Annotated in this window: 38 protein-coding genes and 9 pseudogenes; 26 read left to right on the top strand and 21 right to left on the bottom strand. The window is 62.5% G+C overall.

All coding sequences use genetic code 11. From position 1 onward, the window contains the following. Positions 1–549: 549 nt before the first annotated feature. The 3 genes and pseudogenes from V8683_RS25270 to V8683_RS25280 all read right to left on the bottom strand — a co-directional run bounded on the left by V8683_RS25270 (position 550) and on the right by V8683_RS25280 (position 3919). Positions 550–2148, bottom strand: coding sequence for an FAD-dependent monooxygenase (locus V8683_RS25270; RefSeq protein ID WP_411189775.1), 1599 nt, complete (start codon positions 2146–2148; stop codon positions 550–552). Between the two features lie 246 nt (positions 2149–2394). Beyond that, positions 2395–2949, bottom strand: a pseudogene (locus V8683_RS25275) (IS30 family transposase); the annotation flags it as partial. Between the two features lie 718 nt (positions 2950–3667). Beyond that, positions 3668–3919, bottom strand: a complete 252-nt coding sequence (locus tag V8683_RS25280) for a hypothetical protein (RefSeq protein ID WP_411189776.1) — start codon at positions 3917–3919, stop codon at positions 3668–3670. 516 nt (positions 3920–4435) lie between these two features. On the opposite strand from V8683_RS25280, the gene V8683_RS25285 reads away from it, so the two are divergent. The 5 genes from V8683_RS25285 (at position 4436) to V8683_RS25305 (ending at position 9934) form a co-directional block, all read left to right on the top strand. Beyond that, positions 4436–4831 carry an ATPase gene (locus tag V8683_RS25285; protein ID WP_411189777.1) on the top strand — a complete coding sequence of 132 codons (396 nt, stop codon included), beginning with the start codon at positions 4436–4438 and terminating at the stop codon, positions 4829–4831. A 1156-nt stretch (positions 4832–5987) separates the two neighbouring features. After that, positions 5988–6821 carry a DUF932 domain-containing protein gene (locus V8683_RS25290; protein ID WP_411190564.1) on the top strand — a complete coding sequence of 278 codons (834 nt, stop codon included), beginning with the start codon at positions 5988–5990 and terminating at the stop codon, positions 6819–6821. Between the two features lie 118 nt (positions 6822–6939). After that, entirely contained in the window at positions 6940–9228 is a 2289-nt protein-coding gene (locus tag V8683_RS25295) for a ParB N-terminal domain-containing protein (protein WP_411189778.1), read from the top strand. A 111-nt stretch (positions 9229–9339) separates the two neighbouring features. Beyond that, a complete protein-coding gene (locus V8683_RS25300; protein ID WP_411189779.1) occupies positions 9340–9585 on the top strand; it encodes a hypothetical protein in 246 nt (81 codons plus the stop codon). Positions 9586–9736: 151 nt separating this feature from the next. After that, the gene (locus V8683_RS25305; protein ID WP_411189780.1) at positions 9737–9934 is read left to right on the top strand and encodes a DUF6900 domain-containing protein; all 198 of its coding nucleotides are present in this window, start codon (positions 9737–9739) and stop codon (positions 9932–9934) included. A gap of 82 nt (positions 9935–10016) precedes the next feature. Here V8683_RS25305 and V8683_RS25310 read toward each other — a convergent pair whose 3' ends face one another. The 4 genes and pseudogenes from V8683_RS25310 to V8683_RS25325 form a co-directional block, all read right to left on the bottom strand. Continuing rightward, positions 10017–10724, bottom strand: coding sequence for a hypothetical protein (locus V8683_RS25310; protein WP_411189781.1), 708 nt, complete (start codon positions 10722–10724; stop codon positions 10017–10019). Beyond that, positions 10717–11421 carry a nucleotide-binding protein gene (locus V8683_RS25315; RefSeq protein WP_411189782.1) on the bottom strand — a complete coding sequence of 235 codons (705 nt, stop codon included), beginning with the start codon at positions 11419–11421 and terminating at the stop codon, positions 10717–10719. Before V8683_RS25315 ends, V8683_RS25310 begins: the two co-directional genes overlap by 8 nt. Positions 11422–11430: 9 nt before the next feature. Further along, entirely contained in the window at positions 11431–11877 is a 447-nt protein-coding gene (locus V8683_RS25320) for a hypothetical protein (protein ID WP_411189783.1), read from the bottom strand. A gap of 910 nt (positions 11878–12787) precedes the next feature. After that, positions 12788–13597, bottom strand: a pseudogene (locus V8683_RS25325) (IS30 family transposase); the annotation flags it as partial. Between the two features lie 302 nt (positions 13598–13899). Between V8683_RS25325 and V8683_RS25330 the strand changes: the two are divergent. Beyond that, positions 13900–14424, top strand: coding sequence for a Dps family protein (locus tag V8683_RS25330; protein WP_411189784.1), 525 nt, complete (start codon positions 13900–13902; stop codon positions 14422–14424). A gap of 271 nt (positions 14425–14695) precedes the next feature. Here the strand turns inward: V8683_RS25330 and V8683_RS25335 are convergent, their stop codons facing one another. Continuing rightward, the gene (locus tag V8683_RS25335; protein WP_411189785.1) at positions 14696–15085 is read right to left on the bottom strand and encodes a response regulator; all 390 of its coding nucleotides are present in this window, start codon (positions 15083–15085) and stop codon (positions 14696–14698) included. Positions 15086–15250: 165 nt separating this feature from the next. Here V8683_RS25335 and V8683_RS25340 point away from each other — a divergent pair. Further along, positions 15251–17610: pseudogene (locus V8683_RS25340) on the top strand (hybrid sensor histidine kinase/response regulator). A gap of 191 nt (positions 17611–17801) precedes the next feature. Here the strand turns inward: V8683_RS25340 and V8683_RS25345 are convergent. Further along, positions 17802–18014, bottom strand: a complete 213-nt coding sequence (locus V8683_RS25345) for a hypothetical protein (RefSeq protein ID WP_411189786.1) — start codon at positions 18012–18014, stop codon at positions 17802–17804. Between the two features lie 522 nt (positions 18015–18536). On the opposite strand from V8683_RS25345, the gene V8683_RS25350 reads away from it, so the two are divergent. Together V8683_RS25350 and V8683_RS25355 are read left to right on the top strand one after the other, a co-directional pair. Continuing rightward, positions 18537–18770 (top strand): AbrB/MazE/SpoVT family DNA-binding domain-containing protein, encoded by a 234-nt coding sequence (locus tag V8683_RS25350; RefSeq protein ID WP_411189787.1) that lies wholly within the window; start codon positions 18537–18539, stop codon positions 18768–18770. After that, a pseudogene (locus V8683_RS25355) lies at positions 18757–18927 on the top strand (PIN domain-containing protein); the annotation flags it as partial. The gene V8683_RS25350 and the pseudogene V8683_RS25355, both read left to right, overlap by 14 nt. Positions 18928–19043: 116 nt before the next feature. Here the strand turns inward: V8683_RS25355 and V8683_RS25360 are convergent. Beyond that, positions 19044–20357, bottom strand: a complete 1314-nt coding sequence (locus V8683_RS25360) for a cation:proton antiporter (RefSeq protein WP_111484466.1) — start codon at positions 20355–20357, stop codon at positions 19044–19046. Positions 20358–20586: 229 nt separating this feature from the next. Beyond that, positions 20587–21471 (bottom strand): slipin family protein, encoded by an 885-nt coding sequence (locus tag V8683_RS25365; RefSeq protein WP_411189788.1) that lies wholly within the window; start codon positions 21469–21471, stop codon positions 20587–20589. 330 nt (positions 21472–21801) lie between these two features. Here V8683_RS25365 and V8683_RS25370 point away from each other — a divergent pair, with 330 nt between their 5' ends. The 5 genes and pseudogenes from V8683_RS25370 to V8683_RS25390 all read left to right on the top strand — a co-directional run. Continuing rightward, positions 21802–22269: a Spy/CpxP family protein refolding chaperone gene (locus V8683_RS25370; RefSeq protein WP_411189789.1), complete on the top strand. Its 468-nt coding sequence runs from the start codon at positions 21802–21804 to the stop codon at positions 22267–22269. A gap of 79 nt (positions 22270–22348) precedes the next feature. Then, a complete protein-coding gene (locus V8683_RS25375) occupies positions 22349–22651 on the top strand; it encodes a hypothetical protein (RefSeq protein WP_148709294.1) in 303 nt (100 codons plus the stop codon). 79 nt (positions 22652–22730) lie between these two features. After that, positions 22731–23317: pseudogene (locus tag V8683_RS25380) on the top strand (BPSL1445 family SYLF domain-containing lipoprotein). A 74-nt stretch (positions 23318–23391) separates the two neighbouring features. After that, complete coding sequence (locus tag V8683_RS25385; RefSeq protein ID WP_411189790.1) at positions 23392–23997, top strand: PRC-barrel domain-containing protein; 606 nt, start codon at positions 23392–23394, stop codon at positions 23995–23997. Between the two features lie 145 nt (positions 23998–24142). Further along, positions 24143–25300, top strand: a pseudogene (locus V8683_RS25390) (transketolase-like TK C-terminal-containing protein); the annotation flags it as partial. Positions 25301–25366: 66 nt separating this feature from the next. Here V8683_RS25390 and pgm read toward each other — a convergent pair. Next, positions 25367–27022: a phosphoglucomutase (alpha-D-glucose-1,6-bisphosphate-dependent) gene (gene pgm, locus V8683_RS25395; protein ID WP_411189791.1), complete on the bottom strand. Its 1656-nt coding sequence runs from the start codon at positions 27020–27022 to the stop codon at positions 25367–25369. A gap of 96 nt (positions 27023–27118) precedes the next feature. Then, positions 27119–27265, bottom strand: a complete 147-nt coding sequence (locus tag V8683_RS25400) for a DUF3096 domain-containing protein (protein ID WP_111484472.1) — start codon at positions 27263–27265, stop codon at positions 27119–27121. A 445-nt stretch (positions 27266–27710) separates the two neighbouring features. Between V8683_RS25400 and V8683_RS25405 the strand changes: the two genes are divergently transcribed. The 4 genes and pseudogenes from V8683_RS25405 (at position 27711) to V8683_RS25420 (ending at position 31095) form a co-directional block, all read left to right on the top strand. Next, complete coding sequence (locus V8683_RS25405; protein WP_111484473.1) at positions 27711–27863, top strand: DUF3309 family protein; 153 nt, start codon at positions 27711–27713, stop codon at positions 27861–27863. 745 nt (positions 27864–28608) lie between these two features. Beyond that, positions 28609–29637 (top strand): phosphogluconate dehydrogenase (NAD(+)-dependent, decarboxylating), encoded by a 1029-nt coding sequence (gene gnd / locus V8683_RS25410; protein WP_411190565.1) that lies wholly within the window; start codon positions 28609–28611, stop codon positions 29635–29637. An 88-nt stretch (positions 29638–29725) separates the two neighbouring features. Next, positions 29726–30341 (top strand): annotated as a pseudogene (locus tag V8683_RS25415) (glucose-6-phosphate dehydrogenase); the annotation flags it as partial. Positions 30342–30426: 85 nt separating this feature from the next. Further along, the gene (locus tag V8683_RS25420) at positions 30427–31095 is read left to right on the top strand and encodes a hypothetical protein (protein WP_222708069.1); all 669 of its coding nucleotides are present in this window, start codon (positions 30427–30429) and stop codon (positions 31093–31095) included. Here the strand turns inward: V8683_RS25420 and V8683_RS25425 are convergent. From V8683_RS25425 to V8683_RS25440, 4 genes and pseudogenes are all read right to left on the bottom strand, one after another. Then, the gene (locus V8683_RS25425) at positions 31060–31269 is read right to left on the bottom strand and encodes a polyphosphate kinase 2 family protein (protein WP_411190566.1); all 210 of its coding nucleotides are present in this window, start codon (positions 31267–31269) and stop codon (positions 31060–31062) included. The genes V8683_RS25420 and V8683_RS25425 overlap by 36 nt on opposite strands. Positions 31270–31354: 85 nt before the next feature. Beyond that, positions 31355–31933 (bottom strand): annotated as a pseudogene (locus V8683_RS25430) (polyphosphate kinase 2 family protein); the annotation flags it as partial. Positions 31934–32010: 77 nt separating this feature from the next. Then, entirely contained in the window at positions 32011–34818 is a 2808-nt protein-coding gene (locus V8683_RS25435; RefSeq protein ID WP_411189792.1) for an HAD-IC family P-type ATPase, read from the bottom strand. 366 nt (positions 34819–35184) lie between these two features. Next, the gene (locus V8683_RS25440; protein WP_411189793.1) at positions 35185–35427 is read right to left on the bottom strand and encodes a hypothetical protein; all 243 of its coding nucleotides are present in this window, start codon (positions 35425–35427) and stop codon (positions 35185–35187) included. Positions 35428–35773: 346 nt separating this feature from the next. Here V8683_RS25440 and V8683_RS25445 point away from each other — a divergent pair. After that, positions 35774–36565, top strand: a pseudogene (locus V8683_RS25445) (PRC-barrel domain-containing protein). Positions 36566–36714: 149 nt separating this feature from the next. Here V8683_RS25445 and V8683_RS25450 read toward each other — a convergent pair. After that, positions 36715–37047 (bottom strand): hypothetical protein, encoded by a 333-nt coding sequence (locus V8683_RS25450; RefSeq protein ID WP_111484478.1) that lies wholly within the window; start codon positions 37045–37047, stop codon positions 36715–36717. Positions 37048–37540: 493 nt separating this feature from the next. Here V8683_RS25450 and V8683_RS25455 point away from each other — a divergent pair, with 493 nt between their 5' ends. Further along, positions 37541–38251 (top strand): Crp/Fnr family transcriptional regulator, encoded by a 711-nt coding sequence (locus V8683_RS25455; protein WP_111484730.1) that lies wholly within the window; start codon positions 37541–37543, stop codon positions 38249–38251. Positions 38252–38304: 53 nt separating this feature from the next. On the opposite strand, the gene V8683_RS25460 is transcribed toward V8683_RS25455, so the two are convergent. After that, positions 38305–38445 carry a hypothetical protein gene (locus V8683_RS25460; protein ID WP_462849188.1) on the bottom strand — a complete coding sequence of 47 codons (141 nt, stop codon included), beginning with the start codon at positions 38443–38445 and terminating at the stop codon, positions 38305–38307. A 151-nt stretch (positions 38446–38596) separates the two neighbouring features. Here V8683_RS25460 and V8683_RS25465 point away from each other — a divergent pair, with 151 nt between their 5' ends. Then, positions 38597–39253 carry a hypothetical protein gene (locus tag V8683_RS25465; protein WP_411189795.1) on the top strand — a complete coding sequence of 219 codons (657 nt, stop codon included), beginning with the start codon at positions 38597–38599 and terminating at the stop codon, positions 39251–39253. A gap of 188 nt (positions 39254–39441) precedes the next feature. Here V8683_RS25465 and V8683_RS25470 read toward each other — a convergent pair whose 3' ends face one another. Both V8683_RS25470 and V8683_RS25475 read right to left on the bottom strand, forming a co-directional pair. Further along, positions 39442–40962: an amino acid permease gene (locus tag V8683_RS25470; RefSeq protein ID WP_411189796.1), complete on the bottom strand. Its 1521-nt coding sequence runs from the start codon at positions 40960–40962 to the stop codon at positions 39442–39444. Between the two features lie 25 nt (positions 40963–40987). Further along, on the bottom strand, positions 40988–42373 hold the full coding sequence (locus V8683_RS25475) for a glutamate decarboxylase (RefSeq protein WP_411189797.1): 1386 nt from the start codon (positions 42371–42373) through the stop codon (positions 40988–40990). Positions 42374–43021: 648 nt separating this feature from the next. Here V8683_RS25475 and V8683_RS25480 point away from each other — a divergent pair. The 5 genes from V8683_RS25480 (at position 43022) to V8683_RS25500 (ending at position 47282) form a co-directional block, all read left to right on the top strand. Next, on the top strand, positions 43022–43189 hold the full coding sequence (locus V8683_RS25480) for a hypothetical protein (protein ID WP_411189798.1): 168 nt from the start codon (positions 43022–43024) through the stop codon (positions 43187–43189). 419 nt (positions 43190–43608) lie between these two features. Continuing rightward, the gene (locus tag V8683_RS25485; protein ID WP_411189799.1) at positions 43609–44079 is read left to right on the top strand and encodes a PRC-barrel domain-containing protein; all 471 of its coding nucleotides are present in this window, start codon (positions 43609–43611) and stop codon (positions 44077–44079) included. A gap of 63 nt (positions 44080–44142) precedes the next feature. Beyond that, a complete protein-coding gene (locus V8683_RS25490; protein WP_411189800.1) occupies positions 44143–44319 on the top strand; it encodes a CsbD family protein in 177 nt (58 codons plus the stop codon). 1283 nt (positions 44320–45602) lie between these two features. Then, positions 45603–46274 carry a sensor histidine kinase gene (locus V8683_RS25495; RefSeq protein WP_411189801.1) on the top strand — a complete coding sequence of 224 codons (672 nt, stop codon included), beginning with the start codon at positions 45603–45605 and terminating at the stop codon, positions 46272–46274. 288 nt (positions 46275–46562) lie between these two features. Continuing rightward, positions 46563–47282, top strand: a complete 720-nt coding sequence (locus V8683_RS25500; protein WP_187190766.1) for a Crp/Fnr family transcriptional regulator — start codon at positions 46563–46565, stop codon at positions 47280–47282. The last annotated feature ends 377 nt before the right edge of the window (positions 47283–47659 follow it).

Raw genomic sequence — 47659 nt, forward strand, 5'->3', positions numbered from 1 at the left:
GAACACCTCCACATCGCCAACACGCCGCCAATTCAGCTGCTTGTTCAGCGTAGCCCTAGAGCAATCGTCGTGCCGTTGCCAATGGCGTTACATCATTGCAAAGACCGGGAGTGTCAAAAATCACCAAGCCCATTAAACAGAACGTGCTGACGGAACGTCAGCTAGTACGGCCGTAGGGCACCCAAAAGGGTAAGGACACGGGTGCCGCCTGCGTCCGTCACGTACGGTCATGCGGCTGAAGTGATCGGGTGACCGATCCCCGCTGGCGTTATCAAGCCTGTGGGCGATCAAGTGCCGCGGCATGGGATCGGTAGTACCCAACCCCGCACCGACATCGCAATCATCTGGACCCATTGTCCGTGCTCGGGTGAGGAGCTGACATTCGAACGACACAATCGCCGTAGCAGCGAAAATGGCGCTCCCTGGCCGACTGCGTCCCTCGAGCGAGCGCGACGATCATCTCGGGTACGCGCGTTATGCGAAAGGCATAACGCGACCCACAAGGGACAATCGAGTTTCGCCAGACCGGTCGTCCGCCGGCGTCCTGTGTCACACCGGTTTACAGCCTGCGCGTTCTGACCAGCTTTTCATGTCGTCAATCGAGCACTGGCCATTGCGCCATGCGATATGACCATCTGGCCTCGCGACCCATACAGCACCACTCGCCGGTCGATACGCGGCTGCAAATTCACCCGCCGTATCAGTCAATGTCGTCACGAGTTCTGAGTCCGGCGTGTCGCAGCCCGGTGCCCTCACGAGAATTGCCGATCCAGCGTCACTGGACCACGCAGCGAAAGCTCGCCAGAGTTCACTGAAAGCGCCGGATTGCGGCTCCGTCGCGTCGACGTAACCAATAAGCGCATACCGGCCATGGCCGATAAACTCATGCAGCCGCCTTGCATGTCCGACAAAACGTTGCGATAGACCACCGGCATCCGGAAGCCGGTCGCCCGGTGCAGGTGACGCCGGGTCTGCGTCGGGCCAACCATCGGTGACGATCGGGCTTCCGCGATACGTGACGAACAGTTGTGTTTCGCGCATTGCCGGATTGCTGGCCTGCCGCGCGAGAACGGCATTGAGTGCCGCGCTCGTCGATTTGACGACATCGACGCCGACGGGATGTCGTTCCGCCTGGTAGCTATCCAGCAACTCCGGCGCCGCGAGACCCTTCGCGACATGGGCAAGCTTCCACGCAAGATTGTGAACATCCTGCAGGCCCGTGTTCATGCCCTGACCGCCTACGGGAGGATGAATGTGCGCGGCGTCACCAGCAATAAATACCCGGCCGCGCCCGTAACCCGATGCGATGCGATGGCTTACCCGATAGACCGACGACCATCGCATTGACGACAGTCGCACGCCCTCTGGCAGTGACGGCAACAGCAGACCGCACATCATGTCGAAGTCTGGTGCGTCAATCGCCGCGAGTGAGGACGCCCGGTCTTCTGGCACGATCATCGAGAGCCGGTAGCGTCGCGTCGAGCCACGAACGGGCACGGCTGCCGCACTCGTCTTCGCGTGCTCCGGACCGGCCCTTTCGAACCGGTACATGGGCCCGCGCGACAATGTCCAGTCCACTTCCATGTCGGCGAGCGCAAAGGTCTGCGGATACTGCTCGCCTTCGAACGATAAACCGAGTGCTGAGCGCACCTTGCTGTGGGCTCCATCGCACCCCACGAGCCACTTGCAACGCACGACGTGCGCCTCGCCGTGGGCGTCGGCTAGATACGCCCTGACGCAATCCGTATCGTCCTCGAACCGGTCCAGCACAAGACCATAGTTTACCTGACCACCGTGCTCGGCGAATGCTGCCTCGAGTAGGCGCTCCGTCTCGTACTGCGCGAGCGAGAGTGATCCGTAAGACAGACCATGTTCTGGCAAGCGCATGCTGCGCCCCGGCACCATCGCGCCATCGACCCATGTCTCGACGCCGGTCAGCCATACACCGGCCTCGATTGCGCGATCCACGATACCGAGATCGTCGAAAATTTCGAGCGTCCGTGGCGTAATGCCCAGCGCCTTGCAGAAAAATCCCCTCGCGGGCATCTTGTCAATCACGCCTACGGCGACACGCGCGCGCTGCAATTCGGCGCCGAGCAGCAGGCCGACCGGTCCTGCGCCGATGACCAGCACATCCACGTCTTCCATGCGTTCCTCCTGACGGACCCGTCGCACAGCTTTTGAAGATGCAGAAAAGCATAGTCCGGCACTGTGCGTGTTCGTACAAAAGAGCTCAAAATGCGTAGTTCGCATTAAAACTGACACCGTTGCGATAATAATCGTGTCACCGCCCCCGCGCCGGGCTTCCGACGTGATGCCGTCAATGTGAAGCTGAGACGCGGCAGCGGCCAGCACGTCGCCGCTGCCTACGAACTGCCGGTGTCGACTGCGGATTCAACCGGTCGATGCAACAGATTGATGGAACCGCTGGGCCGGTGTGTCAAAGTTTAGCGTCTTGCGCGGACGCTCGTTGAGACGCCTCGCTACAGCGTCGAGTTGAGCTTGGGAATAGGCAGAGAGGTCAGTGCCTTTCGGGAAGTACTGCCTCAGCAGTCCGTTCATGTTTTCATTCGAGCCGCGTTGCCACGGATTCTGCGGATCGCAGAAATAGACCTGGATTTTGGTTGCCACGGTAAAGCGCTTATGATCAGCCATTTCCGTACCCCTGTCCCAGGTCAGCGATTTATATAGTTCCCGCGGTAACTTGCTGGCGTGTCGTATCAACGCGTTGACCACGGCCCCGGAATCCTTGCCGGCGACTTTTACCAGCATCACGAATCGGCTCTGACGTTCGACGAGGGTTGCAATCTGGCTGGTAGCGTTGCCGAACAGCAAGTCACCTTCCCTGACCGGGTGGCCGGTTTCGCGGACATTTCCCTCGCCCGGATGTCCATGCAGATCAGTCGACGACCCTGCAGGTGCCCCAGGCCGTCCTGAGCAGGACGCCCGCACCCGGCGCACCTTGCCCGGTCGGGCGCGCAAGAAAGGTCACGACGTTTCCGTCCGGGTCCGTAAAAGGCCCGATGTCCACTACCTCGAGCTCGATGGCACCCGCAGTGATACGGGAACCAATGAACGCACTCGTTCGTTCCCGCTGCGCCATGGCACTGGCGAGCGTCAGCCGACGTGGCTTCCCCACGATCCCTGGAGCGTTCATCGATTCTGTCTCTCGTTGCACCGGCATCGTTACATCACGCGACGTTCTCTGCTTGCAGGGGCGTCATTGTAACAACTGCCCGTGTGGCAGACGGTGCGCGTAGCGCGTTGGATAACTGGCGTCCTGCGACAAGTCAGCTGCGCGGCCCGGAGACGACACCGCATACCGCAGCCAGGGACGCCTCCACGCAACCCTGGCGCATCGCGGTGTTTCTCCCCAACGATGCGGGAATGCTGACGGGTATCTTGCCGGCACCCAGGAACACCCCTCTCGATCGGGCACACGGGCGCCGCGGACCGACTACGCGTTGTTGCCCGAACCGCAGCGGCAACGCAGCCGGTCGGACATGCTCACTGCCGTAACCGCTGGTGGCGCCGTTAGCGGCATCCTGCAACCGTCAGCCGGTCCTGCCAGACACGCAGGGACAGCATGCGGCCTCGACGGCGAGATCAGCGCGGAACCCGGCCGCGCAGTAACCGCGGCGCGATCGCGCCTTCCGGGGCGGCGACGTCATGTCCCGCCATTGGCCTGCCGCGCCCCGTAGCCCTGACCGTCCGGACCGAAATCCCACGTCCAGAGACCGCCCGTGGTTACGCGGATGCGATGGCCGCCCTGCGTCGACCAGCGTTCGGTCATCCCGGCGGCATCGTCGCCAGGCACCCCGCTTTCGACGATGATTGCCACCGCATCGAACGGGGTCGTTTCGTTGGCTTCGGTACTGTCGCAAAGGGCCGACCAGGCTTTCATTTCGGTTGTATCCATGGTGTCTCTCCATACCGTTGACGAAGACCCATGTTTACATCGTTTCCGGTGTGAGGCACGTACCGTTATGGATTCCTTTTTATATCTGGCGCGCCTCACCGGCTTCGGTTCAGCGTGCCGAACGCCACCCGCCTCGTCAACGCACGCCACCGCCGCGAACACAGTCGACAACGGATGCCGCATCTATCCTGCGAACGTCATCTGCGAGGCAGGATTGGCTGTCCGACGCACAATCGGCCGGCCGACGCAGCCGTCGTGCACCGCCAGCAGAAGCGGACAGCGCTTTGACCCTGACGGACGTGCCCGTGCTGCGCACCTGCGAACGGCCGGAAGCCGCGCAAACGGTATCGGGAGTGCGGTCTTGCTGTTCCCTGCACGGTATCACGGCGTGCTCGCCGTCAAGGGCTGCGCGCCTGCGGCGCTTGCGGCCACGGCCGGCTTTGCCCCCTGACAGCCTGCGCTGCGCCGTGTTGAAGACGGTCCCGGGCAATTCCGCCCTTTCAACCGGAGATCGTCATGAGCGAGAAATCGTACGTCTCAATCGAACAGCATATCTGCGTGGTCTGTGGCTGCGCCTTCGAGACCGGCAACATCCTGCTGGAGTTGCGAGTGCGGCCCAATCTCGAGCGGTATACGGCGACTGGCTGGGGGCTTTGCCCCGAGCACCAGAAGCTGGCAGACGAGGACTATGTGGCGCTGGTCGAGTGCGACCCGCAACACAGCGGCCTGTCTGCGCACAGCGAGCGCGTGAAACCCGGGCAGGCACACCGGACAGGCCGGGTGGCACATTTGAAGCGTCGGGTGTTCGCCAGAATATTCAGCGGCGTAGCTGAAGAGACACAGCCCTTTGTATTTGTCGAACCCGGTGTCATCGAACTGCTCCAGTCCATGATCGCACCGACCAAGGATTGATGGCGCATCGCAATCAATCCATGCGCCGCCCTTCGGGGCGGCGCACTGTCCTGCGTCGTAACCACGACGCAGCCAGGCCGGTCATACGGCAGCCCGGACCGGTTTATCCACCCCGCGCCGCATAGGCCGGCATGTGTTCGCGACCGGTGCCATCGGCCCAGGCTCCGGCCATCCTGCTCGAGAACGCGTCGATTTCCACAACCTTGTAAGCGGCCGTCGAAGCGTACACGATCGGCACCTCGAATCGCCAGCGTGCGCCGCTCACGACGTGACTGGCCTGCGCAATCGTATCCCGTGGCAGATTGCCCTGTCCGCCATAGACGGTTGATCCTGATCGCGGCGAAGCGCAGTTGTCCGTCTGTCCGGTTGGTTGCCGTTCCGATGAACGACCGGATTCCAGTCTGCCCGGTTCCCACTGTAACGTCGGACAGTGACAGGGACGACACCCCCGGAATCTCCTGCGCATCCGCGATCGTGAAGGCCGGTGCGGACAGCATCAGGATGGCAAATTTCTTCAAGGCTTGACTTCCTTTCTGGATGGCACGGGAACCTGAATTCCCATCGCGCAGCAATGCCCGCGGCTCGCCGCAATGGTCCGGGTTTTACGGTCCCGAACGAAGGCATCGTTGCCTGTAAACCGGCAAACACGACGGTGGCCGCACGGGCCGGACGTCTCCCTGCACTCACGTTCCGGGCCAGGCTTTCGTGCTTCGCACCGGGCCGCCTGGAGCATCCCGGCCCTGACGGGCATCAATCCCTTGACGCCCCCCTTAATCCTGGAAGACCTGGTCAGGTGGAGGCCGCACAGGCGGCCCCCACGATCGCGCTCGCCGCGCGGCGGCTCATCCCGGTCAAACCCGGAGCTTCGCAGCCGCCTGCCCCCTGAGTTCCCGCCCGACACCCGCGACCGTAGCCGATGGCCGCCCGGCGTCAAGGGGCGAGGGACCGTGTTGCCCGCACCCCTCCCTCGCCTTTTTCCTTGACGCCGGGCGGCCATCGGCTCCTTGAGTCGCACGGGCGCGAACTCAGGGGACTGGCTGCAGCACTGCCAGACCCCGGGTTCCACCGGGATGAGCCCAACCCCTACAAGGCGGGCGGAATCTTGGGGCCCGGTCAGCGCAACACCCCTCAACCTTCTTTTGCTGTGGAGAGTGTCATGCAACTCGCTTCCTCCTTCCGTTACGGTTCCCCGATGCTCCGCTCCGATTCGGCGCTGTCGGACGACCAGATCCGCCGCGTCGCCCCGTCGATCTTCGCAGACGGCAAGCACGAAAGCCGCTCCGAACGCTACACTTACATTCCCACCATCGACGTGCTGCGCGGCCTGCGCAACGAAGGCTTCCAGCCGTTCATGGTCTGCCAGACGCGCGTGCGTCACGACGACCGCCGCGAATTCACCAAGCACATGATCCGCATGCGGCACGCCGACGAAATCACCGGCGAAGAAGCCAACGAGATCATCCTGCTCAATTCACACGACGGCACGAGCAGCTATCAGATGCTCGCCGGTGCCTATCGGTTCGTCTGCCAGAACGGCATGGTCGCCGGAGACACCGTGCGCGATATCCGCGTGCCCCACAAAGGCAACATCGTGCAGAACGTCATCAACGGCGCGTTCGATGTGCTCGACGGCTTCGACCTGATCCGCGAGCAGAAGGAAGGCATGAAGGCCGTGACGCTCGACCGCGACGAACAGCACGCGTTCGCCCGCTCCTCGCTCGCGCTGCGCTACGACCCGACCGATACCGAAGCACCCGCCCCCATCACCGAAAGCAGCCTGCTCGCGCCGCGTCGTTTCGAGGACCGCCGCGACGACCTGTGGACCGTGTTTCAAAGGGTCCAGGAAAACCTCACGAAAGGCGGCCTGCATGGACGCTCGCGCAGCGGACGCTCCATGTCCACCCGGCCGATTACCGGCATCGACCAGAACGTGAAGCTCAATCGCGCGCTGTGGATGCTCGCTGAATCCATGCGCCAGTTGAAAGCATAACCCGCACCGGGCGGCGTCAACCGCCGCCCACCTTTTTTCAGGACTCCTTTCCGGGTCAGGTCCTGAACAACTCCGCCGTACCGACCCGGATCTTTTTTCCAACCTTCTGGAGTCAGTCATGCGAGCGAAAGTACAAACCATCACGGCAGACACCGGCACAACCGCCTCGCCGCTCGAAACCAGTTTCGGCAATGAACAACCAGTCGTCACCGTGCCGTATTCCACCCTGCGCCCGTCGCCGCTCAATGTCCGCACGAAACCCCTGTCGGGCATCGATGCTCTCGCCGCCAGCATCCGCGCCAAGGGCCTGCTGCAAAACCTCATCGTGCACGAAATGAAGGGCTCGCGCAGCAAGCGGCAGAACTACGGCGTATGCGGGGGCCGTCGACGCGAGGCCGCGCTCGACCTGCTGTTCAAACAGAAGCACATCACCGCCGACTACCCGGTTCCCGTGCGCGTCGTCAGTGAAGGCGAAGCCCTCGCCATTTCTCTGATCGAGAACAGCGAACGCGAAGAACTCGACCCGTTCGACGTGCTGCGCGCGTACCGGATGCTCGCAGAGGAAGGGCGTAGCGTCGATTACATCGCGGCGCTGTTCTCCGCTTCACCGCTTACCGTCAGGCGGCGCATGAAACTCGCCAACGTGTCATCCAAACTGCTTGCGCTGCTGCGCGAGGACGCCATCACGCTTGACCAGCTTGCGGCCCTCGCACTCGCGGACGACCATGAAACGCAGGAACGCATATGGCTCGACTCGAACGACTGGCAGCGCCAGCCTAACTATCTGCGGCAGGCCATCACGCGCGCCGAAATCGACGTGAGCCGCAGCCGCCTGGTGCGCTTCGTCGGCCTCGCCGCGTATGAGGCGGCGGGCGGATACGTGAGGCGCGACCTGTTCAGCGACGATGAAAACGCCGGGTACATTGCCGACGCCGAACTGTTGCAGCACCTCGTCGCGCAGAAGCTCAACGCCGCCGCAGAGGAAGTGCGCGCCGAGGGCTGGGGCTGGATCGAGACGCGCGTCGAGCGCGACTTTCTGGAACTGAACCGCTACGGCAGACTGCGCCCGGTGCAACGTCCCTACATCGACGACGAGCAGCAGCAGATGGACGCCCTCACCGCGCAGCAGGACGAACTCGCGGAAAAGCTCGAAGCCCTCCCGGAGGACGACGAAAACGCCTACGAGGAAGCCGACCGGCTCAACGAGGAAATCGAGCGCGTCAACGCCGCGCTCATTGCCCTTGAAAGCGTCGCGCTTGTATGGGACGAACACCAGATGGCCGAGGCGGGCGCATTCGTGATCGTCGGGCAGCAGGGCGAACTCATCATCGAGCGCGGACTCGTGCGGCGCGAGAACGCCAGCGCGCTCGAAGCAGCGGGCGCAGACGTGACCGGCACGCCGGAAGCCGAAGCAGACGAAACGGTATCGGCAAAGGCACCGAAAATCCGGCCCGTTCACAACGCGAAACTCTGCCAGCGCCTGACCGCGCACCGTACCGCCGCCGTTCATGCGGAACTGATCGCACAGCCCGCCGTTGCACTCGCCGCGCTGCTGCGTCACCTGGCGCCGAAGGCGCTGCCCGAACACTTCGGTCACACATCCCTGCCTGACTTCCTCGCCCTCACCGGTAACAGCAACCACGACAGCCTGATGAGCGCGGCCGACCTGGAAGGCGGCCCCGCGTGGAGCGCCATCGTGGCACAACGCGCACGCTGGACAGCGGAACTGCCCGCGAAACGGGCCGACCTCCTGCCCTGGCTGATCGAACAGGACCCCGGCACGACCCTGCTCGATCTGCTCGCCTTCTGCACCGGCACCCTGCTCGACGGCCTCGCGGCAGAAGAAAAGCCGCACCCGATCAACGCGCTCGCCAGCGCGCTGAACCTCGACATGACCCGGTACTGGCAACCTACCCGCGCCACGTATTTTGACCATGTCAGCAAGGCGCGCATCGCCGAAGTCGTCGCCGCCGCCGTCTCACCCAAAGCCGCCGCCGACCTCGAAAAGATGAAAAAGGCCGACGCGGCGGCTGCCGCTGAACTGCGCCTCGCGACCGTCACCTGGGTGCCGGAAATCTTCACGGACCGGGAGATTCCCGCCGCTGCCTCATGGGGAGGGCGGTACAGCGACGATGAGGACGACGACAGCGACGGCGTGGACCGCGATCACGCCGATTCCGCAGGCAGCCCCAAAGCGACTGAAGGCGACGGTTCTGAGACTGAACCCGGTGCGGACGGCGACACCAGCCACGGCAACGGACTGGAACACGTCAACGATACGCCGCCTGATGTACCTGACGCGCCGGGCACGCGTGCCACCGCCAGCGGGCCGTCACCGTGGCCCTTCCCGACCGCTGACAGCGTAGGGAGCGCGGGCGCCGCGCCGTCCGGCCCGCTCGCTGCCTGACGCGAACCCGCCGGACCACCATCGTCCCGCCACAGGGCCGCGCAGACGACAGGGTATTCGCATCACGCCCCGCCGTCTGCGCATCCTCCAACGGGAACCGGAGAAACCATCATGTTCAAGCGTATCCGCATGGTCGTAGTCGCGGCCAACGCCGCAGGGTCCCCCGACCTCTTTCTCACCGCCGTCGAGGCAACCGACACGCAGTATCAGCACGGTCGCCACTACGATATGGCATTGCTGCGCGCCCGCGAGGAAGGTTACGGCAGCCCGATGGTCGCCTTCGACCAGTTCGACGCGGCGGCCGACATGCTCCGCTGCGCCGCTGCGTTCATCGAAGGCGATGCTCCCATAGCCTGATCCACGCAGGCAGGGGTCAACCGCCCGCCGTTTGCCTGCCTCAGCCCTTCCGGCCATGCACCGCCAGTCCCCCGACAAAACACTTGCTGTTCCCGTGAAACCGCGTGTGAATGGTGCGCATGATGCCCCGACAACCTGACCGGAGAACCCCGTGAACACGTCCACCCTGCCCGCCGCCGCAAGCCAGCAGCTTGCCGAAATCGCTGCGAAATTCCTCGGCCTGGAAACCCTTGAAACCCGTCGCTCCGACCGGCTCGACTTCCATGACACGGCGGTATGGTGCATCAGGGAGGCACTCGAAGCCGCATGGCTCGCTGGTGCCGCGCACGCACAGAAAGGCACACCATGAAAGGCAGCCTCAACACGGAACCCGCCAGCGCGCCTTGCACGGCACAACAGAGCCGCAGGCACGGGCAGCCCTGCTACCGGGGTCACCGCCGCAGCGTGGGAGACGGAACCGCCGAAGGGTAGGCCGTCCGCGACCAGTGCACACCCGCCCACCACCCTGCCGCGCCGCCCGCACCCGCTGCCAGCAGCGTCATGACCAGGGCGCCTGCCACCAGCGCGTAGCCCACGCGCGCCAGCCGCAGCATCGCGATGCGCTCGAATGCGCCGAGCGCCGCATCGATCCGTTGCCGCTGCTCGCGGGCCGCGACTACCGTCGCGCCCACGAGCCGGTTCCCCGCTGCCTGCGCGATCCGGTCCGCCGCGTGGGCTGTAAGTGCCGCCAGTGCATCGCGGTTCAGCGCCGCAAGCGCCGCGCGATGGCGCGCCTGGTGCTCGGCGGTCATCGCCTCTGCAATGGCGATGGTTTCCTTGCAGCGTTCCAGCGCCTCACGATGCTGCGCCATCAGTGCCTGCGTGGCCGCGTGCGCTTCGGCACGCGCGGCATCGACGCCGCCCGCACCCGCCTGGTGGATGCGCTCCGGTATCACCTCGTAGAGGCGCACGTAGTATTCGAGCACCGCCAGCACCGACCACAGTGCATCGTTGTCGCGCAGGTTCAGTGCCGCCGATACGCGCCGCATGCGCAGCAGGCTGGCGTCATCCGGTGGCGCACCGCTCACTTCGAGGAAAAGCCGCACGAGCGGATCGGCCGGACGCGGGTGCCGTTCCCGCCGCGAACGCCGCTCACTCATGGCCCGTCACCTGCGCAAACATCGCGTCACAGCACGCCCGCCAGCGCAGCAGTTCCGCTCGCTGCCCGATGGGCAGCGTCTCTACCGCCTTGCGCACCGAGAGCCGCTGACTGCGCAGATCATCCGCCACCCGGTCAGCCAGTTCCGGAAAATCAAGTGACCGGCCCTTCGCCTCGATGGCCTTGCGCAACTTCGAGTCGTGGTACAGCACGAAGCGTTCGGGCGCACCGTAAAGCCCGTTACGCACGACATGCACCGTTGCATCCGGAAACGTTTCGCTGAACTGGCGCAGCAGTTCGAGACTGTCGCGCTGCCGGTTGATGACCCACAGCACGACGAGCCGCCGCCCGAGTTCACCGAGCGTACTGCCCAGCGTCGCGCCGTACCGGCTGACCCCGTCCTGGTTACGCGCCGCCGTACTGACCACCACGGCGGCATCGCGATGCGCATCGCAGTAGTTCACCACGTCGATCCAGCCGCCCGCCGTATCCAGATCGAACGACGCACACTCGATCTCGTCGTGGACCGCACGCATCACGTCCGGGTTCGACGTGTCGTTTTCCACCAGCACGGCCTTCACGCCCCTGCGTTGCAGGTGATCGACCAGCGCGAGCGCAACCACGCTCTTACCGACGCCGCCCTTGCCGCCGCCAACGAGGTAGATCAGATTGACTGCCGTGTCCGCTGTCGTGTTCATCGCGACTCCCTACAGGTCGTCGGTGTCGGGCCGGATCGCAAATCCGAGTGTGCCCTGTACCGGCATGGGTTGTTTCGTTACGGTCTTTCCCCCATCCCGGCGAACCGGATTTGTGCGCGCCGGATTGTCAGGCGCACGTGTCGCTGATGTCGCGGCCGGCCCTGCCGCTCTCGTGCCCGATGGTGCGCGTGCGCCGCCCGCGCCGCCCTTCGCGGCAGCGCGCAGGCCATACCGGAGCGCGCCTGCCGTGATCTCGATGCCGTGCGATTTCGCCGCCTCCGCGATCTGCTCCAGCGTGTAGCCCTTCGCCTGCGCCGCTCGCACGCGTGCCCGCATCTCCTTCATCGCGTCGCGCAACGTGACGCCGCGTTCGGCATCCGGTTTTTCCGGCAGCGCATCGAGTGCGCGCCCGAACGCCTCCCATTGCGACTTTGCATAGACCTTCGCGACAGGCATGGTCACCCTCCTGCGCACACGCTGACATCTGCCTTCGTATCAGCCGCCCCACAACCGTTGCTACGCACGGCGTTGTCACCATCCTGCGCATCACACGCGCACACGTCAACGGCCTTTTTCCACGTGACAAACGCACACGGGAACGCCTGGGATGCGATGGGACGTCGTGGGAACAACGCACTTTTTTATGCCTGTCGTGCGCACGCGACACACCCACCGACACACCACCGTTACGCATCGCAGCACTACGCACGCCGTACGCCTCGCGTTCGCACCGCCTTGCACGCGTGTTACGCACGAACATCGTTCGCCGGTTTGCCGTGCGCGACGCCCGACTGCACACTATCAACGCACGTCGCTGCGCCGTGCATTGACCATCCATCACGACTGCCGCGCGCATCGTCTGCTGCGTGACAACCCCTCCCGTACGTCTGACGTTGTGCGCTGCCTTCACCTGTCGCTGCGAGCACATACGCACAGCAACGCGCATCCGGTGCGCACGGGATGCAACGCTGCACGGGACGACCCTTCGCACCGCTTTGCACGTCGTTCACGCATCCCTCGCGTAGTCGTTCACGCACCGCCATACGCATCTGTTTCGCGCCGCGAGTGGCGCCTCTGCTCAGCCGGTACGCACGTCGTACACACGTCGTTCGCACGCGATGCTTCAGGGCCTGAACAGAAGGTTTACGCCGTGGCGGACACCCCTGCACAAAACGTTTACGCCGGGCAACAAAAAGCGCACGGAAAACACTGTATTGCAGGATAGGCTAGCGCCGGTTTTGGGCGCCCATGCGTGTATGCCACCACACTGATGCTCACGCGGCACGCCACACACCGCGTGGGGCGCGTGCGTTTCCCTCCCGTGCACGGGCTCGAACATCTGCGTGCGGCGAATGCCGTCAGTGACATCCTTGCCGGCGACTTTTACCAGCATCACGAATCGGCTCTGACGTTCGACGAGGGTTGCAATCTGGCTGGTAGCGTTGCCGAACAGCAAGTCACCTTCCCAGTGCCCGGGTATTGCGCGATCCTCCGCCGTGGCGGGGCGTTCACTGATCGATACAGCGTCGCGAATGTTAGTGCGGTCTTCGGTTTTCAATGTGTGATGGCGAGACCGGCGCATGACCCGAGAGCGTCTCAAGTGTTCAAGCAATTCCTTTTTCAGGGCACCGCGAGCTTGAATATAGAGGCTCCGGTAGATCGTCTCGTGTGACACCAGATGGTCCTTGTTGACGGCATAGGCATGCTTGAGCCAACCAGAAATCTGCTCAGGGGACCACTGCAGCTTCAGCTTTGCAGCGACAACTCGCGCCAGCGTCTGGTTTCTCACTAATTTGCAAACCTTCGGGCGACGTGCCCGATCCCAGGCGAGCGCGTCCGCCTGACTCGCTCGATAACCCTGGTTGCCTGCGTTGCGCTGCAGCTCGCGGCTGATCGTGGACGGAGCACGTCCCAGCCTGGCCGCTATCGACCGGATCGACAATCCAGACACGAGAGAGCGGGAAATTTCCTCGCGCTCCGCGAGCGTCAATGTCCGCGGCGCGCGGTGTCTCTGCGGTGGCTGGATGCCGCCGGTCTCCGATAGTATCCGCTGTATCGAAGAGTGGCCCCGATCGAACAGTTTGGCAATCTGATGAATCGTTTCGCCTTTACGCCAGCGCTCCCACATCAGTGCCTTCTGGCTCTCGGAGTAATAGATCCTCGGTCGCTGTTTCATTTGCAACACCTCCGCTGCTCACGCAGGTTCTAGTGTGTTGCATCGACCGGTTGAATCCGCACATGGCACTCGTCCACCAGGAATCGCTATGCTTTTCAGGTGCGAGGGTGATACAGCGTCGCCAGTCCGGAAAATGTCCGGCCGCACTACGCGGGTGAGGCGTGTGCCCGACGTGTTGCCCTACGTCCACGCTCCCCCTCGCCGTTACCCCAGGCGCAACGTTCCGGGCGGCTACTCTCTCGCCTGTCCGGGCACAGACGATGCAGCGCTGACCTCTCCCTTCCGCTTCAAGGAGCCGTCACATGGCAACCACCAGCACCCGACGCAAAAGCACCCCCGTGAGCAATCTGACCACGCCCACGGACCTCGGCGCAGAGGCTCGCAAGGAAGTGTCAGCGGGGTTGACGCGTTTGCTCGCCGACGTGTTCGCCCTTTTCGTCAAGACCAAGAATTTCCACTGGCACGTGAGCGGCCCGCACTTCCGCGACTATCACCTGCTGCTCGACGACCAGGCCGCGCTCGTCTTTGCCATGGTCGACCCGGTCGCCGAACGCGCCCGCAAGCTGGGCGGCCCTACCCTTCACTCGATTGCGGAGATCGCCTCGCTCAAGCGCCTCAAGGACAACGACGAGGCTTTCGTCGAACCGGAAGCCATGCTTGAGGAACTGCGTCGCGACAACGAATCGCTCGTGAAATACATGCGCGAACTGCATCAGCTGTGCGACGACAAGGAGGATGTGGCGACGGCCAGTCTGATCGAAAACTGGATCGACCAGACAGAGGAACGCGTATGGTTCCTCTTCGAAACCACGCGACACACGCGGTGATCGACCGCGCGCGTGAGGGCGCACGCGTTGCGGTGCCATGACGCCGCCGCTGCGCAATGCATCATCCAGAGTGGCGCGTCAGCGCTGGCAGATCCGTCCGTGCGGCGGTGCGTGACCGTCCGGCGTCAGGACGGCCGCACAGCAGGCCCTTCGTGCAGCGCCAGCCTTCCCCGCGCCACGCGACCGGGCGACCCGCACCGGTAATAAAGCCCGGAATTTGTAATTGTGACAGTACGCGTGCCGGGCGAGGCAGCACGGCGGACAGTCCAGCTCAGCGCGCGGCAACCCCCGTCCCCGCATGCATGCGCCGCGCCGGTGCCCCGGTGTGACGCGCGATCAGTTCGAGAAGCAGCCCCGCAGAAAACGGCTTGCGCAGAAAGGCCGTGACCGAGGGGCGCGCGGTCAGCGAAAGCGCGCTCATCACGATGACTGGCGTCCCGCGACAGCCTGGAACACTACGCAGCCGGCCCAGCAGCTGTTCGCCGCCCATGTGCGGCATCATCCAGTCCGTGACGATGATCTCCGGGGACCACCCACGCAGTTGCGCCAGCGCCTCCCGACCGTCCGATGCGGTGCGCACCTCATGACCATGATCGCCCAGGATCAGGTCCATCGACTCTCTTATTGCCGGCTCATCGTCTACCACCAGCACCCGTGCCATCGCGTTCCCCGTCGCCTATGCTGCCGGCATCAAAAAGCAACGAGCATGCCGGGCCTCTGGTTGCAGACGCCCACTGCTAGAATCGTCTGATCCCCACCGACGGGCGGCGCCCGGCATTGACATCCTGTGCCGCGCAGCCGCCGACAACCTTTGAAGGGGCCGACCATGCACGACGCCGGCGAGTGGAGTGAAGAACAGAGCCTTGAATGGCTCAAACGCTGGGCCACATCGACCAGCGACCATGCTGTGATTGCCGTCTCGCCTTCGGGCCACGTATTGAGCTGGAACCCCGGCGGCCAGACCATGCACGGCTACCCCGGTGCCGAAATAATCGGTCGGCATATTTCCGTACTCTATGCCGACGGCGACTGTCGGCGCGCCGTCCCCGAGAGCGCCCTGCGCGAGGCACGTCAGCACGGCCGGCACGAATTCGAGGGATGGCGTCGACGCAAGGGCGGCGACCTCTTCTGGGCCAGCGTCGTGACGACGGCCATTTTCCGCGAAAATGGACACCTCGACGGCTTCGTCGAGGTGGTGCGCGACGTCAGCGACAAGCGCAAGGCGCACGAAGCGGTCATCGAAAGCGAGCGGCGCTTCCGTCTGCTCGTCGACGGCGTGACCGACTACTCGATCTTCATGCTGTCGCCCGAAGGTGACGTCACGAACTGGAATCAGGGCGCACGACGCATCAAGGGCTACACGGCAGCCGAAATCATCGGCTCGCACTTCTCGCGCTTTTACACCGCAGAGGACATCGCAGCCGGCTTGCCCGCCAGGGGACTCGACACCGCGGCCCGCGAAGGACGGTGCGAATCGGAAGGGCTGCGCGTGCGGCGTGACGGCTCAACGTTCTGGGCGCACGTCATCATCGACGCGATCCGCGACGAGGACGGCACACTGGTCGGCTTCGCCAAGATCACCCGTGACATCACGGAAAAGCGCCAGGCCGACGAGCTGCTCGAACAGACCCGCGCGGCGCTCTTCCAGGCGCAGAAAATGGAAGCGATCGGCAAGCTCACCGGCGGCGTCGCGCACGACTTCAACAACGTGCTGCAGGTGCTGCGCGGCAACCTTGAACTGCTGCAGAGCCGCCACCGTCACGACGGCTGGAGCATGGAGCGGCTCGGCGGCGCCATCGACGCGGTCGAGCGCGGCGCGAAGCTCGCGTCGCAACTGCTCGCGTTCGGGCGGCGCCAGGCGCTGCGGCCGATCGTGGTCAATCTCGCCGCGATGGTCAGAGGAGCAGACGATCTACTGCGCCGGGCCCTCGGCGAAACGATCGAGGTCGAAACGGTGGTCGCCGGCGGTCTGTGGAATACCCAGGTCGATCCGCACCAGCTCGAGAACGTCATCCTGAACCTCGCCATCAACGCGCGCGATGCGATGCCCGGCGGCGGCAAGCTCACGCTCGAGTTGGCCAACGCGATGCTCGACGACCACTACGTGCGCTCGCTGACCGACGTGCCGGCGGGCCAGTACGTGATGCTCGGCATCACCGACACCGGCATGGGCATGTCGCAGGAGGTGCTCGAGCGCGCGTTCGATCCGTTCTTCACGACGAAACCCGAAGGGGAAGGCACGGGCCTCGGCCTGAGCATGGCTTACGGGTTCGTGAAGCAGAGCGGCGGCCACATCCGCATCTACAGCGAAGTCGGTCATGGCACCACGGTACGCATCTACCTGCCTCGCTCGCTGACGGAGTCGCAGGCGACCGTCCCCCGGCGCAACACGCCGCTGATGGGCGGACAGGAAACATCCTCGTCGTCGAGGACGACCTGAACGTCCAGGCGACGGTCATCGACATCCTGATCGAACTGGGCTACAGCGTCCTGAAGGCCAACAACGCCGAGCAGGCGCTTGCCGTCCTCTCGAGCGGGGCACACGTCGACCTGCTGTTCACCGACGTGGTGATGCCGGGCACGCTGCGCAGCCCGGAACTGGCCCGTCAGGCCCTGCAGCTGCTGCCGCATCTCAAGGTGCTTTTCACGTCGGGCTACACCCACAACGCGATCGTTCATGGCGGCCAGCTCGACCCGGGCGTCGAACTGCTCAGCAAGCCGTACAGCCGCGAGGACCTGGCGCGCAAGGTGAGACAGGTGCTCGGTACAGACGGAACCGTGCTGGCGGCGATTCCGTCGAGCCAATCACCGCCGTCTGTGCAGCCTTCTACACCGACGGGACTGCACGTGCTGGTCGTCGAGGACGATGCGCCGTCCCGGGACGCCGTGTGTGAACTGCTCGCAATGCTCGGGCACCGGCCCACCGGCGTCGGCTCGGTCGCGGCGGCACAAGAACTTTTCGCGCACCGGCCGATCGACGTGCTCATGACCGACGTGCATCTGCCCGACGGCTCAGGCCTCGACATGGCCCGCGAGGCAGCCGGCGAGCATCCCGATCTGCGGGTCATTGTGGCGTCTGGCGACGCAGTGCCGCTGCCGGACGCCCTTCCAGGCTGGCAGGTGATCCGCAAGCCCTATGGAACGGACGATCTCGCGACGGCGCTGGCGGCATGCAGGCGGACGTGAACGCCCTCCACCCCTGTCGGGTTAACGCGATACGGGATCGACGTCCAGGGGCTCGGTGCCGACGACCGCCGCACGATTTCCATCGAGCCGCTGGCGCAACATTGTGATACCCGTTGATCACTCCGACTCTGCGCCAGAGAGCCCATGCGCGAGACAGACAGGTCGTAAGGACAGTTTTTTGATGCCTCGAATTACCTAGTCAGGCACACAATCCAGGCGCCGTTGCTGCGCTCCTGACGCTTGCGCTCGCGGCTTCGCCTGGCCTGTGCCAGCCCGACGGCCGGGCTGGAAGTTTCAGCCTCGATCTGCCAGATCTCACAGCGGACATAGTCCGGATCATCAGGCTTGCCCCCATAGCTCCACGATCCACTTGGAAAGCGCACTACGGTCCAAGGTTTCTTCATTGCAATGCTCCTTTCCAGGTGCCAGTGACGACTGACGCGCCGCCGGTCGGAACGTGGCGCAGCGCCATGCGGCCGACTCGCAGGCAGTCCACTCGCTGGACCGGTACCGCACCGGCACTGCACGACAGATCGCGTTGCCCGGTTGCGGCGGCCCTGATATTCATCGGGCGGCCCGGCCACGGACGCCGATTCTATGTCCCGGGCTGACATGGCATCGCTGCGGGACTACGCCACTCGCGATGCGCGCTCCGGCCTGGCACCGCTGCAATGGGGCGGCGCTGAGCGCGCTTAGGCCGCCGTTGTCTGGCAGTTACCCAAGGGACGCAGGTCACCTAGGCGGAACGCCCCACGGACGGGGCCGTCCGCGACGACCTTGATCGACCTGATCGGAAATTGTCCGAGGTGGACGGCGCCGGATCGGCGGTGGGGGCCAGCTCGTTGGGGACCGGCTGCCCGCAGCCGCGCCGCCCTTTTCACGGCATGGATATACACTAATCCAGTGTATATCCATGGGATCGTGCCATGCATGTCGCAAAATGGGGTAACAGCCTGGCCGTACGCCTTCCGTCGAGCCTGGTGGAAGCGCTGGAACTGCGGGAAGGCGACGACATTGAAATCGTCATCGACGCGCCACGCACATTTGCCGTGCGTCGCAAACCGGGCGCGGATGCGTTGATCGAACGCCTGCGCCAGTTCCGCGGGAAGCTGCCACCGGACTTCAGGTTCAGCCGGGACGAGGCGAATGAACGAGGGTAAAACGAGGATTTTCGCCGACAGCAACGTTGTGCTTTACCTGCTGTCGGGCGATGCAGCACGGGCAGACCGTTCGGAATCCCTCCTTAGGCAGACCCCGACGATCAGCGTGCAGGTGCTCAACGAGGTCACGAACGTCTGCATCCGCAAGCTCGGCATGACCAGGGAAGAGGTCGCGCAGTTTCTCGGCGTGGTGCGCACCGACGAATTCAACCGCGAAGCGGTTTGGCTAACCAAGGCGCGTTCACAGTGACCGTTGTGCGTGAAGCACCGGCATCACCCCTTCGGCGGCGTCGGGCGACGCCTGTACCATTTCATCAATGGTCGTATCGACATACCGTGCGCAAAAATGGACGCCGAAACCGTCGCGAGCGTCAACGTGATCAGTTGCCGCGCGATGGATTGGTCGATGCCATGGCGAATCGCGAACATCAAATAAAACACGGAGCCGATTCCCCGTATTCCGAACCATGAAATCATCACTCGCGCGCGTCCCGTACCCGCCGCACCGAGCGTTCCGACCGCGACCGCGATAGGACGCACGAGCACGAACATCGTCGGAATGAACCACCACAACGCGTACCACGTAGTGGCATAGGGAAGAAGCGCGCCGACCAGCAAGACAACCGTCAGCTCGGCAAGATGTTCGAGCTGAGCGTTGAATCCCAGCACCGCATCGGTCATCACCGTGCTGGCATGGTGCGAGTGCGTCGCCATTAGTTCATACGCGTGCCCTTTCGAGCCCGTGGCCGCGCCGAGCGACACAGTCCCTTCCCGTGGTTTGTCGTGCACCCGCTGAAGAGCCAGGCCGGCGGCAAAGACGGCCAGAAACCCGGACGCATGGCAGAGTTGCGCCGCCCCATAGGCGATGGCGACCAGGCCGAGCGACAGGAACTCATCGAGACCAACGGCCTCCGAATGCCGCGTACGCAGATAAACGACAAGGCGGCCAATCAGGGCACCGAGCCCCGCGCCGATGAGCACCCCGCCGACACTCGCCCATATCAGGTCTATCGCAAGCCAGCGCCAGACAGCAAACGAAGCGCCATCATGCCGGGACAGCAATGCGAGGCCCAGTATCACGAACGGATACGCCGTGCCGTCGTTCAACGCCCCCTCGCCAGCAAGGTTGAAACGCAACTGATCGGGATCCGTTCCGCGTTCTGTCCGCACGCCGGATGCCAGAACGGGGTCCGTGGGAGCAAGAATGCCGCCGAGGAGCACCGCCGCGCCCAACGGCAGCCCCAGCCCCCACATGCCGACCGCTGCAATCAGCCCCACCGTGATCGCCATCGAGACAAACGCGAGGCGCAGCGGAACGATCCATCTTCGGTCGAAAATCGGTACGCCCATGCGTAACCCGACGGTAAACAGCGAAATCAGCAGCGCCACTTCCGCCACCCGGCCGATCACATCGGCGTGATGCAGCGGATCCGGCACGATCAGCCCGAGTCCGCCGGGACCGACGAGGTAACCGGCGACCAGATAAATCGTCGCGCTGCTCAACAGCAGACGCGCCAGCGGCGCGCTCGCCACCACCATGGTGATGAGCAGAACGCCGCACAACAGATACCAGATGGGATCGGACATGGATCGCGGACAACATCGCAGGGACGCTCGCCGGGCGAGCCATATTCAGGCTCACCGAAGCCGGCGCAGTGAACGGCGGACGGCAAGCGGAAGGTTCGACTCCATTCTGACATCCGCATTTTCGCCTTCGCGTCGAATTACCGTCGGCCCCACATCAGTACGATACGTGCAGACATGCGTCCGGTCTGGATTTATTCCCGCGCAAAGCCATGTACCGTTCGAAAGGAACCTATGCCGCGGTTTTGAACGGAGTCGCCGCCGTGCTGCGCGCAGTAGTCGCATCGAGGTCGCGACCTGCAACTGCGAGGGCAAGCGCCGGATTCAGGCTGTCGACCATCGAGGTCGGCATCAGGATCGTCGCGCCACGTTCCTTGGTCGTTTCGTAAATGATGTTCATCGCGCGCAGTTGCAGCGCGCCGGGTTGATTTTCATAGATCCGCGCCGCCTCGACGAAATTCGCAGCCACCGCGGCTTCCGCCGAGCCCAGAATCACGCGCGCCTGCTTTTCGCGCTCAGCCTGGGCCTGACGGGACATCGCGTCCTGCAGCGCAACCGGAATCGCGACATCACGAATTTCCACGGAACCGACCGCAATGCCCCATGCGGCCGTCTTGCCGCCAATCTCCTCGCGCAGATGCACATCCGCCATGGTCCGATCCGACAGGAGTGTGGCGAGCATCGACGAGCCGATCAGTTCGCGCAGCGTGGTCTGGGCCACGCGATCGATCGCCTGTCGATAGTCGGTAATCGCAAGCGCCGCCCTTTGCGCGTCCTGCACATGCCAGAAGATGATCGCATCGACGTTGACCGGCACCGTATCCTTCGTCAGCGCCTGCTCTGCGTTGAAGGCCGTGGTCTGAATACGCTCGTCGATGATCGCCACCACGTGATCCAGAATCGGAACGATCATGAAAAATCCGGCGCCCTTGACACTCTGCAGCTTGCCGAGTCTGAGGATCACGAACTTCTCCCATACATTGGCGACCTTGACGGACAGTGCGATCAATATGCCGATGACGATCAACGGAGGCGCCAGATAGAGATTGATCCATTGGCCGGCTGCAACGCCGGCCAGAATGAATACAGCGGACAGGAACAAGGTAATCGGACTCATGGTAGCTAACCCCAATCTTGTTGTGGACGATGGAAGCCGGCGACGTCAACCGGAACAGCATTGCGGTCACAACGGCATCGCAGGAACCCTGAAATCGCAAACTCAAGGTATTCGCCACAGCCTATCTCGCCGGTGCATCAAGGTCGGTACGTTGCCGTACCGGGTTCCGCACGGACATGCTTTCGCCGCGGGCACTCCCGCGAACGTCCGACATCGGACAGACACCGATCTCGAACGGCAGCATAATTGATTTATTCGATCGAACCCGCCCGACGCATTCGCGCTCCACGCGAGATTCGATCGCTTACCGAATCCCTATGGAGGCCCACCATGAAATGTACTCCCCGCCCGCTCCCGCCGCGATCCGCAACGGCGCTTGCCGTGGCGCTGCTTATCGGCATGACCATGCTGACCAATCCCGCCGACGCCGCGACGCCCGTACAGCACATCACGACCGTCGCCGCTCACACCACGGTCGATATGCGAATCAGCAGCCTGCATTCGCGCCTTCAGATCACGGCCGCACAGGAATCCCTCTGGCAGCCGGTCGCGCAGGTCATGCGCGACAACGCCACCGCGATGGATACGCTCAGGCAGTCCCATACCGCTAACGCAGGCAGCATGAGCGCCGTCGACGATCTCCGGTCCTATAGCCAGCTCATCGATGCGCATGCGGACGGCATCAGGAAACTCACGCCGCCGTTCGAGGCGCTGTACAACAGCATGTCGGACGCACAGAAGCACAACGCCGATCTGATTTTCCGCAACGACAGGCACGCCACGGCGAAGAAGAGTTAGGTCAAGGCTACGCCCCATCAATCGACTGCGAACCGGTGCGACGCCATTCGGCGCGCCGGTCCGCCCATTGGAGAACACCATGAAAACTTCGATCACGCACGCGCCAGCCAGGGGCTCGACACGCGTAACGTGGCCCGGCGCCGTGAGTCTTGCACTCGCTCTGACCTGCCTCCTCACAGCGCTGCCGCTGCGGGCCGAAGGCGCTCACCGCGGCGGGCATCAACACAGTCAGGAACGCGGCGTCCGGCAGCAGGGATACCGGCACGAAGACCGTCGCCGAAGCAACGGTTATGGCGGCGACGAAGACTATGTCTATGGCGCGCCCCCCATTGTCTATGCGCCGGAAGCGGCGCCCGGCGTGAACCTATTTCTCCCGCTCTAGCGGTTTTTACGCCGTCGTACCGCATCGGTAATCGCGCTGGCGTAACGTCGAGACGTCGTCAGCCAACCAGGAGAGGATCGTGTTAAGACGAACATTCATATAGAGCACGCCCGGATCGGTCCTCGCACTCGGCCTCGCGTTTTCCGGTTGCACCACTACCAGCCCGTTCGACGCCAATAGCGTGCAATCCAACAAGCGCCACACCATCGACGCGGGCGTCGACTCCACGCTTGAGCGCCTCTATAGCGCGGCAAACGGCTCGCGCGAACTCGTCAGCAAGGCGCACGGTGTGCTGATTTTCCCTTCGGTCGTCGATGCCGGCTTCATTGTCGGCGCGGAGTACGGCGAAGGCTCGCTGCGCCGCACGGACACACCTCCGGGTACTACAGCACGACAACCGGCTCAATCGGCTGGCAAGTCGGCGCGCAATCGCGTGCCATCATTTTCCTGTTCATGACCGACGACTCACTCAACCGGTTCCGCAGTTCCGACGGCTGGTCGGCGGGTGGAGACGCATCAGTGGCAGTACTGAAAATCGGCGCGAATGGCGTGGTCGATACCAGCACGGCAACCGGACAGGTGGATGCGTTCGTGCTGTCCAACGGGGGGTTAATGGCCGGCGCCTCGCTCGACGGCACCAAGGTCAGCCGGCTCAAGTCTCTGTAGCAGCCGGCCGCAGCGGGAACGCACAGGGAGCGTGGCATGGACCCATTTCACGCGTCGAATTACGCGGAGCAATCATGTTACGCAACATCAAGGACCTGCGCGGCTACATGGTGAGCGCATTCGACGGCGACGTCGGCACGATCGATCAGGCTTACTTCGACGACGAAGCGTGGGGCGTACGCTATCTGGTGGTCGAAACAGGCAACTGGCTCAGCAATCGCCAGGTCCTGATTTCTCCCTATTCGGTCAAGCGCACGGACGCGGAATCGAACATCGTCCATGTAAACCTCACGCGGCAACAGGTGCGGGATAGCCCGAACATCGACATGCACAAGCCGGTCTCACGTCAGTACGAGATCCAGTATCTGCGCCACTACAACTATCCGACGTATTGGGGCGGCGCGAACCTGTGGGGTATGGGCGCGTGGCCGGCGTTCGACCCGACAGATACCGCGACCGACCCCGAGCCCGATTCCCCTCCGTGCGCCGGCCGGCCACATGTCGAGCCGTCGGGCGATGTTCATCTGCGCAGCACGGATGAAGTGATGGGCTACCACATCAAGACCATCGACGGCACGACGCCCGTTCATCGCGGCTATGAAGTGGCGCTGCATGAATACTATGGCAAGGACGGGTACTGGTCGCGTGGCGAGCCGGCATCACGCGACGCCGCGTTGTAAGCGCAATAACGCTCAACACGGCACCATATGGCGCATACATCCAGGCCGGGATGGCGTGTCCGTGCCTTGCAGCAGCTCAAGACCCGCACATCGCCTTTGAGCAGCAACCCTGTGAGAGAGCATATGCACCAATCGACTTCCCCCTCGCCGCGCGCTCGCAGACGGACCACGCAGGCAGAGCGAGTGGAACACCTGCTTCTCCGCTTATGCGCAGGCGTTTCCCGAACTGGCGGCGGAACTGCAGAACGTGATGAGTGGCGATTTACCGGCCGGCTGGGACCAGGATATTCCGCTTTTTCCCGCCGACGCCAAAGGCATCGCCACGCGGACGGCGTCGGGCAAGGTGATGAACGCCATCGCACCGCGTCTGCCATCGCTGATCGGCGGCTCCGCCGATCTCGATCCGTCCACCTTCACCGCGCTCTCCGGGCTCGGCGACTTCGAGGCGCCCGGCGCCAGCGCGCGCGACAGGCAGGGCTCGAGTGGAGGCGGATGGAGCCGTGCGGGCCGCAATCTGCACTTCGGCGTGCGCGAGCATGCCATGGGGGCGATCCTGAATGACCTGGCCGCTCATGGCGGAACCCTGCCGTTCGACGCGACGTTCCTGATTTTCCCGGACTACATGCGGCCGCCGATCCGGCTTGCCGCGCTCATGCATCTGCAAGTGATCCAGGTCTACACGCACGACAGCCTGGCGCTCGGCGAAGACGGCTCGACGCATCAGCCCATCGAGCAGCTGGCGAGCCTGCGGGCCGTGCTCAACCTCAACGTGATCCGCCCCGCCGATGCCAACGAAACCGCGATAGCCTGGTGCGTGGTGCTGGAAATGCGTGACCGGCCGACCGCGCTTATCCTGACGCGCCAGAATGTGCCGACTATCGACCGTACCCGGTTCGCCACCGCCGACGGCCTGCGGCGCGGCGGCTACGTCCTCGCGGATACGCCCGGTGGCGAGCCGGCGCTGATCCTGATCGCCACCGGCTCCGAAGTCACGCTTGCGATGGCCGCGCGCGAGCAACTGCTGACGCGCGATGTTGCCGTGCGCGTGGTCTCGCTGCCCTGCTGGACGCTGTTCGATGCGCAGCCGCAAGTGCATCGGGACGCGGTGCTGTCGCCATCGGTCAGCGCGCGGCTGGCAATCGAGGCTAGCGTGCCGCAAGGCTGGCACCGCTATGTCGGCGAACACGGTGAGGTGCTCGGCATCGAGCGTTTCGGCGCATCGGCCCCGGCCGACGTCCTGCTGCGCGAGTATGGCTTCACGTCCGACAACGTCTGCGCGCGCGCCCTCGCGCTGCTGCGCTAGCCATCGGACAGTCCGGAGGCGCAACCTGAGCGCCGCTTCGTGCCCAGTTGGCAATCGTGGTGCCGACTATATTGTCGACTGAGCCGCAAGTGTGCTGTCGACCAGCGATCTGGCCTCGTCGACGATACGCGTCAGGTGATCCTCGCCGCGAAAACTTTCGGCGTAAATCTTGTAGATATCTTCCGTTCCCGACGGGCGCGCGGCAAACCATCCATTCTTCGTGACCACCTTGATGCCACCGAGGACCGCGCCGTTGCCAGGCGCGCGGTCGAGCACCTGTTCGATCTTCTCGCCGGCCAGTTCGGTATGGGCGAACTGCGCGGGCGAGAGCTGCGCAAGCAGCGCGCGCTGCGTTGCCGTCGCCGCCGCCTGGACGCGACGTTCGACCGGCTCGCCCAACAGCTGCGTCAGGTCACGATAAATTTCCGCGGGGTCACGGCCGGTTCGGATCGTGATTTCAGCCGACAGCAACGCGGGCACGATGCCATCCTTGTCGGTCGTCCACGCGGTACCGCCGAGCCGCAGGCAGCTCGCGCCCGCACTCTCTTCGCCCGCGAACCCCAATGAGCCGTCGAGCAAGCCGGCGGCAAACCATTTGAAACCGACCGGTACTTCGTAAAGCGCCCGCCCCAGCTTTTCCGTTACCCGATCGATCATCGCGCTGCTGACGACCGTCTTGCCCACCGCCGCATCGGGCCGCCATTGCGAACGATACCGATACAGATAGTCGATCAGGACAGCGAGATAATGATTTGGCGGCAGCAACCCGGCATCATGGGTAACGATGCCGTGGCGATCGTGATCGGTGTCGCATGCAAAGGCCACCTCGAAGCGATCCTTCTGGCCGATCAGCGTTTGCATCGCATACGGCGACGACGGGTCCATGCGAATCTGACCGTCCCAGTCGACGCTCATGAAGCGGAAGGTCGGATCGACCTCGTCGCTGATCACGTCGAGATCCAGGCCGTAGCACTGCGCAATTGGCCCCCAATAATGTACACCCGCGCCGCCCAGCGGATCGACGCCCAGACGGATCGGCGCACCGTGCAACACGTCCATGTCGACGACGTCGACGAGATCGCTGACGTAGGCGTTGAGGAAGTCGTGCCGGTGAGTCGTCGTCGCACGCAGCGCGCTGGATAGCGGCACTCGCCGCACCCCGCGGAGCCGGGCGCCGAGCAGGCCGTTCGCCACGGTTTCTATCCAGCCGGTCACGGTCTCGTCGGCCGGGCCGCCGCCAGGCGGGTTGTACTTGAAACCGCCGCTTTCCGGAGGATTGTGCGATGGCGTCACCACGATGCCGTCCGCGAATCCCGCGGTGCGGCCGCGATTGTAGGCGACGATTGCGTGCGAGACGGCCGGCGTCGGCGTGTATTCGCCATTCTGCGCAATCATGACCTCGACGCCGTTCGCGGCCAGCACCTCGAGCGCGCTTGCGCAGGCGGGTTCGGAAAGCGCATGGGTATCGATTCCGAGAAACAGCGGACCATCGATCCCCTGCTGCTTTCGGTAGCGGCAAATGGCCTGCGTGATGGCGAGCACATGCCACTCGTTGAAACTGCACGTAAGCGCCGAACCCCGATGCCCCGAGGTGCCGAACGCAACCCGCTGCGCCGCAACCGCCGGGTCCGGCCTGTCGCAGTAGTACGACGTGACAAGCCGGGGAACGTTGACCAGCATCGCATGGGACGCCGGTTTTCCGGCGAGAGGATTGATGCTCATTGCGATATTCCTTCGTGGTCCAGCTTCATGATAACGCCGGGCCAGCGCATTGGTTGAGCTGTCGTACGTCAGTGCATTCCCGTCCGTGCGCTTTAGTCAGTGAACGTGGCTGCCGAAGAGTCCCAGCAGCCCGACGACGATCAGGTAGATCGCAACGATGTAGTTCAACAGCCGAGAAACCACGAGAATCAGGATGCCCGCAATCAGCGAAACCGGTGGACCGGTACTTGTGAGTATTGGCATGACATTCTCCCTGGTACATGCTGGAATGAACCCGGTGCAAATGTCGTGTGTCCGCCAGCATGACACCGGCCGGAAAATCGAGGCACTCACCTTCGGCATCGCAGTTTGCGCTTCGCCCCAAGGCTGTTCACGACATTACGCGAGATTCGGCCAGGATGCAGTACGTCAGCGTACCAATCGCTTCCCGAGCGCTTCCCGACAAGCGTTCATGACACAAGCGTCCCGCACGGCGCACGGTCATGCCCGCATACCTTGACCGGTAGCGTACCGACAAGGCGCCCCCCGCCCTCTACGCTTGATCATGAATTCGATGGACAGGATCTGCAACCCGACAAACCGCTAACGTTTCCATAAGGCTTCGACCGGTTTCGACCATCGCCGGGATCCGTACCATTCAGTTTGGATTCCAATGTGAATCACCCATCTACTCTCATGGAGAACGAACATGGGCATCATCGTATTGGTCGTTGTGATCCTGCTGCTGATCGGTGCAATTCCCAGTTGGCCGCACAGCCGGAATTGGGGCTATTTCCCGAGCGGCATCCTCGGTATCGTCGTCGTGGTGGTGCTGGTTCTACTTCTGATGGGACGCCTATGATGGAATGCCTGTAAAGACCGCGTATGTGGACCGTGCCGGCACCACGATGCATCACCGGCAGGAAGCTGCTGGTATACGCATCATTGCGGAGATCGGCAAATTGCCCGGCGGATCGCCCCTGAACAAGCAGGCCATCAAGGCACCCATCGCTTGCAGTCGCGAAAAAGAGACGATGCCCGCAAGAGCGAATCCGGCAAAACCCCTTTAGTCGACGAACGAAGTACGGCACCGTACCGACTTCATTCGTGCCTGCACGCACCTTGGTGCTGTGCCATGCGAGTTTCGGATTGCAATACGCCCGGAACGACGACGGCAACAACCTTCTCCAATTTTTCGTAGCGACGGGATACTATCCGCCCGGAGCGGCAACTCTCATGAATTTAACTACACTGCTTCTCTTCTTCGTATCCGCCTGGACCGGCTTTTGGGTCTCAAAATGGCTGAGACGGCGTCCCGCCGGGCATCTGTCAGAGACTCACTGCGTTGCCTCCGGACTTAAGAGCAAAACGTCCATATTGTCGAACCGGAACCGGCGGCAGGATCACCGTTGGTGGCACAACGGCTCGTATCGCCCCGTCACGAGATGTCGCAATTCCGGCCGCCTGACGGAAGACCGTATTCGATGGGCAATGCTGCCCAGACCCGCCGGGACCTGGCACATGTCGCATCGAACTATCCTGCCGGTCCGGTGTTCGCTGGCATTACGGCATCGGACAGGATTTACCGCAATCTCCAGGGAGATGCCATGCAGATCGGGATGACAGGACTGGGACGAATGGGCAGCAGCATGGTCCGACGCTTGCTGAGGAAGGGCCATGAATGCGTCGTCTACGATTCCAACGACGAGGTTGTAAAAGAACTCCAGCAGGCGGGGGTGATCGGCGCGGCTTCGCTCGAGGATTATGTTTCACGCCTAACCAAACCGCGCACGATTTGGTTGATGCTGCCCGCCGCGGCGGTCGACCGGGAACTGGCCGCGCTGATTCCATTGCTCGATGCCCATGACGTCATCATCGATGGCGGAAACGCGCACTATCACGACGACATTCGCCGCAGTGCGGAATTGCAGTCGCACGAGATTAACTACGTGGACGTGGGGACGAGCGGCGGCGTCTTTGGGCTCGAAAGAGGCTACTGCCTGATGATTGGTGGGGAAGAAAGCGTCGTGCAGTCTCTCGCCCCGATTTTTTCCGCGCTCGCCCCAGGCGCCGACCGGGTGCCGGTAACGCGGGGCCGGAGCCGCCACGACAGTACCGCCGAGCACGGCTATCTGCACTGCGGTCCGCATGGCGCGGGACATTTCGTCAAGATGATTCACAACGGCATCGAATACGGGCTCATGGCCGCGTATGCCGAAGGCCTGAATATCCTGCGCAACGCCGACGCCGGCCGACGGCTGGACGAAGCCAATGCGGAAACCACGCCGCTTCGCGACCCGGAGCACTATCAGTATGTGTTCGAGCTACCGGAAATCGTGGAAGTCTGGCGCCGGGGCAGCGTAATCGGTTCGTGGCTGCTGGATCTCACCGCCGCGGCGCTCGAAAGCGATCCCTTGCTGACGCAGTATGCCGGCCGTGTGTCTGACTCCGGCGAAGGACGCTGGACGATCTCCGCCGCCATCGATGAAGCGGTCCCCGCGCCAGTGCTGAGTGCGGCGCTCTACGAACGCTTCAGCTCGCGCGGCGATGCGGATTTCGCCGACAAGGTATTGTCCGCCATGCGCCATGCCTTCGGCGGTCATCTGGAAACGCTGGCGGCAAAGCCGGGCATCTGAGCATGGCCACGCCCCGCTCGGATGCATTCGTTTTTTGGGCGCCACCGGCGATCTGGCTGGCAAACAGATTTTCCCCGCGCTGCAGGCCATGACCCGGCACGGCCGGCTCGACATGGCGGTCATCCGCGTGGGCAGGTCGGCGTTGACCCGCGATCAATTCATCGCGCTAGCACACGACAGCATCGAGAAACACGGCGCCCCGGATGAAGAAGTGTTCAAAAGCCTTTCATCCCAACTCCAGTACGTCGGTGGCGACCTGCTTGACGATGCGACCTTTCAGAAGCTGCGAGCGCTACTGGGCGACGCGGTATGCCCACCTATTACCTCGCCATTCCGCCCGGGATGTTCGGCAGCGTGGCGAAGGGGCTGTCCGGACCGGGGCGTCCACCCGACGCCCGGCTGATTGTCGAAAAGCCGTTCGGCCACGATCTCGCCTCGGCGCAAGCGCTCAACCTGTTGCTCACGCAATCTTTCCCGCCGTCAGCCCCGTTTCGCATCGATCACTACCGCGGCAAGGAGCCGATCCAGAACTTGCTCTATTTCCGCTTCGCGAACGCGTTCATGGAACCACTCTGGAATCGCCGGCATGTGGCGAGCGTCCAGGTCACCATGGCCGAATCGTTCGGCGTGCAGGGGCGCGACAGCTTTTACGAAAGGTCGGCGCCATTCTCGATGTCATGCAGAATCATCTGCTCCAGGTGGTTTCGCTGCTCACGGCCGAGAAACCGGTCGACGATCAGCCCGGTGCATTGAGCGACGCCAGGCTGCGGGGGTCTTCGAAGCCATGCGGTGTCGATCGCCCCGGACGAGGCCGTGCGAGGCCAGTTCCGCGGCTACCGCGAGGAACCCGGAGTCGCGGCCCGCTCCACGGTAGAAACGTTCGTCGTATTGCGCCTGCATATCGACAACGAGCGCTGGTCAGGCGTGCCGTTCTATCTTCGCGCGGGTAAGCAACTCGCGGCCACCTCAACCGAGATCATGGTGACGCTCAAACACCCAACTCGCGAGATCTTCGATGCGTCTGCACCGGAACAGCCGAATTATTTCCGGTTCAGGATAAGCCCCGACGTCCTCATTTCGATAGGCGCACGGGTCAAGATGCCCAGTGAAGCCATGCAGGGCAACACCGTGGAACTCGTCGCACATCGTCGGCCCGGCGATGAAATGACACCCTACGAACGCCTGTTCGACGACGCGATCCAGGGCAACGCGACGCTATTCGCCCACTACGACTGCATCGAGGCGGCCTGGCGCACGGTGACGCCAATCCTTGGCAACAGCGTGCCGCTCACGATGTATGAACCGCAGACCTGGGGTCCGGCGCAGGCCAACCGGATCATCGGCGGAGACGATCGCTGGCACAATTCCGACACGTCCCCCGGCGCCGGGGAAGGTCGGTACGGCGTCATACCCGGAAAACCTTCAGTGATTTTCGAGCCGCTTGCGGATCGCCTGTAACTCGCGTCGCCGGCTTGCAGTCGATTCCGGGTAAGTCATCTTCAGCGATTCGAGCGTGTCGAGCACGATCTGCGAAACGATCAGCCGCGCGTTCTGCTTGTCGTCGGCGGGCACGACGTACCACGGCGCGGCGCGCGTACTCGTCGCGCCAAGGCATTGCTCGTATGCCTTCATGTACCGCTTCCAGAATTTGCGCTCCTCCGACGTCCGCTGCACTGAACTTCCAGTTCTTGTCCGGTTCGTCGATGCGCTCCACGAAACGCCTGCGTTGTTCCGCCTTCGAGAGATGAAGGAAAAACTTGACGATACGCGTGCCGTTTCGTTCAAGATGCCGCTCCAGATCCACGATCGACCGATACCGGTCGTGCCATACCACCTCCTTGTCGTGCGATGAATCCGGCAACCCTTCACTTCGCAAAAGCTCCGGATGCGCGCGCACGATCAGGACTTCCTCATAGTACGAACGGTTGAAGATGCCAATTTGTCCGCGGGGCGGCAAATCTCGCGTGGTACGCCAGAGAAAGTCGTGCTCCAGCTCCGCGGGGGTCGGGTGCTTGTAGCTGAAAACCTGGCAACCCTGCGGGTTCACGCCCGACATGACATGTCTGATCGCTCCGTCCTTGCCGGCCGCATCCATTGCCTGAAAGATCAGCAGAATCGCATGGCGGTTCGATGCGTAAAACAGTTGCTGCAGCGAACTGAGCCGCGTCACATGCTCAGCGAGCAATTCCTGATAATGCTCTTTGGAGTCATACAGGGGCGCGACCTTCGTCGGCCATTTTGCAAGACTGACTTCATCGACTTCCTGCAAACAAAAGTCTTCCGATCTGATTTTCATTTCGCTTCCGTTCGTATCGTTTCCACATGAACTGCCTCGCCTCCGTTCCCGGGTTTCAACAGGAACGGCCACGCGTGCTACGTAATTTTCAGGTAAGCAAAGACCGGAATTTTGGCCGCGGCAAGCACGACCGCAAAAATCACGGCCGCCGCCAGCACACCCGCAATCACGGCGACAGGAAGCGGCGTCATCGCGATCCCGCCGATAGCGAGGATCACGGCAATCAGGACATCGACCACCGACGACGCGGCCAGCCAGCGACTGGGACGCGCCCCCCACATGTGCCGGTGCTCGCGAATCGCATAGAGCGTCGCCTGGCTACCGAACACGAGAACGACAAAGGTCAGGGTCTGCAACGCGCCGGTGCCCAGCGCCATCGCGAACCGGCCGATCGCCAGCATGCCGATGCAGAAGGCCAGAAGCGCGATGCCGATGACGACGCCGGCAATCGTCAGGTTGCCAATGCGCCAAGCGTTCGGCCGCGGCGAAGACGCCACGTTATCGGTCGTCAGCGACATGGCCAGAAAGTCGCCCGCAATCATCAGGATCACCATCAGCAACGGAGTCAAAATCGCATGTCCGGTCATGACGAGACCGAACACCAGAAAAAGCGCGGTCACGATCTTCTTGATGATCGAATTCAGCGTGTAGGTCAGGATGCGCTGGAACGTCATGCGGCCTTCCTTCACTGCCGCCACGATGCCGCCGAGCCCGGGTTCGGTCAGCACCATGCCCGCGGCCGATTTGGCGACGTCGGTGGCCGTCGAAACCGCGATGCCGATCTGCGCCTGGCGCAGCGCGGGCGCGTCGTTGGCGCCGTCGCCGCACATGCCGACGATGTGGCCGCTGTGCTGGAACGCCTTGACGAGCTTGTATTTGTCTTCGGGCAGCACGCCGGCGAACACCCCGAAGGCTTCCGGCTTTACGTCCTCCGGAATGGGTCCCGGCGGACAAATCGCGCCGTCGAGACCGACCGCGTGCGCGACGGCGGCGGCGGTCGCCGGCGCGTCGCCCGTCACCATCACGGCACGCACGCCAAGACCGTGCAGTTCCGTGACGAGCGCGGCCGAATCGCCGCGCGGCGGGTCGCTCAATGCGATGATGCCGGCCAGCTTCAGCGTAGGCGGCGTACCCGCCGCGACGGCCAGTACCCGAAAGCCCTTCCCCTCAAATTCGGTCGCGAGCGCCGTCGTCGTCGGCGACGGTTCCGCAAGCCCCGTCACGACCGCGAAAGCTCCCTTCACGATCCGCTGCACGACACCGGCCGAATCAGTTGCGCTCGCTTCGGACATCTTCTTCGCCGGATCGAATGCGGTGAACTTCAGCAGTTTCGGCGCGTCCGCCGCGACACTGCTCGCCGCCGACGCGCGAATCGCCGTATCAACCGGGTCCTGCCCACCTTCTGCACTCGCCAGCGCCGCGAGCGCGAGTACATGCCGATCGTCGAAACCGGGCATCGGCCGCACGGTCGTGACGGTCAACGCATTACGCGTCAGTGTGCCGGTCTTGTCGGCGCACAGCACGTCCATCGTGCCAACCTCTTCCACGGCGGTCAAACGCGTGGACAGCACCCCGCGCCCCGCCAATGCCCGGGCGCCAAGGGCGGCCGACAGCGTGAAAGTCGCCGGCAACGCCACGGGAATCGATGCAAGCACGGCGGTCAGCACGAGCGGCACGATCTCGGCAATCGACATGTGGAGATACAACGCGCAGGCAAGCAGCATCGCGATGACCGCGCCGCTGAATATCGCCAGATTGCGCACGACGAGCAATATGGCCTTCTGCTGCGAACTCGCCACATGCGCGGTCCGGACCAGTTCCGCCGTGCGGCCGAAGCGCGTACCCATGCCGGTCGCGGTCACCACCGCCACGGCCTCGCCGCGCCGCACCAGCGCGCCGGCGAACGTCTGCGTACCAGCGACGGCTTCGATCGGCACCGATTCGCCGGTGAGCATCGAATGGTCGAGCAATGCGTTGCCCGAGACAAGCTGCATGTCCGCCGCCACCACGCCGCCGAGCGATAGCTTGACCACATCGCCCGTCACCAGATCCGCCGCCGGGATGACCGACCACACGCCGTCGCGCTGCACCGAGGCGTTCAGCGCCAGGCGCGATTTCAGCGCAGCGAGCGTCGCCTGTGCGCGGCTTTCCTGAAAAAGCCCGAGCACGGCATTGAACACGAGGAGTCCTGCAATGATCGCCGCCTCGACGAAATTTCCCAACGCGCCCTCCAGCACGATGGCGGCCTCCAGCATCCACGGCACCGGCGCCCAGAATTTGCCGAGCGCCGCGCGCAATGGATGCGCCGAGGTGTCCGGCATCGCATTCGGACCCGACGCGGCCAATCTTCCACGCGCCTCGGCACTGCTCAGGCCGCCCGCCGGCGGCGCGGGTGACGCGGGTGGCGAGCCAGCCACGTTCGTTGCGGGATTGGGCTCTATTACCGTCGCTGAGGTCATGATGGACAGGCTCCTGTGGCAGATAACGGGTTGCGACGACATCCGCCCCGCTTTCACCCGCGTTTTTCCCGCGAGCGAATCGGGATCGATCCATTGCTTCGGACGGGCGGAAGGTCTGCGGAAAAGCCGGTCTGGCAGCGGCCGTTGCGATGGCTGGTACACCTGTAGCCAGCCCAGTTTGTGAACCAGCGACGGACAGGAATGGAAATTGAAGATGACCGGCTTGTCGACGGTGAACAGCGAGTCGAAATCTCGATCCGACAGGCCGTGCCGATATCCGATGTCGGGCATCGGCCTGAACAGATCGACCACGTTGACAAAGCATATCTTCAGGCTCGCAAACCGCTCTTTCAGAATCGCGACGGCCGCGAACGACTCCATGCTCGCCATGTCGCCGGCACAGGCCATCACTACATCGGGCTCCACGCCCTGACCGGACCTGTGCGACCGCCTCGTGCGTGGAATGCGTCGCCTACTTTTACATTTTTACTCTGTCCTGCAATGGCCTGTAGCGCCATTTCGTTGCCGCGGGATCGATTTCGGCCGCGTCTTCCTCCCGCTTTTTCTCGCGCGCCTCATCGGCGCGCTCATACTCTTCGCGGTGGTCAGAACTGGTCTTTCGAGTATCGCGTGGGAATGGCATGGTGCCTGCTCAGACTATCTGTGTTGACGGTGGATGCGCTCGACGCCCCGGTTCGAAACTCCGTCCCGATTCGTTCCAAAGACCGCGTTGATACAAAGCGAAGCCGAACATCAGCGTCATCCCGGCTACGATTCCCCATATTGCGGATGTCATGCTGTGTCCTTCGCTACGCCCTTTGTCGACGAACGCGGCGTGTTAGCGCTCAGTAATGGCTGTCGGGTCTTTCGTAAGCCGGCAATGTTTTCGGCCGGAATCTCGCCGCTTGATACCGATGCTTGATCCGGCATCGCAATACCAGATAGATCGTGGCGAATATCGCTGCCGCGAAGCCCACGGTATAACCTGTTAAAGTGGATATCGACGAACAGCCACAGGCTGTCTCCAGCATCCATCTAAAGTGCCTGCAATATGGATATATCGCCGACCGGCGGAGAAATCCGGATTCAGTGTTCCAAAGCCATCGTGCTGCCCGTACAGTTTCATGTCTGTACGGTGCAGAACTTTCCTGCATCCGCCAGCACAAAGCGCTTCGCACAGGATTTCGAGCGCTCGACGCTAAACATCGGATAACGAATTTGTACGGCGTCGTACCGCATCGAGACCGGCTTGCGCGTAGCGTCGAACACACCGTCGCATACGCAGAAGTGAAGCATGCGCGAACGGACACTCATCTGGAGCACGCCCGCACTAGCCGCTTGCGGCTGCGTCAGTGGCAGCCCATCGACTACCGGCAGCGAAATCACGTGGCTCGATTCGCTCCAGTTTACAAAGGATCTACATGGATGCACCGTCCGTGCTTCCGATGGCGAAATCGGCAGTGTCAATCAAGTCTATTTCGACGACGAAGCATGGGGCATCCGTTATCTCGTGGTCGAGACCGGAAACTGGCTCCATCACAGGCAGGTGCTCGTTTCGCCTTATTCGCTCAAGCACATAGACTGGTCGTCGGACGCCGTCCATGTCAATCTGACGCGACAGCAGATACGCGACGGACCGACACTCGACACGCACACGCCGGTATCGCGCCAGCATGAAATCGAGTACCTGCGCTACTACGACGATCCGATATATTGGGGCGGGCCGAATCTGTGGGGCATGGCCGCATATCCCAGGTCCGATCCGGTTGCGCTGGAACTCGCGGCGCCCGCCCCGGCTCGCCGCATCCTGCACGCCTACCGGGCGTTGCCGGACGTCCATCTACGCAGCAAAGACGAGGTCAAGGGCTACCATATCGATGCGATAGATGGAAACATTGGCAGCGTGTCGGGTTTCATCTACGACGATCCGGCATGGGTTCTTCGCTACCTGATGATCGATACGCGCAACTGGTGGCCCAATGGCAAGAAAGTCCTGATCGCCACGCGCTGGATCGACCTCGTCGACTGGTTCGCCGCAACCGTGTCGACTTCGCTCACGCGCGATGCGATCCGCCGTAGCCCTGCCTATGACGGATAGATACCCGTTCATCGAAGCTACGAGGCGGCGCTACACGGGTTCTACAACCGCGATGGGTATTGGCTGGATACCTAACCATTCGCCCAACCCTAACGCCTCGAAGGCGTTCCGGATCCGGGTCTACCGAACGACCAAGCGCGGCGAAGGCCGCCACATTACGAATAAGCGCCTTGCATGCCTGCCGGCCGACCTCGCAGGTTGCAATTCTCCATGCGCTTACCCGTCTAACCTTCCACGCTCGAAGACAGACCGTCACAATCGAAGGCGGGAAAAATAGCCCGGAGTACGCCCATCAATTGGCTCGCACAGCGACGTGCATCTTCGGGCGCATTCGCGTCGATTGCTTCGAAGAGGTTGACGAAGACCGTTAGAAACGCATCAGAGACGGGCGTTTCACGAGCATGCTCGCGCAGGTACGCACAGTAACCAAATACGTGCTTGATGAACTCGATCTGTTGCGCCGCGAATTCGTCATCGTCGAGCGCCAAAGGAACAAAAGTGAGGTGTCGGTCAGAGAGTCCGGCAGGCAGCCGGGCATAAGAGGAAATATCGCTCATGCGGCTCCTCCACGGATGACCCAGGCGCGGCATGAATGCGAAAGGGAATAAACCCAGCATCACGACAGGTTATGCGTGTGCTATAAATGTCGATAAAAATTGACACGTTGGGCGTGCCATGAGTATTTCACGGTGCCAAATTGATGTCAAATTAATTTGACATCAATTTGGCTATCACACAATGCGATTGGATTGGTCCCAGTTATTCGATGAGCTGAAGCGTCGAGGACGCTACGATAGCGACGCGCAACTGGCTGACGCCCTGATGCTCACCCGCGCGCAAATCTCCGCGTGGCGTAACGGCAAGAGCGATCTCGGCACACTCACGAAGATCAAGATCCTCGATGCGCTGGGCCATAATACGTTGCGCTCGGCGTTGGTCAGTCTGTTGCCCGAAAAAAATCGCGAACAGCACCTTATTCATCAGAAACACCTTATCGCCAGGGCAAGTCAGACCGAACCCGAGTCCGACGCCAGCTCCCTCACGCCGGGCATGGCACCCGTGCCGCGCGTCAGCACGAACCGCCTGCTGGCGACGCTGCCGCCGGACGAGCGCAATCGCATCGAGCCTCACCTGTCGGTCGTGGACATGCCGCTCGGCGAGGTCGTGTATGAATCGGGCGACCATCTCAGCCATGTCTATCTCCCGACTACGGCCATCATTTCGATGCTTTATGTCATGGAGAATGGCGCGTCGGCGGAAATTGCCGTGGTCGGCAACGATGGCCTGCTCGGGGTCGCGCTCTTCATGGGCGGCGAGACCATGCCGAACCGGGCCATCGTGCAAAGCGCCGGGAAGGCGTTCCGTCTGAGCGGCCAGATCGTGAAGGACGAGTTTGCCCGCGGTGGCGCTCTGCAACGCCTGTTCCTGCGCTATACGCAGGCGCTCATCACGCAGATGGCGCAGACGGCCGTCTGCAACCGGCATCATTCGATTTCGCAGCAGTTTTCCCGCTGGCTGTTGTTGAGCCTCGACCGACTGGAATCGAATAACGTCCGCATGACACAGGAACTGATCGCCAACATGCTGGGCGTACGCCGCGCGGGCGTGACGGAAACCGCGAGGAAGCTGCAGGACGAGGGCGTCATTCGCTATACGCGTGGACTGATCGAAGTACTGGACCGCCATGCGCTCGAAGCACAGGTTTGCGAGTGCTACAGGGTGGTCAAGCGCGAAAGTGATCGCCTGCTGGGCGATAGTTGAGCCAATCGTCGAGCCAACCCGGCAACGCAAATCGGCTGCGCAAACGAGCGATCTCACTGCGGATTGCGTCGCACCGGCGTGAACACCATGCCACCGCCGTCCATGCCGCCCCCCTGTTGCCAGGCCACCTTGCCGGGCGCCGACGGCTCGCTGCAACTGTGTTGCACGTCCGCTTCGGTTCCTTCCATTGCCATATCGCCGCCGGCCTGCTCCTGTGACCGCTGCCGCTGCCCTGCGCGTACCGCCGCAGCGTCATCGTGCGGCCTTCCCGCATAGCATTGCGCCATTTTCGCAAACTCCTCGTACGTGCTGCCTGCAAGTTATCGGGTAGCATCCGCCGCTCTAATGCGCCGACGCTTCGCCGGACGTTCCACCTCCATCGTCGCGACGGACTGCCTGCTCTGCCCGAGTTCCGGCACCGGTCAAGACTCCACGGTGTTCGCCGTGGAGTCTGGCTTTCCCCGTATCTTTCCTTTGCATCCGTTTTCGCGTACCGCTTCGCTGCTGGCCGGCTGTCTCGCACGACGTGCCGTCTTCCGGCGGCGCATTGCCCATGCCGTCGTCCGTCGCGTTGCCGACGTCGAACACGAGCCTCCTGTTTTCGGCAAGCTCGTCCACATTCACACGGCTAACTGTCATCTCGCGTTCCTTTTGTCCAACGATTTCGACGATAGAGCAACCCACATGTCAGGCCCGGCTTCGCGCATTCGACGCGCGTACCATGGATTCATCATTCAACCAGTTGGCCCGTTGATCTGTACGCTATCGGACTATCGCCACGCCCGCGCCGACCGTGTGTTGATTTGCACGAAACCTGATGCAATTGTCCGGCGCTTTCGAAGCCTCGTGCCAAAGGCACACGTCGAGCGCCCCTGGGAGGCCACCACGTATGAAGCAATTCCTCAAGCCGGCATCGGCGACCATCGTCGCAAAGAATCGAGGACGATGGCTATGTCCACGACTCGAGTTGCACAGCTCGAAATGAGAGAGTCGCCACCCTGAGAGACAAGCTGCGCGCGATCATGCAAGCAGTCAGTACGGTGCCGTACCCGGGCCGGCTCGATTGGACTGCCGCTCTTGCACCGCACCTATCGGCGTGCGTGCATGCGTATTCCTCGTCGGAGCCGCCCCCCCATCGCGGTGGCGACTATCGGAGTGTCGCGACCGGCGATGAGGGTCTCTGCGGCCATTCAGTTCAATGGCGTCGTGGCGGGCTGCACTAATGACGTGTCACGGGCCGATGCCCAGTCGCTTCGGCGCACGTGATGGATGATCAATGGGATGCCTGCGAAAACAACGATGCCGAGTACGACCAGTCCGGTATAAAGCAGCGGCGAGCCGACCGGCAACTGGTCGGGCGGAAAAAACGACACGACGAAACTGAAAAGCACCCCGGCAAAGCCGATGCCGGCGGTCAGCCACATGCCGGCCAGACCACCGGGCAGCCTGAACGGTCGCGGCAGGGCGGGCGCGGAATAGCGCAACTGGATCGCCGCCGCATACATCAGCATATAGGCGATCAGATACAGCGCGATCGTCATCGCGGAGATCAGAAAAAAGGCGACTGACACATCGCGGATGACAAAGTAAAAGCACGAAATGACCGTCACGATCAGCCCCTGCACCAGCAGGATGTGAGTAGGCATACCCTTGCGGTTTTTCGCCTGGAGGATAGGCGGTAATTCGCCCTCCTGTGCTGTGGCGAGCAACCCTCGCGACGGACTTCCGAGCCAGGCAAGCACACCGCTGATTGCGCCGATGCCGACCAGCAGCGACAGCACCGCCACCGCCCAGCCCATATGCCAGAGATCGGTGATCACCGCGCCGAATGCGTCAAATACGCCCGATTGCAGCGAAATTTCCCCGTACGGCAGGATGGCGGCGATCGGCAACGCGCCCAGCGCAAAGATGAGGACCGAAATCAGCGCACCCAGACCAATCGCCGCCGGATAGCCGCGACTCGGGCTGCGCATGTCTATCACATGGACCGCCTGTACCTCCACGCCGGCGAACAGCAAGACGATGCCGGCAAGAAACGAGATCGTGCCGAAACCGTGAATAGCGGGCCAGAAGCGGGCGTGGCCGTCCTGCGACAGGACCTTGTCGGTCAGGTGTTGCCACCCGAGAGGATGGCCGCTGCTCACCCAGTAGCCGAGCAACGCCAGCAGCACGAGGCCCGGCACGATGGTGCCGATGACGAAGGTCCAGTTCGCGATTCTTGCAAACACTTCCACACCTTGCAGTACCACCCACGTCGAGAGCCAGTAAGCGACGATGCAAAAGAGGCCAACGTAGATGCCGTTATTCGCCAGTTCCGGCCGGCCGACCGTATAGGCGAGCGCGGCCGCGCCAAAAGTCAGCGCAACCGGATACCAGACCACGTTCTGTATCCATTGCAGCCAGATAGCGAGGAAGCCCCAGCGCGTGCCGAATGCTTCGGCAACCCAGGTGTAGATGCCGCCGCGCCGGTCGGCAAACGCGCCACCCAGCTCCGCCGACACCAGGGACGCCGGAATCAGATAGAAAACGACTGTAAAGGCCAGATAGACGAACATCGTCATCTCCTCCTTCGCGAGCAAAGGCAGTCCGCGTAGACTGGTGACGACGGCGGCCGCGGTCATCAGCCCGATCGACGTGACGCTCAGATACTTGCCGCGCGTCGCGGCATCTGCCGTCGTCGCGTTGGCGGCGGTGGGTGCAATCTTGTCCATTTCGTGCTCCTGTGAGCAGGGAACGTCAATCGTGATGGAAGGTAGGACCGGCCGTGGAGTGAAGCACCGGGTTTTTCACCAGATGCGCGATGGCGTGCCGGATGTCCTCGAGCAGCATCGCCGCCATGTCGCGGCTGACGCCGCGCCGGATCAGCACGCGCTGCACAATGGTCTCCTCACGCCCGGTCGGCAGCTTGTATGAGGCGATCTGCCAGCCGCGCATGCGCACGCGGTCGGACAGATCGAACAGTGTGAAGCCCGCGGTCTCTGGATGCCTGAGCTTGTAGCAGACAGCCGGCAGTGCGCCGCGACCGTCGTAAATCATCTCGATTGCCTCGATCTTCGACAGGCCATCGGCGAGCGCCTGAGCCGTATCAGCGCACTCCTGCTGGATGTGCCGGTATCCTTCACGCCCGAGCCGCAGCATCGTGTAGTACTGTGCGATGATCTGCCCCGCCGGCCGCGAAAAGTTCAGCGCGAAGGTCGGCATGTCGCCGCCCAGGTAGTCGACACGGAAAATCAGGTCGTCGGGCAAATCCTGCGGGCTGCGCCACACAATCCAGCCCACGCCGAGCGGCGCAAGGCCGTATTTATGACCGGACGCGTTGATGGATTTGACGCGCGGCACACTGAAGTCCCATCCGAGGTCCGGTTGAATGAACGGCGCAATGAATCCGCCGCTGGCCGCATCGACGTGGATCGGAATATCGATCCCCACGTCGCGTTGCAGCGTGTCGAGCGCAGCTGCAAGCGCGCTGACGGGTTCGTAGACGCAGGTGAAGGTGATGCCGAGCGTAGCGACCACGCCAATGGTGTTTTCATCACAATATTCCGCCAGATCTTCCGGCCGTAGCCCCAATGAATCGCCGCTCAGTGGCACCTCACGCATCTCGATGTCGAAATAGCGTGCGAATTTTTCCCAGCACACCTGCACCGGTCCGCACACGAAGTTCGGCTTGTCCGTCGACTTGCCTTGCGCCGCCCTGCGCTTTTTCCACTGCCATTTGAGTGCGAGGCCACCCAGCATGCAGGCCTCACTCGAACCGGTCGTCGAACAGCCGGTGGTCTCCCACGCTTTGGACGCATGCCACAGATCGGCGAGCATATGCACGCAGCGCATTTCGATCTCGGCGGTTTGCGGATACTCGTCCTTGTCGATCATGTTCTTGTCGATCGACATATCCATGAGGTGTCGAACCTCCTCGTCAATGTAGGTCGTACAAAACGTTGCAACGTTCTGCCGCGAGTTTCCATCCATGAACAATTCGTCGCGCACCAAATCGAATACGGCACGTCGATCGGAAGACCCTTTGGGAATCCGGTACTTTGGGAGTGGCGAACCGGAAATCGTCGCAGCATATTCGTCGGCAACGGCGTCGGGTTCGGCGGATGGCAACTTGAGAAAGGTCATGGCGTGAAACTCCTGAATGGCGAAGGAGGAACGTGGCAGGTGCCATAACGAGGCGCCCGCCCCAATGTCATTGCAGCGTTGATCGCTTGAAGGAGCGGAAACGGAGGACTCCCCTCGTTCGGCCTCGCTCTTGACTAGCGTGCCGGCAAGCGAATGACGACCGTCCCCGACCGAAACGCATCGTCGGGGACGAAGGCGTCGTGCAGGCTATCCCGATCAACGGGATAGAAAGTTCGACGGGGTTTGACGCGTCGAGGATCACGGTGCGCGTATTGACCAGGGGAGTCGGTCCGGTGGCGTACCAGCGCGAAAATCCGTAGCTAGGCACGCCGCGATACGTTTCCATTGCCACGCTGAAAGACATCTTGAACGTATGCCCTTCACGATTTTCAATGACCGCGCGAAAGTATGGAGGGGTTTCTGCCAGACCTGCGGCCTGACCCGCACCGGGTTTTTATTTGTGCGCGTTGAACCACGTACGACACCGTACTGATTTCGGCCCGATTCTGGGCGCACCCTATGCCGGAATGCGGTGGGACACCTATACGATCGCACCGGGACTAACAGGAACGCTGCGCCATAGCTGTCCCAAAGGCTATCCCCGAAACATAAGCGCGAATGCGTGGCGCCCACGGGGAGACAACGCAGATGAGTGAGCAAACCAGACGGAAAGGAACAAACATGAAAAATCGGGCACTGATACGAGCACTGATCGTGCTGTCGCTGATTACCAGCCTGAGCGCATGCTTCTTTCCCGTCCGAGGTGACGACGACCACCATGGCGGCGGCGACTACTACCAGGAACACCGCGACTAGAAGATAGCAGACCACCCCGCCTCGTCCGGGCGTGCTCCCGACAGTTCGATTGTCATTCGCATTCGTGGGTATTCGTCGATCATTTTTATCAACCGAATAGTACTGAAGCGAATGTGGATTGCAGTCCGACCATCCTGATACGCCAACGCGTACCGTTGATGTCGAATAGCACGAATTTCATTCATAGCGCGGCCATCGAAACAACCAGGTTGGGACGACCACATATTGTGGGTGCGCCAGTTCCTTTCTGGACCCGGTACGGCACCGTACCGATTTCTTACCCCGGCTGCGCGCATCGTCTTGTCTGGGCACTTTCGATCCCCACCCCGAACCCGGCTCCGTGGCATGCGCACCAGATGCGCAATCGACATCTCAGCGAACTGCGCCGGTATCCCGCGAAATAAACTCAGGAGAGAATCATGACTACACTCGACCCGACCAATCGGTCTTCAACCAGCGGTACAGGTGCCGCGATTCTGGGCAACGGAACCGGTGACGGGCCGGGCCCTAACGTGATGGCGGCTGATACCTTGACGGGAAATAAACTCTTTACGTCCGACCACGAGGAAATCGGCAAGATCTCCGCAATCATGCTGGATGTACCCAGCGGACAGATCGCCTATGCCGTATTGGCGAGCGGGGGCTTTCTCGGCATGGGCGGCAAGCTTTACGCCATTCCATGGAGTGCGCTGATCCTCGACACGGACGAAAAGTGCTTCCGTCTCGACGTCACTGCGGAACACGTGAAGAATGCGCCCGCCTTCGACAAGGACCATTGGCCCGCCATGGCGGATGAACAATGGGGTTCGTTGCTTCACCGTTACTACAACCGGAAGCCTTACTGGATCGCCACGCGGGCCGTTACCGGGAATCAGCCGCCCGCGCAATGAAGCAGGCAACAGACAGCGACTTCGTCCACAAATCAGCTACGTATTAGCTATGGGAGATTTACCATGAACAAAGATCAAGTCAAGGGAACGGTAGAAAAGGGAAAGGGCAACGCGAACGAAACCGTTGGCAGGGCCACGGGCAATACGAAACAGGAAGTCAAGGGCGATATCCAGCGAGCAGCTGGTCAGGCGCGAAAGAATCTTGGCGACGTCAAGGAAGCAGCCAAGAAGCCCCGGTAACAGACGGCGCACTCGGTGCCTGTACCGCGTTGCGGAGAGGCTCCAGACGGCGGCTTGCATCGAGTGAATGGCTTTGCTTGCGGTCGGCGGTAGTGCCCCGCATGCAGCACTAGCACAACCTGCCCCCGACACAGCCCACGAGAACCATCGAGCGGACTGGGGCCGCTCATGACTGACGCAAAGCCTGGAATTAACCCAGCCAGAGAAAATATGCGGCTGCCCGTGAAGATGTGTTATGCCCGAGCAGGATCGGCTGGCCAATGTCCTGGGATGCTGGAACTGGTTCTATATCCGGTCCGGCTGGGCCTACGGTGAAGCTGCCCTGATCCCGAGCGCCAAAGAGCCGCGCCGTTCAGCGCGGCAAGCGGTACACAATGACGGTCACCGGCCTCAAGCATGGTTCAAACACCAGTGCCCCCTCCTAATCGAAGCGGGGATGCCTGGCCATCTCTGGAGCGGTCGGGCGGCAACTCAGCCATTCGGCGATAACAGCAGGTGTATGCATCGCGCCTGGCACGGACATTCGCAGCGACGCAGTTTCGAGCGCAGGTTTTTACGCGGAACATCGACCCAGACTATCCCCGCTAAAGCAGACGTCATACGGTCACGCCAGCAAAGGCATCTACGATATTGCGGACAGATCGGTCCCGTCCCGAACGACAGTTCGCACTCGCGGAACCCGAGCGCCCTTCCCTGCCTGCCGCGATAGTCGATAAGCCGGTCGCGTGCGAGGTGGGACGCAGACGCTCGCGGCAGGGAAAACAGCATTCTCACATTGACGTCAAATTAATTTGACAAACATACTGGATCGCTCCAGTGCCCTCTGCACAACAGGCGTGCCCGAAGCCACGAAAAACTGACTGTCTTTCGAACATACTCGCATTGACAGACTGGCATTTTGCACGATGTATGGGAACGCCACCGTACAGACGAAACCTCCGCGCATTTGCGATGATATGAACTGGCCCTGCGTGCACCGGTCACTCGGCTTACCGTCGCGCGACAGGCATTCGCGAACAGGCTGCCACTCCCGCAACGCGTCGAGTCTCACGAAAGCACTGTGACCGTTCGTTCTGGCTGCCCGCTCGCGGTCCAGGCATAGATGACCGGGGACCGCCATGTCCACATATTCAAACCTCTGCGCACCCGCTACCGATGAACGTAGCCTGTCGGACTCCCAAGTACTTGACGGGACGACGGACCCTCGATATATCCGGACTGAAGAACTGACCGGTCTTCCGTCTTGCAACACGCCGGCGAGCGACGCCCATCTCAAGAATGAAATGATCGCAATGGTCGCGCACGAGCTGCGCGGCCCGCTCTCCCCGCTGCGGCTCGCCGCATGTGCGATGCGCCGCGCGTCCACCGGCATGCCGGACATATCACGCCTCGTCGACATCATGGATCGGCAGATTGCCCAGATCGCTCGGCTGGCCGAAGATCTGACCGACGTGACACGCATCAGCCACAATGCATTGCGCCTGTGCGTGTCCGAAGTCGATCTCGTCGACGTGCTGACCGATCCGCTCGAAGCCGCGTCCGTTGCAGTGGTCGGCCGCGGTCAGAGATTGACCATAGAGGTGGCCGACTGGACGCTTCGTATAGAGGCCGATCCCGTTCGCCTGATGCAGGCACTGAACAACATCCTGGACAACGCGGTGAAATACACGCCGACAAATGGTCATATCGATGTAACCGTGCGCATGCAAGGGCACGATCTGATCGTCTCCGTACGGGACGATGGCGCAGGCGTGGCGAGTGAACTGCTGCCGCATATCTTCGATCTGTTCACGCAGTCCCGCCGGACGATTGCCGCGAGCGCGGGCGGCCTCGGAATCGGCCTCGCCGTGGTGAAAGCCATTGTGCAGGCGCACGGCGGAACCGTATCGGCGATCAGCGCGGGTCCCGGGCACGGTAGCGAATTCATCCTGCGGTTGCCCGTTGTCAGGCAATAACGTTGCGTGACCGGCAGCCGCGTGCAGGCTGGGGATTTCGATGAGCGTCCGTGCCTGGCGCGCGAAGACGGCGCTCCAAAAGTGCTCGACGCGTCGCGTGGTATCGCACACGTGAATGAAATTCGGGGCAAGCCTGACGTTCACAGGATGCCCGGGCGTACTAGCACTGCGCCACGATGGGGCTGGTTTAAAACCCGCTCATCCGATCGCTTTTTATAACGCCCGATCCACTAAGCTCTATCCCGGATAGGATTGCATATACTCCGGCCCGATATTGAGGAACACAAGGTGTCTGACGAACAGCGTCGCAGCGGAAATCACCTGCTCTCGGCTTTGCCCGCAACCGAGTGGGCACACATCGCACCGCATCTGATGCAGGTGGACATGCCGCTCGGACAGGTCGTCTATGAGTCCGGCGACCGACTCCATCACGTCTATTTCCCAACGACGTCGATCATCTCGCTGCTGTACGTGATGGAAGACGGCGCATCTGGGGAAATTGCCATCGTGGGCAACGAAGGCATCGTCGGCATCGCGCTCTTCATGGGCGGCGAAACCACGCCAAGCCGCGCAGTCGTGCAGAGCGCGGGTAGAGCGTACCGGCTGGACGCCCGCCTCCTGAAGGAGGAATTTCATCGCGGCGGTCCAATGCAGCGGCTGTTGCTGCGATACACCCAGGCGCTGATCACACAGATGGCACAGACCGCCGTGTGTAACCGGCATCATTCGATCGATCAGCAACTGTGCCGCTGGCTGCTGCTGAGCATCGACCGTCTGCCGTCTAACGAGTTGAAGATGACGCAGGAGTTGATCGCGAACATGCTGGGCGTCCGCCGGCCCGGCGTCACCGAGGCAGCGATGAAATTGCAGCAAGCAGGATTAATCCGCTACAGCTACGGCCACATCGAGGTACTGGATCGGCCCGGACTCGAAAAGCGGGTATGCGAATGCTATGCGGTCGTAAAGCGCGAATTCGACCGGTTACTACCCGATCTCCAGGCGATCTGAACGGCGCCCGAGTGGGCAAACTCCGCCAGTGCAGCAAGGGACACGATCGAGCCGGCGGCGGCCGCATTCATCCCTGTCTTTTCTATGAGGCAGGGGTCTTCTGATCCCGCCTGCGAGCCTGCGGCCGTACCGGCAGTCAAAGCAATTGGCGGTCGTGTCGCGACCAACGGCGCACCTGCCGGCGCGACCCGAGCTTTCCCTTTCGCAACATCACGTATTGGTTGGTTTTTCCATGGCGCATGGATACATGGTGAGAAGACCCAGCTGTGTCCGACCGCGCATTTCGCATTGGGACGTGCGTCGGTTCGTGGCGATCCGGGTCGCTTAAAGGCCAGTTCAAAAAGAGCCCGGAAGGGCTGTTTACTTTCCCGTGAAAC

The sequence above is a fragment of the Paraburkholderia sp. AV2 genome, from assembly GCF_054968425.1.

Excerpts from the sequence above, each read along its gene's own strand:
- V8683_RS25270 (WP_411189775.1), bottom strand. The coding sequence starts at position 2,148 with ATGGAAGACGTGGATGTGCTGGTCATCGGCGCAGGACCGGTCGGCCTG.
- V8683_RS25310 (WP_411189781.1), bottom strand. The coding sequence starts at position 10,724 with ATGAGTGAGCGGCGTTCGCGGCGGGAACGGCACCCGCGTCCGGCCGAT.
- V8683_RS25485 (WP_411189799.1), top strand. The coding sequence starts at position 43,609 with ATGACTACACTCGACCCGACCAATCGGTCTTCAACCAGCGGTACAGGT.
- V8683_RS25315 (WP_411189782.1), bottom strand. The coding sequence starts at position 11,421 with ATGAACACGACAGCGGACACGGCAGTCAATCTGATCTACCTCGTTGGC.
- V8683_RS25385 (WP_411189790.1), top strand. The coding sequence starts at position 23,392 with ATGTTACGCAACATCAAGGACCTGCGCGGCTACATGGTGAGCGCATTC.
- V8683_RS25320 (WP_411189783.1), bottom strand. The coding sequence starts at position 11,877 with ATGCCTGTCGCGAAGGTCTATGCAAAGTCGCAATGGGAGGCGTTCGGG.
- V8683_RS25455 (WP_111484730.1), top strand. The coding sequence starts at position 37,541 with ATGGCACCCGTGCCGCGCGTCAGCACGAACCGCCTGCTGGCGACGCTG.
- V8683_RS25285 (WP_411189777.1), top strand. The coding sequence starts at position 4,436 with ATGAGCGAGAAATCGTACGTCTCAATCGAACAGCATATCTGCGTGGTC.
- V8683_RS25400 (WP_111484472.1), bottom strand. The coding sequence starts at position 27,265 with ATGCCAATACTCACAAGTACCGGTCCACCGGTTTCGCTGATTGCGGGC.
- V8683_RS25280 (WP_411189776.1), bottom strand. The coding sequence starts at position 3,919 with ATGGATACAACCGAAATGAAAGCCTGGTCGGCCCTTTGCGACAGTACC.
- V8683_RS25375 (WP_148709294.1), top strand. The coding sequence starts at position 22,349 with ATGAAAACTTCGATCACGCACGCGCCAGCCAGGGGCTCGACACGCGTA.
- V8683_RS25480 (WP_411189798.1), top strand. The coding sequence starts at position 43,022 with ATGAGTGAGCAAACCAGACGGAAAGGAACAAACATGAAAAATCGGGCA.
- V8683_RS25345 (WP_411189786.1), bottom strand. The coding sequence starts at position 18,014 with ATGAAGAAACCTTGGACCGTAGTGCGCTTTCCAAGTGGATCGTGGAGC.
- pgm (WP_411189791.1), bottom strand. The coding sequence starts at position 27,022 with ATGAGCATCAATCCTCTCGCCGGAAAACCGGCGTCCCATGCGATGCTG.
- V8683_RS25360 (WP_111484466.1), bottom strand. The coding sequence starts at position 20,357 with ATGTCCGATCCCATCTGGTATCTGTTGTGCGGCGTTCTGCTCATCACC.
- V8683_RS25350 (WP_411189787.1), top strand. The coding sequence starts at position 18,537 with ATGCATGTCGCAAAATGGGGTAACAGCCTGGCCGTACGCCTTCCGTCG.
- V8683_RS25365 (WP_411189788.1), bottom strand. The coding sequence starts at position 21,471 with ATGAGTCCGATTACCTTGTTCCTGTCCGCTGTATTCATTCTGGCCGGC.
- V8683_RS25330 (WP_411189784.1), top strand. The coding sequence starts at position 13,900 with ATGGCAACCACCAGCACCCGACGCAAAAGCACCCCCGTGAGCAATCTG.
- V8683_RS25370 (WP_411189789.1), top strand. The coding sequence starts at position 21,802 with ATGAAATGTACTCCCCGCCCGCTCCCGCCGCGATCCGCAACGGCGCTT.
- V8683_RS25465 (WP_411189795.1), top strand. The coding sequence starts at position 38,597 with ATGCGCCGACGCTTCGCCGGACGTTCCACCTCCATCGTCGCGACGGAC.
- V8683_RS25490 (WP_411189800.1), top strand. The coding sequence starts at position 44,143 with ATGAACAAAGATCAAGTCAAGGGAACGGTAGAAAAGGGAAAGGGCAAC.
- V8683_RS25295 (WP_411189778.1), top strand. The coding sequence starts at position 6,940 with ATGCGAGCGAAAGTACAAACCATCACGGCAGACACCGGCACAACCGCC.
- V8683_RS25425 (WP_411190566.1), bottom strand. The coding sequence starts at position 31,269 with ATGAAGGCATACGAGCAATGCCTTGGCGCGACGAGTACGCGCGCCGCG.
- V8683_RS25450 (WP_111484478.1), bottom strand. The coding sequence starts at position 37,047 with ATGAGCGATATTTCCTCTTATGCCCGGCTGCCTGCCGGACTCTCTGAC.
- V8683_RS25470 (WP_411189796.1), bottom strand. The coding sequence starts at position 40,962 with ATGGACAAGATTGCACCCACCGCCGCCAACGCGACGACGGCAGATGCC.
- gnd (WP_411190565.1), top strand. The coding sequence starts at position 28,609 with ATGCAGATCGGGATGACAGGACTGGGACGAATGGGCAGCAGCATGGTC.
- V8683_RS25495 (WP_411189801.1), top strand. The coding sequence starts at position 45,603 with ATGATCGCAATGGTCGCGCACGAGCTGCGCGGCCCGCTCTCCCCGCTG.
- V8683_RS25290 (WP_411190564.1), top strand. The coding sequence starts at position 5,988 with ATGCAACTCGCTTCCTCCTTCCGTTACGGTTCCCCGATGCTCCGCTCC.
- V8683_RS25475 (WP_411189797.1), bottom strand. The coding sequence starts at position 42,373 with ATGACCTTTCTCAAGTTGCCATCCGCCGAACCCGACGCCGTTGCCGAC.
- V8683_RS25300 (WP_411189779.1), top strand. The coding sequence starts at position 9,340 with ATGTTCAAGCGTATCCGCATGGTCGTAGTCGCGGCCAACGCCGCAGGG.
- V8683_RS25405 (WP_111484473.1), top strand. The coding sequence starts at position 27,711 with ATGGGCATCATCGTATTGGTCGTTGTGATCCTGCTGCTGATCGGTGCA.
- V8683_RS25460 (WP_462849188.1), bottom strand. The coding sequence starts at position 38,445 with ATGGCAATGGAAGGAACCGAAGCGGACGTGCAACACAGTTGCAGCGAG.
- V8683_RS25440 (WP_411189793.1), bottom strand. The coding sequence starts at position 35,427 with ATGGATGCTGGAGACAGCCTGTGGCTGTTCGTCGATATCCACTTTAAC.
- V8683_RS25335 (WP_411189785.1), bottom strand. The coding sequence starts at position 15,085 with ATGGCACGGGTGCTGGTGGTAGACGATGAGCCGGCAATAAGAGAGTCG.